The organism is Microvirga terricola, from assembly GCF_011777495.1.
Taxonomy (GTDB): Bacteria; Pseudomonadota; Alphaproteobacteria; order Rhizobiales; family Beijerinckiaceae; genus Microvirga; species Microvirga terricola.
The window spans coordinates 115344-173014 of the sequence record NZ_JAATJS010000004.1 but is presented as its reverse complement, the minus strand read 5'-3'; the positions used below and the strand labels follow the sequence as shown (position 1 = coordinate 173014).

Here is a 57671-nt window from a genome sequence, read left to right as displayed (position 1 = left end):
GGTCAGGCTTGACGACAAGAATGGCGCGGCCCTGCGCGTCGATCTCTCCACCGACGATATCGAGTTTCGCAACATCGACCCCGGTAACGGTTAGGGCGAAACGCCTGTCATCGAGATGTTTGTTTCCAACGCGGATCGTATAGGCATTGCGGATCGAGCCATCCGAGAGCCTCACGAACATCGGATTGCGGTCGTGCAGCACGCTGAGATCGAGCCGCTCGCGCAGCCCCAGCGCCCCGGCCATCACGGCTCCGACGAGCGCGATCAGGCCGAGATAGAGCAGGGTGCGCGGGCGAACGATGCGCCGAACCTCGGGGCGCCCCTCCATGCGGGCACGGACGTTCATCTCCGTATCATAGGCGATCAGGCGGGTCGGACGGCCGATCTTCGCCATCACGTTGTCGCAGGCATCGATACACAGGCCGCACTGGATGCAATCGAGCTGCAGGCCCTGGCGGATATCGACGCCCGTCGGGCAGACGGCGACGCATTGGTTGCAGTCCACGCAGTCGCCGGCCGGAAGTCCGGCATCGCGCAGCGCTTGGTTCTTCTTCATCGAGCCACGCGGCTCGCCGCGATCATAGCGATAGGTGACGTTGAGCGCGTATTCGTCGGTCAACGCGGCCTGAATGCGTGGCCAGGGGCACATGTAGGTGCAGACCTGCTCGCGCATGAAGCCGGCAAACGTGTAGGTCGTGAAAGTCAGAATCCCGATCCAGATGTAAGCGATCATCGGCGCCTGAAACGTCGCCAGCTCCTTGACCAGAGTCGGGGCGTCGGCGAAGTAGAGCACCCACGCGCCGCCGGTCCACCAGGCGATAAGAAGCCAGATCGCGTGTTTGAGCAGCCGCAGCGAAAAGATTTCGAGTTTACGGCCTTCCTTTTCCCGGCGGATGCGGTCGCGCTTTTCGCCCTCAATCAACCGTTCGATGGAGTAGAACAGGTCCGTCCATACCGTCTGTGGGCAGAGATAGCCGCACCACAGACGTCCCGCGACCGCATTCATCAGGAAGAGGGCCAGGGAAGCGAGAATGAGAAGGCCGGTGAGGTAGTAGACCTCCTGCGGCCAGATCTCGATGAAGAAGAAATAAAAGCGATTGTTGGTGAAATCGACCAGGATCGCCTGTCCCGGCGCGTTCGGGCCGCGATCCCAGCGGATGAAGGGGAGGAAGTAGTAGATCCCCAAGGTGACGGCGAGCACAATCCATTTGATCGTGCGGAAATGCCCCTTCACGGCCTGCGGATAGATCGCCTTGCGTGCGATGTAGAGCGGCCCCTCGTCTTCGTCCGGCGACGGTGTGGCGAGGTTGGGGGCAAGGGGAGCGTCAGCCATTGATTCCGCCAAATCTTCTCGTTTCGACTTTCGAATAAGATGATGGACGAAAAGGCGCCTTGATTTGCATCAACGGCAAAGCGACCCGTGGGTGATCACGGGCCGCCGTTCTTGGGAAATTCCGCGAGGTTCTCAGCGCCTCTGATCGCCGCCGAGCGAATGGACGTAGAGGGTCAAGGCCTTGATGGTGGTGTCGTCCAGGCGCCCTTCCCAGGCCGGCATCACGCCGCCACGCCCGTTCCACAAGCCTTCCATGATGGTGGCCTTGTCCGAGCCGAACAGCCAGATCTTGTCGGAGAGGTTCGGCGCGCCGAGATCCTGACTGCCTTGCCCCTTGTCGCCATGACAGGCGGCGCAATTATCCGCGAAGATCTTAGCTCCCGCCGCAAGATCCGCCCCCTTTTCTGTGGCAAGGCCGGAGAGAGAGCGGACATAGTCCGCCACGTTGGAAAGCTCGCTGCGCTTGAGCATTCCGTCTCGGCCGAAGGCCGGCATGGAGCCTTGGTGGCCTTTGTCGCTCGTCGAGCGTGCGCCGTAGCGGATGGTCTGCTCGATCTGCGCCAGCGACCCACCCCACAGCCAGTCGTCGTCGTTGAGGTTCGGGTAGCTCTTCGCGCCCCCCCCGCCGGCACCGTGGCACGGAGCACAGTTGTCGCCGAAGGCGGCCTTTCCTTGAGCGCGCGCAAAGGCGAACAGCTCAGGAGTCTGCTTGATCGCGTCAAGCGAGCTTCGGGCCAGTTGCGCCGTCATACTCGCTCGCTGGGCTTTCAGATCATCAAGATCCGCAACGATGGCCTCGCGCGATTGCCAGTTGAAGAGGCCTCTCGTGTAAGAGGTCGCAAGCGGCCATGCGGGATAGACCACCCAATATCCGATGGACCAGAGGATCGTGAGATAGAAGGACCACAGCCACCAGCGCGGGAGCGGGTTGTTGAGTTCCGAGATCCCGTCCCAGCTATGCCCGGTCGTGGTGACGCCGGTGACGGCATCGACCTGTTCTTTCGTCTCGTGGGCCATGGATCAATCCTCCTGGAGAGGGATGCGCGCTGCGTCTTCGAAACGCTTCTTGCGCGAAGGAGAGAGGGCATAGACGACGACCGCGAGGAAGACGCCGACGAAGTAGAGAAGCCCCCAGGTCTGGGCGAATTCCGCGAGGGATTTGTAGGTTTCGAACATCTCTCACACCTCAGCGAATGTTCGCTTTGTTGTCGTAGAGTTTGAAATCGACCTGCGTTCCGAGCATCTGGAGGTACGCGATCAGGGCGTCGGCTTCCGAGATGCGCTGGGCATTGCCGTCGAAGTCACGCGACTGCGCTTTCGGATAGCGGGAGGCGAGAGCCGTAGCGTCCGGGTCGTCGGTGGTCGCCTGAATCCGCAGATCGGCGTCCGCCTTCGCGATCATCTCGGCAGTGTAAGGAACACCGAGCGCGGCCTGCACCTTCATGTCGTCGGCGACGAGGGCCGGATCGACCTCGCGCTCGGTCAGCCAAGGATAGCTCGGCATGATGGAGCCCGGCACGACCGCGCGGGGATCCTTCAGGTGATCCCGGTGCCAATCGTCGGAATACTTGTTGCCGACGCGAGCGAGATCAGGGCCCGTGCGCTTGGAACCCCACTGGAAGGGGCGGTCGTACATGCTTTCCGCCGCGAGCGAATAGTGGCCGTAGCGCTCCACTTCGTCACGCAAGGGGCGGATCATCTGGCTGTGGCAGTTATAGCAGCCCTCGCGCACATAGACGTTGCGTCCGGCGAGTTCGAGCGGGGTGTAGGGCCGTACGCCCTCCACCTTTTCGATGGTGCTCTTGAGATAGAAGAGCGGCACGATTTCCACGAGACCGCCGATGGAGATCACGAGCAGCACGCCGATGAGGAGAATGATCGAGTTGGTCTCGAAGATTTTGTGGCGGGACCAGAGAGACATGATCGGTTCCTTTACTCAGCGGCCACGAGGAGAGGCCGTTCCTCGGCGACGGCGATGTCCTTCGCGGAGGTGATCGTCTTCCAGACGTTCCAGGCCATGATCAGGCTGCCACCGACGAAGAGCACGCCGCCGAGCGCACGGATGACGTAGAAGGGGTGCATGGCCTCGACCGTTTCGATGAACGAATATTCGAGGAAGCCGAGGCTCGTGTAGGCACGCCACATGAGGCCCTGGAGAATGCCCGCGACCCACATCGACGAGATGTAGAGAACGATGCCGAGCGTCGAGATCCAGAAATGCCAGCTGACAGCCTTCAAGGAGTACAGGCGTTCTTTGTTCCATAGCCATGGAACAAGGCAGTAGATCGCGCCGAAGGACACATAGGCCACCCAGCCCAGTGCACCGGAATGCACGTGCCCGATGGTCCAGTCCGTATAGTGCGAGAGCGTGTTCACCGCCTTCACCGACATGAGCGGGCCCTCGAAGGTGGCCATGCCGTAGAAGGCGACCGACACCACCATCAGGCGCAGAACCGGATCGGTCCGCAACTTGTCCCATGCGCCCGAGAGCGTCATGAGGCCGTTGATCATGCCGCCCCAGGAGGGCATCCACAGCATGATCGAGAAGGTCATGCCGAGCGTCTGCGCCCAGTCGGGCAGGGCGGTGTAATGCAGGTGATGCGGGCCGGCCCAGATGTAGAGGAAGATCAGCGCCCAGAAGTGGATGATCGACAGCCGGTAGGAATAGACCGGACGCTCGGCCCGCTTCGGGATGAAGTAGTACATGATGGCGAGGAAGCCGGCGGTGAGGAAGAAGCCGACCGCGTTATGCCCATACCACCACTGCACCATGGCATCCTGAACGCCTGCCCAGACGATGTAGCTCTTGGGCGAGAAGATTGAGACCGGGATCGCGGCGTTGTTGCCGAGATGCAGAACGGCAATGGTCAGGATGAAGGCGAGGTAGAACCAGTTCGCCACGTAGATATGCGGCTCCTTGCGGCGCATGACGGTGCCGAGGAAAACCAAAAGATACGCGACCCACACGACGGTGAGCCAGAGATCCGCATACCACTCGGGCTCGGCATATTCCTTGCCCTGCGTGATGCCGAGCAGATAGCCCGTGCCGGCGATGACGATGAAGAAGTTGTAGCCCAGCACCACGAACCACGGCGCGATGTCGCCCACGAGACGGGCCCGGGAGGTGCGCTGCACCACATAGAGCGAGGTGGCTATCAGGACGTTGCCGCCGAAGGCGAAGATGACCGCCGAGGTGTGGAGCGGCCGCATGCGCCCGAAAGAGAGCCACGCCGTGTCGAAGTTCAACGCGGGAAAGGCGAGCTGCGATGCGATGAGGAGGCCGATCGTGAAGCCCGCCACGCCCCAGAACACGCCAGCGATGGTGGCAAATTTCACCGGCCCCATATTGTAGTTGGGCTTGCCGTTGATCTCGCGCGGCGGCAACTGCGCCGGACGGTCGTAGAAGCGATCCACGATCTTGAACGCCGCCCAGCCGCTGGCCGCGGCGAACAGGTATGCGTGGAATGCGTATTCCGGCGTATAAGCCTTCGCTGCGATGATGATGCACAGAAGTGCCAGTGCCGCGAAGGCGAGGGCGGAGCCCGCCTCGCCGAAGGTCATGCTTTTAGGGGATGTTGCCGCGTGCGTCATGGGCCTCGAACTTTCTTCCAAGAGCGAGGCACGAAGCTTCACCCTTTGGGCGAGGCTCTAACGGGAGAATACGAACGCAGCATTGATTCAGGTCAAAACGGTCCCGCTTCGGGCGAGGGTCGCCTGGCGCTATCGCGTTGCTAACGCCTTGATTTGCGCGAGGTTTGTGAGGCGCACGCCGTCCGGTACCACAACGATCACGCCGCTTTTGGCGAGTTTCGAGAAGGTCCGGCTCACGGTTTCGATGGTCAGCCCGAGGAAATCGGCAATGTCCTGGCGGCTCATAGGGAGAGGCAGGGTGATCGAGGTGTGACCGATTCGGGCGAAACGCTCCTTCAGGCTCATCAGGAACGCAGCGATCCGCTCATCCGCCGTGCGGCGGCCAAGCAGGACCATCTGATCCTGCGCAAGGCTGAGCTCGTGGCTGGCGAATTCATGCAGGCGGCGCAGGAGGTGGGGCTTCTTGTCGAGAAAGGCCGTGAAGGCGCTGCGGGAAAACCGGCAGACTTTTGTGTCGGTGATCGCATCCGCCGAGACACCGTAACGGTCGAGAAGGGCAAGCCCAAGAAAATCCCCGGCAAGCGCGAACCCCACGATCTGGCGGCGCCCGTCTGGCAGGAGCTTGTAGAGCCGCACCATGCCCTCGGTGATGTTGAACACGGCGCTGGCGGGATCCTCCTGCGTGAACAGCGTGCTTTTGGCGGGGAAGGCGGTAGGGTGGCTCAGGGAGTCGATTTCGGTCAGCTCGTGCGGGTCCAAAGCCGCGCAAACGCTGATCTGGCGGACCCGGCAATCGGCACAGGCGCTCACACCGAGGCCGTGCAGGCAGGCCGCGGGTGAGTCGTTCCATTGAAGTGCCGGTTCTATTCGATCCACGGTTTGGCCTCTCTCCTGTTCCGATTCCTATTAGCACAATTTATCGGACAAGGTTCAACCGGAGCGCAGGCTTGACCTGCATCAATGTCGCAGGGCTGGGCCTGTGAAATGGTGCTGCTTCTTTTTCACAACCGTCCCGGCATGCAGGATCTGTTTCACGTCGCGCCCCTGTCACCGAAAGAGGCTCATTTGGCCTATCCGCTGGTCCAGATGTTCGATCCCGCCGTGACATTGCAGGACTGGGTGACTTTCGCCCGCCGCCTCGCCCGCCGCAAGCCCGGGCAGGGCGGGTTGATGGCCGCGCGCGACCGACGGGGCGTCTTGCACGCCTTGTTCGCCTATGCCGTCGACCGGGACCGCCGCGCGACCGCGTGCCTGCGCGTCACAGACCTCATCGTCAGCCGGTTGCCCGGTGAGGAAGTGAACGCGACGGTGCTTTCCGGTGTGCAGGAGTTGGCAGACCGGCTCGGCTGCAAGTCGGTGCTGATCGATGTGCCGGTGATGCCGGGGAACGCGCACGCCCTCTTGGGCATGGAGGGCTTGGCCGCTCCGAACTTCTCGCCGGTGACGATCACTTTTGGCTCAGTCTCAAATCCCGACCGCAGATAGAACGTATGCGAGAGAGGCTCGTAAACGTCGATGCGGCGAGCATCAAACGGCTCGCCCAGCGGATGGTTGAGCAGAGCCATGAATTCCCAGAGGCATTCGTTTTGCCCTGGCTGGTACTCCTCGAAGGCGGGACGGTCGGCCGCAGTTTGCTGCGCATGAGGCAAGGCAACGTCATTGAGCTCGCAGACGAGCTTCGCGACCGGATAATCGACCCGCAACTATGCGTGCCCGTGCCTATGGACAGAGTTTGGCCCGGAGCTGGCCCTCGGTTCTGCCGACCCGAGCCTCCACGCGAGGCCCCGCATCACCCTACCGCGTGCCAAATCGCCAAACGAAGTTACCCATGACGGTATGGTTTTGCGCTTGTGATCCGATCTGCCCCGCGTACGCCACGCCCAAGCTGATCGCCTCCGACGCCCGCCAGTCGAGCCCCGCTTCCGCCACAAGGGCGGCGCGATCGATCGGAGTGCCAGTCACCGTGAATGCCGAAGCTCCACCGGTAAAGGCCAGCAGCGCCTGCGGCGCGACATCGCCAAAGGCACGGCGCCAGCCGATCAGGCCTTTCACCGTCAGGGGCACGTCCTCGCTCACCCGCAAGACCGAGCCAACCGATCCCACAGGCCCTACGGATCCGAGCGACCCTACAGATCCCACCGACCCTAGTGAGCCCACTCCCGTTGCGTTCCACTCGGTAGCCACGACGCGGAACCAGTACGCCACCGCTGACGGTGTCGACGCGCTGGGTGCAGGTCACCGCCTGTTCAATGCGGTGATGGGCCAGAGCGTGGCCGGCGCCCGGCAGGCCTTCGACGCGCTCTCCGGGGAGGCGCATGCCTCTTCTGCGAGCATGGCCTACGCAGGGAGCGGTCTCGTACGCGAGGCGATCTTCACCCGGCTGCGCCAACCGTTGAGCGCCGCCTCCGGTTTGCCGGTCTTTGTGCAAGGTTCCTACACTGTCGCCTATGCGGCAGACCGCGCCGGAGGCAGCACGCCGCAGTCGGTCGTCGTCATGCCGTCGCTCGACCAGCGCCGCTTCGCCCTGTGGGGTGAGGGCTTCGGCGCCTGGGGCAAGGTCGACGGCAATGCCAATACGGCCCGCATCGACGCGTCCACCGGCGGCTTCATTCTCGGCGCTGACGCCCAGCTTGTTTCCACCTTCCGCCTCGGCTTGGCCGGCGGCTTCACCCGTACGACCTTCAACATCGATGGCCGACTGTCCTCGGGCACGAACGAGAGCGTGTTCGGGGCGCTGTACGGTGCGGGCCAATGGGGCGCGATCGGCCTCCGGTTGGGGACGTCTTATGCCTCCCACAACATCAATGTCAGCCGCATAGTCCGCTTCCCCGGCTTCCAAGATGCTGTCAATGCCTCCTATGACGGCTGGGCCGCCCAGGCCTTCGGCGAATTGGGTTACCGCTTCGAGGGGACGGGAGCCTTCATCGAGCCATTCGTGGGCGCCTCCGTGCTGCGGCTGCACACAGATGGTTTTCGGGAGAATGGCGGGGCCGCGGCCCTGACCGGGCTGGCTCGGGACAATGATCTCGGCACGACCACGCTAGGCGTGAGGGCTGAGGTGCGGCTGAGGGTTAGGCTGACCGCCGTCGGATCATAGCCGAGAGACGGCGTCAGGAAGGCGAAATTGGAGCTGACGCCGGTCAAGGTGCCGCTCACCCCGCCAGCGGCGGTCAGGATGGTGTAGGTGGTGGAAGGCCGATACGTGCCGGTTTCGGCCAGCACCTGAACGGTACCGCCCGTCAGAGTAGCCGTGCCGGTGGCGGCGATGCGGTCCGACTGTCCCGTCGCATTCACCTCCACCTGGTAGACCGAGCCCGCGCCGAAGCTGACATTGCCAGCGACGTTCAGCGTGCCGATGGAGTTGCCTGGCGCCACCGCGCCGCCGCTCTGGGCCACGATCCCGCCGAGCACGCCGGTACCCCCGAGAGAGCCGCCGATCACCGCCAGACGACCGGCCTCGACAATCGTCGAACCTGACAGGCTGCTGGAGCCGGTCAGGCTGAGCGCGCCCGAGCCCTTCTTGGTTAGGGAGCCGGTGCCGGAGATGGCGTTGGCCATCGTGCCATTGGTCGCCTGATCGAGCACCAGGGCGGCGTTGTTGGTGACGGTGCCGCCGGCGTAGGTGTTGGTGCCTGACAGGGTTGCCGTGCCAACACCCTGCTTGGTGAGGGAGCCGCTAAGCGCAAGCTCCTCAGTCCTAGCGAGCTGCTCTTGGAGATACCACCTAGCGATCTCTTGAACGTTGCTGGGGGATAGGTTGGACATGGCTTGGACGATTGCAATCAATTGCACTGAGGCCGCACTAAGGGCGCGAGTTCTAAGCCTAGCAATATCCGGGTGAGTCGTCTTGAGGCTTAGCTTAAGCTCACGACGCCCAAATCGTTGGACTAGCAAGCGGGGTAGAGCCATTCGAAACCAGAAGACGTGCCCTCGACGTACGAGATGGGGCACACGGTAGTTCGCCAAGATCAGCCTCTTTGTCCCAGGTTGCTGTACCAATGGACACGAAACGGCTGACTGCTAGCGCTGATTTAAGCTGTGCCTTGAGGCACTTATTAGAAAACTGGCGGAGGGGGTGGGATTCGAACCCACGGTGGGCTTGCACCCACGGCGGTTTTCAAGACCGCTGCCTTAAACCACTCGGCCACCCCTCCGATCTAGCGACAAGGCGAACGGACCTGCCCCGCGATCACTCGGCTGTCTAAGGCGGCGAGCCCGATCCCGTCAACTCGAACACGCATATATCGTGCACAAATCGAAAGCGCGATGTCCGAAGCGAGATAAGCCGCGGATTCCGCCCGGGCCCGGCGGCTTATGCACCGCAAACTCGCTCCTGCGAGCCGATAGGGGGCCGGTAAGTATTTGTTATATATGAAAATATCGATCAATCGTACGAAATACCATTCAAGGCAGCTTTGCCATTGACAAGCGCGGCTATTTAACCTCCCTTGTACCGGCCGAAATAGCACCTTTGTGGCTACCTCAAGAGGATTGAGCGCTACAGGCCGTGCGAAATAAGGGGATGCAGACCGAAATGCATTGTGATCGCGCTGAGTCGAAGACCGGATTGAGCGGGCGCTTCTCGCTCCTTAATCATCAGGCCGTCCTCCGCATTGCAGGCGTGACCGCCATCGCTTTGATGGCGGCGAACTGCTCCAATCGCAGCGGCATCGACCCCAAATATGGGGTGGCGCCGAGCCCGAAAGTGATTGCCGACGGTCAGCCCGTTCCGAAAGGTGGCGGCCGCGAGTTGGTCGGAAAGGCTTACACGGTTGCGGGCCGGACCTATCAGCCAAGCGAGAACAATCGTTACGCGGGCGAAGGTTTGGCTTCCTGGTACGGCTCGAATTTCCATGGCCGCATGACGGCAAACGGGGAGATCTTTGATCGGGCCTCGATTGCCGCGGCGCATACGACGATGCCTCTGCCGAGCTATGCTCGCGTCACGAACCTGCAGAACGGTCACTCCATGATCGTCCGGGTCAATGACCGAGGCCCGTTCCACGGCAACCGTATTATCGACGTGTCCGAGCGCGCGGCGACCGCTCTCGGCTTCAAGGGGCAGGGCACGGCCCGAGTCCGGGTCGAATATGTCGGACGTGCATCAACCAACGGCAGTGACGACCGCATTCTGCTTGCGAGCCTTCGGACGGATGGCCAGCCGGCAGCCCTGGGCGGCGCTTCGCCGACGATGATTGCCCAGGCATCCCCGCGGCCGAACGCGCCGCGCGATGCGATTGCGTTGCGGACCTTCGAGCCAAGCGAAGAGGCTGAGGATGCCCCGGTCGCCGTGGCGAGCGCGGCGCAGGCTGTTGCCCCGGCAGCCCCGGTTTCTATGTCCTTCGCAAGCAAGGTTCCTCTCCCGCCGGAACGGCCCTTCGATCTCGGAACGATCCCAAGTGCAGCGACGCCGGTTGCGAAGATCAGCTCGGTCGGTCCAGTCTTCCTTCCGCCGTCACGCCCGGTTCTGGCTGGGTTGTATTATTCGGCGCCTGAGGAATCGAAGGCCGGTTTCCAGAAGGGCAACGGCTTCAATACGCTAGACCAGTCGCGGTTCGTTCTCCGATAAGTCCGTCGGTCGGCGAGAGCTGACCGAGGCACCTTTATTGATCTCGGCTGGGTACATGGGGCCATACCAGCGCGCGCTGGCAATTGCGAAGCGTTGAATTGGGACCCCGCCGACACAGATTTCACCTTTCCTAGGGAAGTCTGTGGGTGTCGTGATGCGCGTAGGAGCGAACGCCCGAAAGATCGCGGCTATCGGCCTTCTTTCCTGTACCCTTTGGCTGCTCGCGCTGCCCCAGCTGGCATTCGCACAAAATTTCCAGACGATCGCGCCGACCGCCATCCTGATCGATGCGGATACGCAGACGGTTCTCTTCGAGAAAAATGCCGACGAGCTGATGGCGCCCGCAAGCATGGCGAAGCTCATGACGGCGGAGGTGGTGTTCAGTGAATTGAAGAGCGGGCGTCTGACCTTGAATTCGGAGTTCCCGATCTCGGAACACGCATGGCGCAGGGGAGGGGCCGGGTCGGGGGGATCCTCGATGTTCGCCAAGGTGAACACGAGCATTCGCCTCGAGGATCTGCTGCGAGGCCTCGTCGTTCAGTCGGGTAACGATGCGGCCATTGCAATCGCCGAGGGAGTTTCGGGCACGGAGGAGAATTTCGCTCAAATCATGAACCAACACGCGGCGCAGATCGGTCTTACAAAGTCCACCTTTCGTAACGCGACGGGGTATAGCGACCCTCACCAAAAGGTGACGGTTCGTGACCTTGCCAAGCTCGCCCTCTATGTCATCGACACCTATCCCGACCTCTACAAAATGTTCGGGGAGCGAGAGTTTACCTGGAACAAAATCCGCCAACAGAACCGCAATCCGCTGCTCGCGATGGATATTGGCGCCGACGGGCTGAAAACCGGCAACCTCGAAGAATCGGGCTACGGCCTGGTCGGATCGGCCATCCAGAACGGCCAGAGGCTCATTGTCGTGGTCAACGGCATGAAAACCGCCAAGGATCGCGCCCTTGAGGCCCGGAAGCTGTTGGATTGGGGCTTTCGCGCCTTCGAGCCGCGCCAACTGTTTGCCGAAGGGCAGGTAATCGGCGAGGCGCAGGTCTTTGGCGGGGACCAGCGTTCCTTGCCGCTTGTCTCCAGGAAGCCCGTTCGTGTACTTGTTCGTCGTGGCGATGGAGAACGGATCTCCGCTCGCATCGTTTATACCGGCCCGCTCAAGGCGCCCATCCAAAAGGGGGCCGAGGTCGCCCGGCTCCGGGTCAACCGTGGTGATATGCAGGCTCTCGAAATGCCCCTCTACGCCAACGCCGACATCAAAGAAGGTAATCTGCCTCAGCGTGCCATGGACGGCTTGCTGGAATTCGGCACAGGATGGGTTCGGCGCGCCATGTCGAGCGTTAACAACATGATTTCTAAAAAGCTTTGATGGCCGGATACTTCATCACCTTCGAGGGCGGGGAAGGCGCAGGAAAGTCGACCCAAATTGACCGGCTTCGCAGGCGGTTCGAGCAATTGGGACAGCCCGTTCTGGTCACACGCGAGCCGGGCGGTTCACCCTATGCCGAGGAGCTTCGTGCTTTTATTCTTGAAGGGCGCGCCAAGCATCTCGGGCCGTTCGCCGAGGCGGTCTTGTTCGCGGCCGCTCGCATTGATCATATCGATAAGACCGTAGAACCGTCCCTTCAAAGGGGCGTTCACGTGCTCTGCGACCGGTTCGCTGACTCGACGCGAGCCTACCAGGGCGCTTCAGGAAACCTCGATAACCTATTGATCGGAGGGCTAGAAAGGGTCACTTTGCGCGGTGTGAAACCGGATTTGACATTAATCCTCGATCTTCCCGCCGAGGTCGGCCTTTCTCGTGCCGGATCCAGGCGTCTCAGCAAAGGGGAGGGTGTCGATCGCTTCGAGAACGAAGCTCACGCGTTCCATCAAACCCTTCGGGAAGCTTATCTCGCCATTGCCGGAGTAGACCCTGAGCGCTGCGCCGTGATTGACGCTAATCGCTCGCCCGACGAAGTCGAGGCTACCATCTGGGCGGCCGTTCGGCAGCGACTCCCGGCTCTAGCAGCAGGTGCGAAGAGGCCGGTCGATGTCGCGTGACGATGCTGAGATGAACGAGCCGGATCAGATGGAAGGCATCCTGCATCCACGGGAGCAGTTCGCCTTCTTCGGTCACGCCGAGGGCGAAGCGGCGTTCATCGAGGGCCTGCGCAGCGGGCGTCTTCACCATGCCTGGCTCATCGGCGGGCCTCAGGGCATCGGCAAGGCCTCTCTTGCCTATCGCGTGGCCCGGGCAGTCCTGGACCCGCAGAAAGGCCGCGACACCGGCATCAGTGATTTGAATGTTGCGCCTTCTGCGTCGGTCGCCCGACAGGTCGCGGCATTGTCCCACCCCAATCTCGCCGTTCTTCGGCGGGCGCCGGCGACGGACAAGAAGGGGCCGTCGACAACGATCCCGGTCGATGCGGTGCGCAAGGCGCTGAACATGTTCGGTTCAACGGCAGCGGATGGCGGCTACCGGATCTGCATCGTCGATAGCGCCGAGGATCTGACGATCTCGAGCGCCAACGCGCTCCTCAAGGTCATCGAGGAGCCGCCGCCGCGCTCGTTATTTCTCATTATCAGCCATGCGCCGCAGCGCGTCCTGCCGACCATTCGTTCGCGCTGCCGACGTCTGTTGTTGCGACCGCTCGCGGACCCGGACATCCGGTCCGTCATCGCTTCGCTGGGCGCGCCTTGGACCGAGATTCCGGACGAGGTTGTCGGGCAGGCCTTGCGTTACGGCGAAGGCTCGGTCCGCCGCTGCCTCGAATTGCTCGACGAAGAGAAAGTCGCCTTCATCGAGCACGTGACCAGACTTCTCGACGGGTTACCGCGAGTGGATACCAAGCAAATCCTCGCGCTCGCAGAGGCCCTTGCCAAACGAGATGCCGATGAAACCTTCGATCTCGCCCTCGAAACGATGGAGCGCTGGGTCACGGGGCGGCTTCATCAGCGCGCCAGCCTTGGCGCGTCACGCCTTGCGCCTTTGGTGGAGGTGTGTGACAAGATCGCCCGTTCGGCGCGCGAGGTCGACGTGTTCAATCTCGACCGCCGTCCTTTCATCCTGACGCTGTTCGACGACCTTTCCGAGGCGGTTCGGCAAACGGCATAAGCGCCTGTCGACCCGAAAACGGTTGGGCCAGCAAGGTTTTAGTATGGCCGATAAGCAGAAATTTTATATCACCACGGCCATCTCGTATCCGAATGGGGCTCCCCATATCGGACATGCTTACGAGATCGTGGCCTCCGACGCGATTGCGCGCTTCAAGCGCATCGATGGCTACGATGTGTTCTTCATGACCGGAACCGATGAGCACGGCCTGAAGATCCAGCAGACTGCGGATCGGAATGGCACGACTCCCAAGGCTTTCGTCGACGAGATGGCGGGGAAGTTCCGCGCCATGGCGGATCGGCTGAACTGCTCTTACGACAGGTTCATCCGCACGACCGATGCTGACCACCTGCCTTCGACCCAAGAACTCTGGCGCCGTATGGAGGCGAAGGGAGACATCTATCTCTCGAAGTATGCCGGCTGGTACTCCGTCCGCGACGAGGCCTACTATGATGAAAGCGAGATGACGAAGTTGCCTGATGGCAGTTGGCGCGCGCCCACCGGCACGCCTGTCGAATGGATCGAGGAAGAAAGCTATTTCTTCCGGCTGTCCGCCTATCAGGATCGCCTGTTGGAGCACTACAAGGCAAACCCGGATTTCGTCAGTCCAGACACGCGCCGCAACGAGATCGTCAGCTTCGTCCGCTCCGGGTTGCAAGATCTCTCGATCAGCCGCACGACCTTCAACTGGGGCCTGCCTGTTCCGGGCGCTCCGAAGCACGTGATGTATGTGTGGGTCGACGCCCTCAACAACTATCTGACGGGCTGCGGGTTCCCCGATGAGAAGAACCCACGCTGGCACTACTGGCCGGCCGATGTTCATATCATCGGCAAGGACATCGTACGGTTCCACACGGTCTATTGGCCCGCCTTTCTGATGTCCGCCGGACTTCCGCTGCCCAAGCGGGTTTTCGGACACGGCTTCCTGTTCAACCGCGGGGAGAAGATGTCCAAATCGGTCGGCAATGTGATCGATCCGTTCGATCTTGCCGAGACCTACGGCGTCGACCAACTTCGCTATTTCTTCATGCGCGAAGTGCCCTTCGGCCAGGACGGGAACTATTCGCACGAGGCTATCGTGAACCGGATCAACGCGGATCTGGCGAACGATCTCGGCAATCTCGCGCAGCGCTCCTTGTCGATGATCGCGAAGAATTGCGACGCTGCTGTTCCGCAGCCCGGAGACTTCACGCAGGCCGATCAGGATATGCTCTGGCTCGCCGATGCGCTGCCTGGAAAGGCGAGGGGGGCTCTCGACGACTATGCCCTACACACGGCGCTGAGCGAAATTTGGGCGGTGGTTGCCGAGGCGAACCGCTATTTTGCCTCCCAGGAGCCCTGGGTTCTACGCAAGCAGGATCCGGCTCGAATGGCCGCGGTTCTCTATGTCACGGCGGAAGTTCTTCGCGCGGTCGGCATTCTGGCCCAGCCGTTCGTACCGACCGCTGCGGCGAAGCTTCTCGATCTGCTCTCCGTTGCGCCGGAGGATCGCGTGCTAGCGGCCGTTGGCCCGTCCCGCCGCCTCGTCGCTGGAACGGCCCTGCCGCAACCTGCGCCGATATTCCCGCGTTATATGGAAGCGGAGGCATCCTGAACGCTTCCGCTTTGATCGGCCTTCTCAAGGGCCCTCAGCGGAAGCAGCGATGTTCACCACCTTCATGTTCGCAACCGGGATCGAGAACAGCATCCCGACGATCAATAATGGCCGCACACGCATCGACGAGATGGAAAAGTGCGGCCATTACAAATATTGGCGAACCGATTTCGAGCGGGTGTGCGAACTCGGAGTCCAGGTTCTGCGCTACGGCCCTCCGCTCTATTCGACCTTAATCGGCCCCCGCCGCTATGACTGGGCCTTCGCCGATACGACCCTTGCCGAGTTGGAGAGGTGCGGGATTATCCCCATCGTCGACCTTTGCCATTTCGGCGTCCCGGACTGGATCGAGAACTTTCAAAACCCCGATTTTCCTGAGCTTTTCGCCTCCTATGCCGAGGCCTTTGCGCACCGCTATCCTTGGGTGCAGCTCTACACGCCAATCAATGAGATGTTCGTCTGCGCAATATTTTCAGCCTATTACGGCTGGTGGAACGAGCAGTTGACAACAGACCGGGCGTTCGTTACCGCGCTGAAACACATCGCCAAGGCCAACGTGCTGGCAATGGAACGAATTCTGGCCTGCCGACCGGATGCCATCTTCATCCAGAGCGAGTCATCGGAGTATTTCCACGCAGAGAATCCGGCAGCCATCAAGCCCGCCGAAATCATGAATGCGCGACGTTTTCTATCTCTCGATCTCAATTACGGTCGGCGCGTGGATTCCGAGATGTATGAGTATGTGATGGACAACGGGATGACGCGGGAAGAATATCATTTCTTCCTCGAGCGTTCGTCTTTGCGCCATCACTGCATCATGGGCAACGACTATTACATCACCAACGAGCATCGGGTGAAGCCCAGCGGCACGACCACGGCAGCGGGCGATGTCTTCGGCTATGATGAGATCACGCGCCAATATTACGATCGCTATCGATTGCCGGTCATGCACACTGAGACCAACCTCGCACAGGGTGCCTGCGGCGATGAGGCGGTCAACTGGCTTTGGAAGCAATGGGCGAACGTGCTTCGGATCCGCAACACAGGCGTGCCGGTCGTCGGCTTCACCTGGTATTCCCTGACGGATCAAATGGATTGGGATTCCGCCCTGCGCGAAGAAAACAATTCAGTGTGCCCCGTCGGGCTCTATGATCTGCAGCGCAATATTCGCCCCGTGGGCGACGCCTACAAACAACTGATTAAGGACTGGTGCGATGTGTTGCCAGCCCAAAGCGTCTGCCTGACGCTGCCCATAGCCTATCCCTACGAGTACCAGGAGGCCCCGATCCTCCGGCATCGGGAACAGGCTCGGCGCCTCTTCTCCAACCGTCAAAACGATGTCCAGCAATCGTCTCACTGACCCGTCTTCGCTGAGAACAGTGGACGAAGGCCGCCCTTCGGCTTTATGGAAATGCGCAGTTCGAGCCGATCAGCCTAGATCGGCTCTTAACTTATTGAAAACTTGAATGTTCTCTCGAAGACTCGGCCTGCCTCTCTGATCAGCCAGGTTCCGGAGGCCTCGAGAGAGGAGGGCGCTTTTCGCTATGTTGGTCGACAGTCATTGCCACTTGGATTTTCCAGATTTCCAAAGCCGTCTCGCCGAAGTCTTGGCCGCCGCGGAAGCGGCAGGCGTCGAGCGCATGGTCACGATCTCGACGCACGTCGCCCGTTTCGATGCCTATCGCGCCATTGCCGAGGCGCATGAATCGGTCTTCTTCACGGTTGGGACCCATCCGCACAATGCGGCGGAGGAGCCGGATGTGCCGGCGGATCGGATCGTTGCCCTGTCCGGGCATCCACGCTGCATCGCCATTGGCGAAGCCGGACTCGATTACCACTACGACAAGAGCCCCCGAGACGTGCAGCAGCGCGTCTTTCGCACTCATATCGAGGCCGCGAGAGAAAGCGGTCTGCCTCTCGTCGTCCACGCTCGGAATGCCGACGAGGATATGATCGACATCCTCTCCGACGAGATGAGGCGAGGGCGGTTCGGCGCGGTTCTCCATTGTTTTTCGTCGGGCCAGAGGCTGGCCGAGGTCGGCGTCGAACTCGGGCTCTATGTGTCCTTTTCCGGCATCCTGACGTTTAGAAACTCGGAAGAGATCCGTAGGATCGCCGCCTTGGTGCCGCGAGAACGCCTGCTGGTGGAAACGGATGCGCCCTATCTCGCGCCCGTGCCGCATCGCGGGAAGACCAATGAGCCGGCCTATGCCGCGCATACGGCCCGGACCCTTGCGGAAGTTGCCGGTGTAAGCGAGGCTGAAATCGCGAAGATGACGACCGATAATTTTTACCGCCTGTTTTCGAAGGCGGCGCAGGTGGACGGGATAGCGATTGTGCCATGACCTTGAGGCTGACGATCCTCGGCTGCGGCTCCTCCGGCGGCGTGCCACGCGTCGGCGTAGGGTGGGGCGCTTGCAACCCCGATAATCCGAAAAACCGCCGCCGCCGCTGCTCGGTGTTGCTGGAGCGGACGAGCGGGCACGCCACGACGGGCGTCTTGATCGACACGTCCCCGGACCTGCGAGAGCAGCTCCTCGACGCCGCAGTGACGAGGCTTGATGCGGTCCTGTTTACGCATGAGCACGCTGACCATACCCACGGCATCGACGACCTTCGTCCATTGGTGATTGCCATGCGCCGGAAGATCCCGGTTTATGCCGACCGCGTGACGAGCGAGCTTCTGATGATGCGCTTCGGCTATTGTTTCGAAACGCCGGCCGGAAGTGGATATCCGCCCATCCTCGAAGCGCACAGGCTGAACCACAGCGTGGAAACGGTCATCCTGGGGCCAGGCGGTCCTATCCAGGCCGTACCGTTCCGATTGGCGCACGGCGACATCGATGCCTTCGGGTTTCGGATCGGCAATCTGGCCTACGCTCCCGACGTGAGTAACGTGCCGGATGCCAGCATGTCTGCGTTGGAAGGGCTTGATATCCTGATCTTGGACGCGCTGCGCTATCTGCCGCATCCAACGCATTTTTCGGTGGCCGAGGCGCTTGATCTCATCGACCGTGTCAAGCCGAAGCGGGCCATCCTGACCAACCTGCATACGGACTTGGATTACGAGAAACTCCAGGGCGAGCTGCCGCCGAACGTCGAGCCTGCGTTCGACGGGATGCAGATGGAGATCCCGTCAGATGGTTTTTACGCCTTATCATGAGTCCCTGGGAGCATGAATTCGCAATAAGCCATATTTTATAGAATTATAGACAAAATTTTTGAAGCGCTTTCTTAGTCTGCGGTCTTGGTCTGAGGGCTTGGAGCCGGGCACCATTCTAAAATGCCGACATCAATCCTGGATGGGCAAAGAGCCGATTCCCGGCAAGATTCTCGTATGTTTTAGTTCCATAATATATCTTATGCGAATTTTGTCATGACCGAGGGAGGCCGGTCTTTGGCGACCTCATCGCCTGACGCATGACCTTGCCCCACTCGATCGGCTGGGCATAGGTCAGGTTGTTGAGATCGGCGCGCCGTTCGGCAGATACTGGAGCGCCTTCTTGCCGGAACGTTTTGGCAGGCCGTAATTCCGTGATAGCAATTCCGCATCGATGCGGAGGGCATCGACCTGTTCGACGAGGCAGATTCAGCTCGAGCCGAGGCTGTCTGACGGGTCTGGGGCTCTCTCGCCCTGTCTTCGCGAGGCGTTCCATGATCCTTGTCTGTGGCGAAGCCCTGATTGATTTGTTTGTAGGGGCAGCATCGCCCGCAGGCCTTCCTTCAGAGGTCGTTGCGGGCGGCTCGCCCTTCAACGTCGCCCTCGGACTGAGTCGCCTTGGTCGCGCTACCGGCTTTCTTTCGACGCTGTCAAACGACACTTTTGGGAGCCTTCTTGCGAGCAAGCTTGTAGAGGCTGGGGTGTGTCCCAGCTATGTGCGGCGCTGCTCGAACCGCACGACACTGAGCGTCGTCGCAACGAGCGCGACCGGCGAGCCGCAATACTCGTTCTACGCGGAGAACTGCGCGGACCGCGCCCTGACAGCAGATGCCCTCCCCCCGCATTTGCCCGAGGAGGTGTCAGCAATCTCCGCGGGGTCATACGCGCTCGGCGTTGAACCTATCGCCACCGCCATCGAGACCTTACTGCGGCGGGAGGCCGGGTCGCGGGTGATTTCGCTCGATCCCAATGTACGGCCGCGCGTCGTTGGCGATGTAGCGGCTTTCCGGGATCGCTTCGAGCGGCTGCTCTCCTATGCTTCGATCGTCAAGGCCAGCGACGAGGATATCGAGCTGCTCTATACCTCCCACGATCCCGTCTCCGTTGCACGAGACTGGCTCGCTCGCGGCGCCAAGATTGTCATCGTGACGCGGGGGGCTGATGGTCCGATGGCCGTGTTCGGAAACACCATCATCGAGCGCCCTGCCCCGCAGGTGAACGTGGTCGATACGGTTGGAGCGGGAGATACCTTCCATGCCGCATTTCTCGCGTGGCTCGATGCAAATGGGATGCTTTCGCCTAATGGCATCGAGCAATTGAAGCCGGATCAAGTCACGGCGGCCCTCGACTTTGCAGCGGCTGCGGCGGCCATCGTCTGCACGCGGCGCGGGGCCAATCCGCCGGTATGGAACGAGGTGGTCGATTTCATGGTCACCGGATCGCCGCAGGTCTGCATGCGGGCGTCACGCTAAGCTTTGGAATGTCAACGATGCACTACGCGAACCCCAACCTTTGCGCACTCGGTTCGCCCTGGCGTCATCGGCCCATGCACCGTCGCTGGCTTGAAGACCAGGCCGGGAGCCTGTTCGACTTTTTCCAATTTCGAAGCATCAATCCGGCGGGAGGCTTTTTCGATCTCGACCGCGCCGGACGCGCCCTTTCTCCTGACAATCCCGTTCGGCAGATTCACTCCACAACCCGCATGGTGCATTGCTTCGCCATCGGCATCCTGTTGGGTCGCCCGGGCGGCGACGTGATGGTCGACCACGGGATGGAGTATCTCTGGAACCACCATCGGGATGCGAAGCACGGCGGTTATGTCTGGTCGTTGGACAATGACGGGCCGCGTGACGACACTAAGCAAGCTTATGGCCACGCCTTTGTGCTGCTGGCAGCCTCCAGCGCCAAGATCGTCGGTCATCCGCTGGCGGACCGTCTCCTTGAAGATGTGAGCGACATTCTTGAGCGCCGCTTCTGGGAGGACGGTCCCGGCGCCGTCACGGAAGAATTCGCGCAGGATTGGTCGCCGATCAGCCAGTATCGCGGCCAGAATTCCAACATGCACCTGACGGAAGCGCTGATGGCCGCGTTCGAGGCGACCGGCGACAAGGCCTATCTCGACAAGGCCGAGCGCATCGCTGCGCTCATCATCGGCCGTCACGCCGCCGGGCTGGATTATCGCGTGGCGGAACATTTCCACGCGGATTGGTCGCTCGACAAGGACTATCGCGGCCACGACATGTTCCGGCCCTATGGCACCACGCCGGGGCATTGGCTCGAATGGGCGCGGCTGCTGCTGCAATTGTGGTCGCTCGGCGGGATGACGCACGGCTGGATGCCCGAGGCGGCGCAGTCGCTCTTCGCGCAATCGGTCGCTCTGGGATGGGACGCGGACAAGGGCGGGTTCTTCTACACGCTCGATTGGGACAACCGGCCCGTACAGCGCCACAAGCTCTGGTGGCCGTGCGCCGAAGCGATTGGTGCGGCGTCCTTCCTGTGCAAGCATAGCCCAAGCGACTTCCATGAGGCGTGGTACCGCCACTTGTGGGGCTTCGCTGCGCACCGCCTGATCGACCATGACAATGGCGGCTGGCACGCCGAGCTGTCGGACGATCTTCGCCCCGCCGAGGCACTGTTCCAGGGCAAGCCGGACATCTACCACGCCCTTCAGGCCTGCTTGATCCCGCTCTTCCCGGCGACGGCAAGCTTGACCCGCGTCATTTCGGAGAGCCCCTTCTCCGCGCAAGCTCAGTCGCAGCATCGGGCTGAGAAGGACCGCTACTTTCGCCGCTCATGTTGATTTCATGTCTCCGGCTCGTCGTGTGGTGTATGATGTTCCACGCGCTGATCGGAGATTCCCATCGGCTCACGCGGTCGTATGCAAAAATTCGGATCAGGCTGAAACTCGTTTCAGGGGCGAAGGCCATGAAAGCGGACAAGGTCGGACCAGGCTCTCACGACAACGATGGTGGCGGATCATCCGCCTCTGAGGGCGCCCTTGCCCGTCTCGCGATCCGGTTCACAGCTTGGGCCGAACGCTGGTTTCCCGACGCCTTCGTCTTCGTCGCGATTGCTGTCGTGGTTGTCGCCGGGGCTGCTTTTCTCAATGGCGCTCCTGTTCAGGCAGTCACGAAGGCCTTCGGTGATGGTTTCTGGAGCCTGATCACCTTCACTATGCAGATGGTCTTCGTTGCTGTCGGCGGCTACGTCGTCGCGAGTTCGCCGCCGGCGCAGCGGCTCATCCGTCGCCTTGCAAGGATTCCGGCAACCGGTCGCGGTGCGGTGGGCTTCGTCGCCGGCGTGAGCATGATCGCCTCTCTCTTCAACTGGGGTCTGAGCCTCATCTTCGGCGGGCTCTTAGTTCGCGCTTTGGCCGAGCGAAGCGATATCCGCATGGATTATCGCGCGGCGGGAGCGGCAGCCTATCTCGGGCTCGGCGCGACCTGGGCCTTGGGGTTGAGTTCGTCCGCCGCGCAGTTGCAGGCCAATGCCGGCAGTCTGCCGAAGGCGCTGCTGCCCATCACCGGCGTCATTCCCTTCACTGAGACGATCTTTCTCTGGCAGTCGATGGTCGTCGCACTCATGCTCATCGTCGTCTCCATCATCATCGCGCTCATGTCCGCCCCCTCCGACAAGAGCGCTGTCACGGCCGAGGAGATGGGCGTCGATGTGACGGTGAAGGAAGAGCCCCTGCCCGCTCCAGAGCAACCGGGCGAATGGCTGGAACATTGGCCGCTGCTGACCGTCCTGCTGGCTGCCTTGGCGATTGGCTGGCTCATTCAGGAGTTTGCGCGCCAGAGTGCGATCATCGCGATCTCGAACCTGAACACCTATAACTTCCTCTTCCTGATGCTGGGCCTACTCCTGCACTGGCGGCCCAAGCAATTCCTGAAGGCCGTGGCTAACGCTGTGCCGGCGACCGCAGGCGTGCTGATCCAATTTCCTTTCTACGGCGCAATCGCCACCATTCTCACGACGGCTAAGAACGCCAGTGGCGTGACGGTCTCCGACCAGATCGCGAATCTTTTCGTGAGCTTCAACACCCACGGCACCTTCCCACTCGCCATGGGGATCTACTCAGCGGTGCTCGGGTTCTTCATTCCCTCGGGTGGCGGCAAATGGCTACTCGAGGCCCCGTATGTCATGCAGGCGGCCAACGAGTTGAAGGTGCACCTGGGCTGGGCGGTGCAGGTTTATAACGCAGCGGAGGCCCTGCCCAATCTCATCAATCCGTTCTGGATGCTGCCGCTGCTGGGCGTTTTAGGCATCAGGGCCCGGGACGTGGTCGGCTTCACCTTCCTGCAGCTCATTGTCCACCTGCCTCTAGTCTTGTTCCTGCTCTGGTTCTTCGCCCGAACGCTGCCCTATATCCCACCCGTTGTCCCGCAATAGCTGTTTCGGCAGCGCGGAGGATATCGAATGGATATGGAACGGTTCCGGCTCACTCACCTCGCCCATGGCGGCGGTTGCGGGTGCAAGCTCGCGCCTTCGGTGCTGCAGCAATTGCTGTCCGAACCATCCGCCGTCACCCCCTATCGCGAGTTGTTGGTAGGCACCGAAACCGCGGATGACGCGGCGGTCTGGCAGCTCGACCAAAGCACCTGCATCATCGCGACAACCGATTTCTTCATGCCGATGGTGGACGACCCGTGCGACTTCGGGCGCATCGCTGCAACCAACGCGATTTCGGATGTGTACGCCATGGGCGGACGCCCGATCATGGCGCTGGCGATCCTCGGAATGCCCTTGGGCAAGATCGCGCCGGAAGTCGTGCGCGAGATCCTTAAAGGTGGTGCTTCGATCTGCGGGGAAGCCGGCATTCCGGTTGCTGGCGGGCACTCTATCGATTGTCCCGAGCCGGTCTATGGGCTGGTGGTCATCGGCACCGGCCACCCCGATGAGATCAAGCGCAACAGCGGCGCGCGGGCGGGCGATGCGCTGATCCTCACGAAAGCGCTCGGGGTCGGCATCTATTCGGCTGCGTTCAAGAAGGATGCTTTGTCGAAGGGCGCCTATGACGAGATGATTGCGTCCGTGACCCTTCTCAACAAAGTCGGCATGTCGCTCGCCCGCGACAGCGACGTGCACGCGATCACCGATGTGACGGGCTTCGGAATTCTTGGGCACGGATTGGAAATGGCGCGAGGTTCCGGCCTGACGCTGCGGTTTGCGTTCGATGCTCTGCCGCTCCTGCACGATGCGCGGGCGTTGGCGGAGAGCGGCTTCGTGACCGGCGCGTCGAACCGCAACTGGACGAGCCATGCGGACAGCATTCGCCTGCCGGACGACCTCGCGTTGTGGAAGAAGAACCTCCTGACCGATCCCCAGACATCGGGCGGCCTCCTTGTCTCGTGCGCGCCAGAACGGGCCAACGACATTCTGCAATCGATCCGCGATGAGGGGTATCCGGCGGCGCAAATCATCGGGGCGGTGGAGAGTGGCGCGTCGGTAGTGGAGGTTCAGTAAAACAACACCTCGTCACGTACCAGTTGAAACTGGCGGAAGAGAGTGGGAGTCGAACCCACCTAGGACCGGCTCGCGGCCCCACCCGGATTTGAAGTCCGGACGCCCCACCGGGGACGCTTCTCCTCCCTGGCTCGCTTCGTTCGCCGCCACGGGGCGAAACAGATCGATCCTGTACTTGTTGAGGCGCCGCAGATCGCCCCGGCGCAACGTGACTCCGTGACGGTCGAAAAACTCCAGAATCTGGATGGCGACTTTGCGCCCGTTTTCGACTCTGTCGCGGAACTGCGCCGCCGTGAACTGGCCCGAAGGAATGATTGTCGCGAGGTCCTGGACGATGCCGACCATCTCAGCCGTCGTCTCGCGCAGAAAGAAATGATCGTGCGCGATCTCATCGAGACGCCCTAAGCGACTGTTCAATTTGCAGAGCGCACGGATGTCCGCTTCCGGCTGATCGAGCATGCCGGCGATGTCGCGCACGCGGGGGGGACGAAAACGCTCGGTCTTACCAAGAAGCGGCCTGATCTGCGCCCACAGCCGCTCCTCTTTCTCATTCAGACGCACCTCATGGCCTGGCAGGCGCACCCATGAGCCCTCGATCACAAGCTTTCTCTCTCCGACCAGAATGCCGAGCGCGTTACGAAAGATGTCCGCTGGGAAACGCGGATCGGATTGCAGGCGCAACCGCTCGAAGCCCATGCCCTGCATGTCCGGATTCTGGGCATGAAATGTCTCAAGCGCAGCAATGATGTCATTCGTAAAGGATGCCCATGTCGTCGCGCCGAGAGCGATGACAGAAGAGCCCTCCAGACAAACAAGGCCGAGATCCTGCACAAGCGCTCGCACCGCCGTCAGCGCAAAGGCGCGGTCGCGGGCAAAGCGAGTCAGGTCGACATAGTGCGGCGGTGCTGCGGCAAGCGCGGCCATCGCTATTACAGGGTCGGCATGCGCTAGCGCGGTGAGCTGTGCACGCCGTTCCGGCCCCCGTCGGTGCCGGGCGGGGGCTCGCAAATCCAAAAGCGTTCCACCGCCGATGGTGCGCTGCGCTGACGTATCGCGCAGAACAAACGTATCCTGAGACGCGGCCGCGATGGGTGCATCGAGAACGAGTTGCACCATCGCGTCGCCGCCAGGTGGGATCGGCATGTCGTCGAGAAGGACGATCCGCGCGCCGACCTCCGTCGCCGCATGATGGAAGCGCGCGGGAAACCATTGGCCGATGGGGCGCGCTTCGCTTGGCAGGACGCGAAGGATCGCGTCGATCCGATCTGTCGGTGCGTGCAGAACAGGATCGAGTACCATGTCACCGCGAGCGATGGCATCTTTCGTGATGCCCTCCCCCGCGAGGTTGAGCGCACAGCGCTCCCCGGCCCTGCCCTGTTGCGCAGGCAGGTTCTGGGCATGGATTGAACGGATGCGGGCGGCACGACCGGAGGGGCTAATCGTAACGTGATCGCCGACGCGAGCGACGCCCGAGAGAACGGTTCCCGTTACGACAGTGCCTGCGCCTGCGAGGGTGAAGCTGCGGTCCACGGCAAGGCGGAAAAGGCCTTGCGCTTCCCTCTGACCAAACCTCGCCGCGGCTTCCTGCAAGCGCGCCTTCAGTTCTTCGATGCCCTCGCCCGTCACGACTGATACCGGGATGATGTTTGCGCCTTCGAGGCTTGTGCCCGCCAAAAGAGCTTCGACTTCCGCGACCGCCTTTTCGCGCTGCTCCTTCCCGGCGCGGTCCGCTTTGGTGAGAGCGACGAGCCCATGCTTCACGCCGAGCAGATCCATGATCGCGAGATGCTCGCGGGTCTGCGGCTTCACGGCTTCGTCGGCGGCGACGACAAGGAGCGCGAAATCGATCCCCGCCGCGCCGGCCAGCATCGTGTGGACGAAGCGCTCGTGCCCCGGCACATCGACGAAGCCGATCACATCGCCATTCGGCAGCGGCCAGTAGGCAAAGCCGAGGTCGATGGTGATGCCGCGCGCCTTCTCCTCCTTCAGCCGGTCCGTATCGACGCCCGTCAGCGCTTTGACGAGAGAGGTTTTTCCGTGATCGATATGGCCAGCGGTGCCGACGATCATGCCGCGGCTCCGCCGGAGAAGGACGCGAGGTTGCAGATGAAGTCCGCCTCGTCGGAAAGGCTGCGCAGATCGAAGATCAACGCGCCGCGCTCCACGCGCCCGATGATGGGCTTGGGCAGATCGCGGAAGGCGCGGCTTAGCGCCTCAAGCGCTTTGCCGCCACCTGGGGGCGTGAGCGCGAGACCTGCACTCGGAAGGGTTTCAAGCGGCAGTGCGCCTGAGCCAATCTGGCTTTGGCAGGACACGATCTCGACGGTCACATGGCCCGCGACGGCGCGGTGCAACGGAGGCGCAAGGCGCTGCGCCTGCGCTTCGATCTCGGCCACAGAACGTGCCAGAAGCCGCAGCGTCGGCAGTCGCTCGGCGAGACGGTCAGGGTCACGATAGAGTTTCAGCGTCGCCTCGCAGGCGGCAAGCCTGATCTTGTCCACCCGTAACGCGCGCTTCATCGGGTTGCGGTTGATGGCGGCAATCAGGTCCTTCCGGCCCACGATGAACCCGGCCTGCGGGCCGCCCAAAAGCTTGTCGCCGGAGAACGTGACGAGGTCGGCGCCGTCCGCTACGGCTTCGCGCACCGTGGGCTCCTTCGCGAGGCCATAGTGAGAGAGATCGACAAGGGTGCCGGAGCCGAGGTCGTTGACGAGATGGATACCCTTGTCGTGCACGATGGCGGCAAGCTCCCTAGCCGAGACCTCGGCGGTAAACCCTTCGATGCGGTAGTTCGACGTATGGACCTTGAGCACGAGGCCCGTCTCGGCGGACAGGGCGCCGGTATAATCCCGCGCGTGAGTGCGGTTGGTGGTACCGACCTCTCTCAGCTTCGCGCCGGCCCGCTCCATGATTTCGGGCATGCGGAATGCGCCGCCGATCTCGATCAGCTCTCCGCGCGACACCACGGCCTCCTTGCCGAGGGCCAGCGTGTTCAGCACCAGCAGCACCGCCGCCGCGTTGTTGTTGACGATGGTCGCGTCTTCCGCGCCGGTCAGCTCGCAGATCAGGTCCCGCACGTGATCGTCGCGCTCCCCCCTTGTGCCGGTCTCGAGATCGAATTCGAGGGCGACCGGATCACGCATGGCGGCGAGCGCGGCGGCGATGGCCTCTTCGGCCAGAACTGCGCGTCCGAGATTGGTATGCAGCACCGTGCCGGTAAGGTTGAACACGGGCCGCAAGGTGGCGCGCTGGCGATCCGCCAAGAGGTCGTGCACATCGGCAATAATGGTATCGACGTGGATGGAAGCGCCGCTCCGCAGCGCATCGCGCGCGTTCGCCAGCGCATCACGCACCGCGCCGGTCACGGCCTGGCGGCCGTGATCGTCGATCAGCGCCGCGATAAGGGGCTGGCGCAGCATTTGGTCGACGGAAGGGAGATCGCGAAACGCCGAGCCCGCCACCTGCATCATGGGTCTAAAACCCCAACAGGAACGGGTTGAAGCTGCCGCGCCGGTATTCGCTGTCGCGCAGGAGAAGGTCGAGCCCGAGGCTGGCGATATCGTCGGCGACGGGATCGAGCGACACGTCTTTTTGCTGGTAGAACACCTTCACGTAGCCGTGGCAGGTGTCGCAGCACTCGGCCTTGATCGTGCCCGGCCCGCCATCGATCTCGCGATATCCGACGCCCTTCGTGGAACTACACAGCACGCATTTGATGCGCACCACGTTCCAGAACGTGCCGCAGAGCGAGCAGCAGCAATAGCGCGCGCCTTCGGCTCCCATCCAGCCCACGATGAGCGAGGACACCGGCGGCCCACCGCATGCGGGACACACGCCATCGCTCACGCGCACGAGCTTTTCGCCATCCAAACGCGCCGCGAGCCGCGCGACATGCGCTTGCAGCCCGCCAGCGACATAAGCGTGTTCGGCAATTGCGTCGGCAGGGATGGCTTCCGAAAGTACGTTGCGGATCATCGCGGTGACCGTCCCCGGCCCGGCCTGCCTCACCACGCCCAAGGCCACCTCGGCCTCCTTCGGCTTATCGATGGAGGCAGCTGCGTCGAACATCAGGTCGAGCGTACGCGCGACGGCGGGGTCGAGGGAGAGACCACTGCGGTCGATGGGCGGCATGGCGAATTCGCGGGCGCGGGCGAGCGCGTCTTCGTCGGGCAAAGACGGCTCCGGCAATTGCGATTGAATGTCATGCTGCGCTTGCGCCAGAGCGGCGACAAAGCTGAGATACGCCCCCAGATCGCTCACTTCGGCCAGCGCCAAAAGCCTTTTCGCACGCTGCGCGAACATCACCTCCGGGTCCGGCAAGCGGGCGAAGGGCGGAGCCGGGATGCGGCCGATGGCGGAGGGATCAGGCTGAAGAGAACTGGTCATCAATCCTCACGAACCGCACGGGCCACGTGGTCAAGCTTCAAACCGATATAGGTCAGCGCTCGAACCCGACGAGTGCGGCCCGGCTGCGACGAAGGTTCACGGGCTGACCTTCCGCACGCTGACAAGCTCGCGCAGCCAGCGGCGGTGATGACGCCACGCCCAACCGCCAGTCACGTTGCCCTTCACCATGGCACGCAGCGTGCCCCGCACCCAGAAGGCGGCATAGACGTGGATGATCCAGACGCAGATGATGACCACGGCGGCGAGCGAATGAGTCAGCACGAGGACGCGGTTTTGCGGGATCGTGGTCACCCAAGTGAAATACTGCTCCCAGATCAGTAGTCCACTCGCGATCAGGATCAGGATCAGAACGGTCATGCTCCAGAAGATGAACTTCTGGCCTGCATTGTATTTTCCGACCTCCGGCATCCGCTCCTCGTGCCCGGCCAGAAGATCGCTGGCTTGAGAGAGCCAGACCGCGTCCGTCCGCGTCGGCAGGTTGGCGCGCCAGAAGCGGAAGAAAAGACCGGCGAAGCTGAAGAACAGGACCACGCCGATCCATGGGTGAATGGCACGCGTCACCTGCCCGCCGCCGAAGAGCGCCGTCAGGAAGAACAACGATGGGTGAAATAGCGAAAGGCCCGAGATCGCGAGGAGGATCAGGCACGTCGCCGTGACCCAATGGTTGATCCGCGCAGCCCCTCGGTACCGGTCAACGACCACCGGGCGTCCGGGATGGATCGCATCTCCTGGTTCGACGTCTTCGGGTTCCATCACGTTTCATCCCTTACCAGCCGTTCGGCATTGTCCTCATCCTCGCGCGTGACCCGGTTGGGGCCGACGAGCGTGGAATGGAGCAGACCAGCCGCTGCGGCGATCCCGATGGCGGCGAAGCCGACATACTTCGCAAGGCCCTTCCAGGCCTGAACCACCGGGCTGATCTTCGGGTCCCTCGGCAGATTGGAATAAATCTCCGGCTGGTCGGCGTGATGCAGGACATACATCACATGCGTGCCGCCGACGCCGGGAGGATCGTAGAGGCCGGCGTTGTCGTAGCCGCGCGATTTCAGGTCGGTGATGCGGCTTTCGGCCAACTTATTCATGTCGTCCTTCGTGCCGAAGGAAATGGCGTGTGTCGGGCAGGCCTTCGCGCAGGCCGGCCCCTGCCCCACCGCGACGCGGTCGGAACACAGCGTGCATTTATAGGCCGTGTGATCGACCTTCGAGATGCGCGGAATGTTGAAGGGGCAGCCCTTCACGCAATAACCGCAGCCAATGCAGTTCTCGTGCACGAAATCGACGATGCCGTTCGAGTACTGCACGATAGCGCCGGGCGCCGGGCAGGCCTTGAGACAGCCGGGATCGGCGCAATGCATGCAGCCGTCCTTGCGGATCAGCCACTCGAGATTACCAGTCTTCGGGTTGTCCCACTCCGTGAACCGCATGAGCGTGAACATGTCGGGTGTGAGGTCATGCGGGTTCACATAACTCCCGACATTGGTCTCGATCACCGGATGGGTGTCGTTCCATTCGATGCAGGCGGCTTGGCAGGCTTTACAGCCGATGCATTTCGACACGTCGATCAGCTTCGCCACCTCTTCGAGCTGCTGCGCGGGCGGCGGCACGGTAGAGGCGGAGCGGCGGATCAGGTCCTTCTCCGAGAACTGCGGAGGGACGCTCTGGACCGGAGGATTTGTCTGCGCGGTGTGTATCGGTGCCATCGCGTCTCTCCTCAGGAGGTCACTGGCGCGGTCGTGGGTTCGATGTTGACGAGGAACGCCTTGTATTCAGGCGTCTCGATATTGGCGTCGCCGACGAAAGGCGTGAGGGAGTTCGGTCCCCAGCCCTTCAGTGCGCGCCCCATGAAGCCCCAGTGCAGCGGAATGCCGATCACGTGCACGGTCTTGCCGTTGCAGACGAGCGGCTTGATGCGTTTCGTCACCATGGCCTTTGCCTTGACCGAACCGCGCTTCGACCACACGCGGACCCACGAGCCGTCGGCGATGCCCTTCTCAGCCGCAAGCTGCTCCGAAAGCTCGACGAAGAACTCGGGCTGAAGAACGGAATTCACCCAGTTGTGCTTGGTCCAGTAGTGGAAGTGCTCGGTGAGGCGATACGACGTCGCTGCATAGGGGAACTCCTCCGAGGTCGCGAACTGGGCCAAATCATCCTTGAAGACCCGGGCGACCGGATTGCCCCGGATCTTGGGCGCCATGACGTTTTCAATCGGCGCCTCGAACGGCTCGTAATGCACCGGGAATGGACCGTCGCGCATCAGCCCGCGGACGAACAGGCGCGCCGTGCCTTCCTGGTTCATGATGAAGGGGCCGACCACGTCGGGCTTGGCAGTCGGCGCGATGTCCGGCACGTCGTAGCCGGTCCATTTCTCGCCGTCCCACTCCAACAGTTTGCGGCTCGGGTCCCAAGGCTTGCCCTGGAGATCCGCCGAGGCGCGGTTGTAGAGAATGCGCCGGTTGAGCGGCCAGGCGAATGTCCAGCCGGGATAGGCCCCGGTATCGCCCGGGTCCGCGTTGTCGCGGCGGGCCATGTTGTTGCCCGCCTCGTTGAAGCAGCCGGAATAGATCCAGCAGCCGCAGGCGGTCGAACCGTCGTCGCGCAACACTGAGAAGTTGACGACTTGCTTTCCTTTCTCCAGCACGACCTTGGTCGGGTCGGCGGGATCGTGAAGCGTCTCGACGGCGTAGCCGTTGATCTCCTTCGCCAATTCCTCCGGCGTCGGCTCATCCGGATTCTGGTAGTTCCACGTCAGCTTGAGGATCGGATCCGGATAGGCACCGCCCTCCTTCTCGTAGAGTGCACGTAGGCGGCGATAGAGCTGCCCCATGATCCAGTTGTCGTGCCTGGCCTCTCCGGGAGGCGTGCCGCCCGCCCAATGCCATTGCAGCCAGCGGCCGGAATTGGTGAGGGAGCCGTCCTCTTCAGCAAAGCACGTCGTCGGAAGCTGAATAACCTCCGTTTGGATGGAGGCCGTATCGACGTCGTTATACTGGCCGTGATTTTCCCAGAAACGGGACGTCTCGGTATCGAGCGGATCCATGACGACAAGCCATTTTAGCTTGGAGAGGGATTCCGTGACCTTCTTCCGGTTGGGGAAGGCGAGCAGCGCGTTGAAGCCCTGGCAGAAATAGCCGTTGATGGCGCCGTCGTGCATCATCTCGAAGACACGCAGAACATCGTATTGCGGCACGTCGAGCTTCGGCAGGTAGTGATAGGCGAATTCGTTCTCCGCGTTCGCCGCATCGCCCCACATGGCCTTTTGGAAGCTGACGAAGAACTTCTTGTAGTTCTGCCAATAGCTTGTCTGGTTGGGCCGAAGTGGTTTGAAAGCACGGCTCGCCATGTATGTGCCGAAATCCTTCTCCTTCTCGACGGGAATGTTGAGATAGCCCGGCAGCAGGTTGGACATGAGGCCGACATCCGTCAGGCCCTGGATATTCGAGTGCCCGCGCAGGGCATTCATGCCGCCTCCGCGCACGCCGATATTACCCAGGATGAGTTGAAGCATCGCCATGGTGCGGATGTTCTGCGACCCCTTGGAATGCTGGGTCCAGCCGAGCGCGTACATCGACGTCATGGTTTTGGTCGGCGTCGAGCATTCCGAGATCATCTCGGCCACCTTTAGGAACTTGTCCTTCGGCGTGCCGCAGATGCGCTCCACCATTTCGGGCGTGTAAGCCGCCACATGGGCTTTCAGAAGGTTCCAGACGCAGCGCGGGTTTTGCAGCGTCTCGTCTACCATCGCAAAGCCGTCCAGCCCGATCTGGTATTCCCAGGTCGAGCGGTCATAGTCGCGTTTGTTGGGATCGTAGCCCGTAAAAAGCCCGTCTTGATAGGTGAAGCCCTCGTTCACTAGATAGGCCGCGTTGGTGAATGCCTTCAGATATTCCCACTGCACCTTGTTGTTCAGCATGCAGTAGTTGATGACGCCGAGCAGGAACGCGATGTCGGTTCCCTGCCGGATGGGCGCATAGAAATCGGATACCGAGGCCGAGCGGGTGAAGCGCGGATCGACGACGATCAGCTTGGCGCCGCGTGTCGCCTTGGCTTCAGTGACCCACTTGAATCCGCAAGGATGCGCCTCGGCGGCGTTGCCGCCCATGATGATGACGAGATCCGTGTTCCGAATATCGGTCCAGGAGTTGGTCATCGCGCCACGGCCGAATGTTGGGCCCAAACTGGACACCGTGGGGCCGTGTCAAACGCGCGCCTGATTATCGAAACAAACGATCCCTGTGCTGCGAACGACCTTGTAGGTCAGATACGCCGTCTCGTTCGTGGTGGCCGAGGCAGCGAGGAAACCGACCGTGGTCCAGCGATTGACCGGTATGCCATCCTTGTTGGCGGAGATGAAGTTGGCGTCGCGGTCAGTCTTCATGAGGCGGGCGACACGGTCGAGCGCCTGATCCCAGGAGATCCGCTCGAAAGTGCTCGATCCTGGCTTGCGCAGCATCGGATACCTGAGCCGCGTCTCGGATTTGACGAAATCCTTCAACGCCGATCCCTTCGGGCACAGGGTGCCGCGATTGGTCGGATGGTCGGCATCGCCTTCGATGTGGATGATGTCGGCGTTCTCACCTTTCCGGAGATCACCCTTGGAATAAAGGATGACGCCGCAGGCGACGGAGCAATACGGACAGGTATTGCGCGTCTCCATGGTGTTGACGAGCTTGAAGGGCCTGATCGCGGCGGCATGGGCCACCTCCAGATCCCCGAAGCCAAAGGCCCCGAGCGCGGTCCCTCCAACACCCACGCCGGCCGCCGTCAGGAAGCCGCGCCGTGAGAGTTCCACATTCATGGCAACCCTCCCTATGTTGAACGCCGTGAACGCATCTCACGCTGAATCTAGGTCAATTTTGAGGACTTCCAGAGCGAAGCTCCCCCTGAGACGATTGGCGCAGCCTAGGTTCCCCTCTCGACCGCCGTATTGACGAAAGCGGCGCACGCCACACATCCGAACGCGTGCCGATGGCGACGGCGGAGACATTGAAACCGACAGCGGAATCGTCCGATTCAGCAGAGCTGCACTCGCCCGTCGCGGTCGACGTGCCGACGCTGATCGTGCCCTTCGGCGACCGGCCCCCCTCAGCGGCTGACCGGCTCATCCCGGTCGAGACGCCGATCAATCTCGTCTACGCGACGATCCCCTTTGCCGTGATGATGGCGACGCCCTCGGACCTGGAGGATTTCGCCTACGGCTTCAGCCTCACTGAGGGCATCATCGAGCAGACGACGGATCTGCGCTCCATCCGCATTACAGAGAACGAGAGCGGCATCACGCTCGACATGGATTTGATCGCGGAGCGCCTGCACGCCCATCTGGCCAGGCGACGGGCGCTGACGGGGCGCACGGGCTGCGGGCTGTGCGGGATCGAAGATCTCAACGCCTTGCCCCGCGCCCACCCGCCCTCGCGGACGCCGCCGGTGGTTTCCGCCGAGAGCATCGGGAGGGCTCTGGCCGCCCTCGACGAGGCCCAGCCCCTCAACAACGAGACGCACGCGGTCCACGCGACCGCCTGGGCGAACCTTGACGGGCGTCTCACTGCGGTGCGCGAGGATGTCGGCCGCCACAACGCCCTCGACAAACTGATCGGCTATCTTTTGCGCAACGGGATTTCACCGGACGACGGCTTCGTCGTCGTCACCAGCCGGTGCTCGTTCGAGCTGGTGGAAAAGGTTGCGGCCTTCGGCGCCGGCACAATTGTCGCCATCTCGGCGCCGACCTCTCTCGCGCTCGAGCGCGCGCGGCTGCACAACATGACTCTCGTCGGCATCGCCCGACGCGATACGATGACCGTCTTTCACGGACGGGAGCGTATTTCCGCCTCAAGCGGCGAGGCATAGCGGCTTCCAACGCGCTTCATCGAGTTTCAGGAAGCGTTGCCGAAAACAGAATCCGCCAGGATTCAGCCGCAAGCTCATCGCGACCGAGGCTCTGGAAACGGCGACGTGACGCCCAATGACATTGTGCCCCTGAGCGTCCTCGCGTTATGAAGCGGCAGGACGATCCCGAGGCGCTTTGATGAAACCTTCCTCCGATATCGCACGGCTCCTGGAAATCATGGCGGCGCTCAGAACGCCTGTCACCGGATGCCCCTGGGACCTGGAGCAGAACTTCGCGACCATTGCCCCCTATACCTTGGAGGAGGCCTATGAGGTCGTGGACGCCATCGAGCGCGGCGATCTCGCGGATCTGAAGGAAGAACTCGGCGACCTGCTGCTTCAAGTGGTCTTTCATGCCCGCATGGCAGAAGAGCAAGGCGTTTTCGCCTTCCCCGATGTGGTCGAGGCCATTACGCGCAAGCTGATCCGTCGGCATCCGCATGTGTTCGGGAACGCTCGCGATCTTTCGCCAGAGGAAGTCAAGGGTCTCTGGGACTTTATCAAGCGCGAGGAGAAGGCCGAGCGCCGCGTCGAGCGCGAAAGGATGGGCGCGCTTCTGGAAGCGCATGACACCGGCTTCCTCGGCGGCATTCCGCCCGTCCTGCCGGCCCTGACGCGTGCCCAGAAACTCACCGCCAAGGCCGCGAAGGTCGGCTTCGACTGGCCGGACGCCGCGCAGGTGATCGACAAGATCCACGAAGAGCTGGAGGAGGTGAAGGAAGCGGCCTCTACCGGCAACAAGGATAAGATCGAGGACGAGATCGGGGATCTGCTGTTTGCCGTGACCAATCTCGCCCGTCATTTCGAGATCGATCCCGAGACGGCTTTGCGCCGGACGAACGCCAAGTTCGAGCGCCGTTTTCGCGCCATCGAGACTGCTCTCGAAAAGCGCAACAGAACGTTGGACGAGGCTTCGCTCGACGAGATGGAGGAACTCTGGGTCGAGGCCAAACGCGCGGAGCGCGAGGAGCTGTCTTCAGAGAACCCGGGCGGTGGGGAACCGGTTTAGGAAGCGGGGCTCTTTACCTGCAATCAGCCGCACGCGGAGCATCGAGCGCCCGTCCTCCAGCGTCTCGCGGCTCAAGATTTCCGTGTTCTCATGGAGCCAGGCGAGACCTTGCCCGTCCTCCGGCGCGACATTGACCTCGTAGGTCAAGCGCCCCGCCGACAGGTGCTGCTCGATGGTGGCGAGAAGCTCCGGTATTCCTTCTCCGGTCAGCGCCGAAATCAGGATGGGCCGCTGCTCGCTCTCTGCGCGGCTTGAGGTGACCGCCAGCCGTTCGCGGTCCTCAGCGTTAAGAAGATCCGCTTTGTTCCAGACCTCGATGATGCGGCGGTTATCGTCAGGATCGATCCCGAGTTCCCGTAGGACGACGGCCACGTCACCGGCTTGCGCTTCCGTCTCGCCATGGGAGACGTCGCGGACGTGGAGAAGGAGGTCCGCTTCGACCACGTCCTCAAGCGTTGCGCGGAAGGCGGCGACGAGCATGGTCGGCAGATCGGAGATGAAGCCGACGGTATCGGACAGGATCGCCTTTTCACCGTGAGGCAGATCGATGGCGCGGGAGGTCGGATCAAGCGTCGCAAACAGCATGTTCTCGGCCAGCACTTCGGCCGCCGTCATGCGGTTGAACAGGGTCGACTTGCCGGCATTCGTATAGCCGACGAGCGCGACGATGGGATACGGCACGCGGCGGCGGCTGGCGCGGTGCAGCGAGCGCGTCTTGATCACCGTCTCAAGCTCCCGCTCGATCCGCGTCATGCGCTCCTGAATCATGCGCCGGTCGGCCTCGATCTGGGTTTCGCCTGGCCCACCAAGGAAGCCGAAGCCGCCGCGTTGCCGTTCGAGGTGCGTCCACGACCGCACAAGCCGGCCCTTCTGATAGGACAAGTGCGCCAGTTCGACCTGCAGCGTCCCTTCCTTCGTGCGCGCCCGACGGCCGAAGATTTCGAGGATCAGACCGGTCCGGTCTATGACCTTCGCGCCCCAGGCCTTTTCGAGGTTCCGCTGCTGCACCGGGCTCAAGGCGCAGTCCATGACAACGAGGCCGATCTCCTCGGTCCGAATCAAGGCGGCCAGCTCGTCGACTTTGCCGCTGCCGATATAGGTCGCGGGACGGGGCGAAGCCAAAGGCGCAAGGAGCGAGCGGACGATGGCCAGATCGATAGCACCGGCAAGCCCCGTCGCCTCGTCTAGGCGAGCGTCCGCAGGCCGGGGATTGACCGCTTCGTCCCCAGCCTCAGTGGTGATCCGGCGCTTCCGGGTCAGGTAAGGTCCGATGACAAGCGTCCTGGTCCCTGCCGCAACCTCTTTCTCGGGTTCGGCCAGTTGTCCCAGACGATGTTCACCCGGCGTGCGTGGTTCCGTCACCTCAGGCCTTTTCGCCGACCTCGTCGATCTGATCGAACAACTGAACGGGCTGTCCAGGCATGATCGTGGAAATGGCATGCTTGTAGACGAGCTGAGAATGTCCGTCCCTGCGCAGAAGCACGCAGAAATTGTCGAACCAGGTGACGACGCCCTGAAGCTTTACGCCGTTCACTAAAAAGATCGTCAAGGGAATCTTGTTCTTCCGGACGTAGTTGAGGAAAGTGTCCTGAAGGTTCTGCGCGCGATCGCCCGCCATTGAAGTTGCCTCGTCAGCCCATCGCCGCCGGTCTTGGCTATGGGGCCGCCTATATGGTTGTCCGCATCCGTGCGGTCGTCGACCGGCCCCCTTATTACAGGGCGAAGAGTACCGTTACGCAAGGGGGAACATGGTGGTATGTCGCCCCCTTGGCATATTTTCTCCTCGACCGTGTCTTAGCTGCCAATCCCCAGCGACTTCAACTTTCGATGGAGGGCCGAGCGCTCCATGCCGATAAATTCCGCGGTGCGGGAGATATTTCCGCTGAAGCGGGCGATTTGCGCCAGAAGATATTCGCGTTCGAAGATTTCTCGCGCATCCCGTAGCGGCAGGCTCATGAGCTTTTCGCCGCCGGAGCCCCCCGGGGTCGTCGGGACAAGCGCTCCGATCTCGGATGGCAGCATTTCAGCGGTGACTTCGGCTTCCGGGTCACCCGAAGTCAGAATCATCAGGCGTTCGACATTGTTCCGCAGCTGGCGCACGTTCCCGGGCCAGTCATGCGATTGCAGGACGGCCATGGCGTCATCGGCGATGCAGCGCTTGGGAAGACCCGTGGTGGCCGAAATCTGGTCCATGAAGAACTCGATCAGCTCCGGCACATCCTCCCGACGCTCGGCGAGCGAAGGCACGCGGATCGGAATGACGCCGAGGCGATGGAACAGGTCTTCTCTGAACCGCCCCGCCGCGATCTCCGCAGACAAGTCCCGGCTCGAGGACGAGATGATGCGGACATCGACATGGACGCGCGTTGTGCCGCCGACGCGCTGGAAGTTTTGATCCACGAGAACACGCAAGATCCGGTTCTGCGTTTCGCGCGGCATGTCGGCGATCTCGTCGATATAGAGGGTGCCGCCATGGGCTTCTTCCAGCGCGCCGACGCGACGTCCCCTGCCCTCGTCGCCCTCCATGCCGAACAATTCGGCTTCCATATTCTCTGGCGTGATGGTGGCAGCAGAGACCACGACAAAGGGGCCGTTGGCCCGCGTCGAAAGGCCGTGGATGGTACGCGCCGTCAGCTCCTTGCCGGAGCCGGGCGCCCCGGTGATCATGATGCGGGCATTGGTGGGAGCCGCGCGTTCGACCGCCTGCCGAAGCTGGTTGATGACGATGGACTTGCCGGCAATGCGGCTCGCCTGCACAGAGCGGGCCCGCAGATCACGGACCTCGCGCTTGAGACGCGATGCCTCGAGCGCCCGCTCGGCGACCAGCACAAGCCGATCTGCCTTGAACGGCTTTTCGATGAAATCGTAAGCGCCCGCCTTGATGGCCGACACAGCCGTCTCAACGTTGCCATGACCGGAGATCATCACGACCGGCAAATCAGGGTGCTGCGCCTTGATGACGTCGAGGACTTGCAGCCCGTCGAGCCGGCTTCCCTGCAGCCAGATGTCGAGAAAGACGAGATGGGGGCGGCGCGCCTCGATAGCCGCCAACGCCTCATCGGAGCCCCCCGCCGTCCGCGTCCGGTGCCCTTCATCCTCGAGGATGCCGGCCACGAGCTCTCGAATGTCAACTTCGTCGTCGACGACCAGGATATCAGCGCTCATATGCTCGCCCTCTGCGTGTCGGTTCGGGCGCCGACCGTTTCTTCATTCGCCACTGTTTTAATCTTCGGTATCCACATGCGGACTTGTCCGCCACGTCCTGCGGGGTTGTCGACGAGATCCATGCCCCCACCATGCTCTTCCAAAATCTTACTCACGATCGGCAGGCCGAGCCCCGTGCCGCCCTCGCGGGTCGTCATGTAAGGCTCCAGAAGACGCTGCCGCCCCTCGACCGGAAAGCCTTTGCCGTTATCGGTCACGGCCAAAATCAGATAATCGGGATGTGTGTCATCCAGCAGCACCGAGATTTGACCCTTGCCCCGCTCCGGCTCGGGAACAGCGGCAATCGCCTCGGTCGCATTCTTCACGATATTGGTGACGGCCTGAGACAACAGCCGTCGGTCGAAGGGCGCAACAACGGGGCGTGAGGGGAGCTGATCGACGAACTGAATCTCGGTATGCGCGATCCGCATCATGAAAACCACCTGCCGGATCGTCTCCACCAGATCCTCGTCCCCGATGGTGGGTTTCGGCATCCGCGCGAATGAAGAGAACTCATCCACCATACGCTTGATGTCATCGACCTGCCGAATGATCGTGTCCGTGCATTGATCGAACACATCGCGGTCCGTCACGATGACCTTGCCGTACTTACGGCGGATGCGCTCGGCCGAGAGTTGGATCGGCGTCAGCGGATTCTTGATCTCGTGCGCGATGCGTCGCGCGACGTCGGCCCAGGCGGAGGTGCGCTGTGCAGCCACCAGATCGGTGATGTCGTCGAGCGTGATGACGAGATCCCTCTCTTCCATACGTGAATGCTCGCTGGTCACGCGGACGTTGATGGTCCGCTCCTTGCCCTTGCGCGTGATCTGAATTTGCTGCTGCGCGAGACGCTGGCGGCTGGCGCCCATTTCGGCGACGAGCATCGCGACTTCCGGAAGGATGGTCGTGATGGGATGGCCCAAGAGATCGTCGAGCGGAGTGCCCAGAAGCGCCTCTGTGGACGGGTTTGCGATGGTAATGATGCCCTGCGCATCGATGCCGATCACACCCGCGGACACACCGGCGAGGACCGCCTCGGTAAAGCGACGGCGACGGTCGATGAGATCGCTGGCGGCGGTCAGTCCATCATGCTGATGGCGCAACTCCGACGTCATCTTATTGAAGGTTTCGCCCAGGTGAGCGAGGTCGCCCTCGCCTCTTCGCACCGGCACTTGAACATAGAAATTGCCGCTTGCGACCTGATCGGTCGCGTGGATGAGCCGGCGAATGGGGGCTATGAGCCGATTTGCGAAATTCAGCCCGAACCAGATCGCCGACAGAAGCACAATGACGGCGATCAGCGTGAACATGGACGCAAAGGCGACCTGAATGCCTACCTTCTTTTGTTCCAAGGCCTCATAGAAGGCGACACCGGCTTCGGCTGCGGGCGGGAATTCGACGGCCCGAGGGTCGACCTCGCGGGCGACATAGAGAATGCGCCCCCCATGCGCCTCAAGCTTCAGGACAGACCGGAAAACATTGCCGCTGCGCGGAAAGAGGCAAAGAGCCTCCTTGTCGCTCGCCTCGTCGAGATCTTCCTTCGTCGGCTGCGGCACGCCCTCGAGGGGTCTTGCCTCCAGTTTCTCGACGACCGATCCATCGGGCTCGAGGATCATCGCAAGCGGGAATCCCAGAAAGACCGCGCGCGAGTTCATGAAGTCGCGAAAGACCTTGCGGTCGGCGTCGTAGAGCACCTTGGCGCGATTGAGATCCGCCGCCATGAGCTGGGTTTCGCGTGCCAGCGTGCGGCACTGCAGTTCCCGGTAAGAGCGCGCAATTTCAACGGTGTTGAACATCAGGTCCTTGATGGACCCGGTAAACCAGGGATCGAGACCTCGTTCCAGGGTGACAGTCGCAACCACCGCCACCAGGATGGCGGGAAGGACCGCGACCAGGCTGAACAGGCCGACGATCCGCACATGAAGGCCAGCCCCCGCTGCACCGGCCCGGCGTTCGCGCATCAGCTTTCTCGTCTGCCACGCGACAATGCCAAGGAGCAGGACGATCAGGGCGCCATTGAAGAAGAAGACCCACAGAACCACGTCGTGAGTCGGCAGAATCGGGGTCGCGCCCGCGAGCACAAGGAAGGTCGCCAGTGCCGAGGCAAGCGCCGTGAGCACCGCAAACGGCCCAAACCAGCCGAAGCTGCGTTGCGCCGCATCGCTCTGTTGGCGTTGTGATTGGTTGTCTTGATTAAGCAAGACCTGCCCCGTGAAAGCGGCGCTCGCTGGCACCCTTGGTTACGGGTGATGCACCATCACAACACTGTGGTCAAATTATTACAGCTACCGGCTCGTGCGGACGACCATCAACTCTAGGTTGCGAACCTTTTTCCTCAAAGTGTTGCGATTGACCCCGAGCAGTTCTGCGGCACGGATCTGATTTCCGCGGGTGGCCGCGAGCGCTGCGCCGATCAAGGGCCCCTCAATCTCCCGGAGGATTCGGTGGTACAGGCCGGGTGGCGGGAGAGAGTCCTTGTAACCGGAGAAGTATTCCGCCAGATGGCGCTCGACCGCGTCGGACAAGCCTTCCGAGGCCGCAGCCTGAACCGATTTGCCCGCCGGCTGCACGGCCGGCATCGGCTGCGCATCGAGTTCCGCGTCGACGATCGCTCCCGTGATCGTGTCCTGCGGATAAAGCGCCGCCAGGCGGCGGATCAGATTTTCGAGTTCGCGGACGTTTCCGGGCCAGCGATAGCGCTTCAGGCGATCCATCGCCTCCACGTCAAGCTGCTTGCGGGACAGCCCTTCCTTCTCAACCAGCACGAAGAAGTGTCGGACGAGATCGGGAATGTCCTCGACCCTTTCACGCAGCGGCGGCAGGCGCAATGGCACGACGTTGAGGCGGAAAAAGAGGTCCTCGCGGAAAAGACCCTGTTGGATCAGGACCCGTAAGTCCTTGTTCGTCGCTGCGATGATGCGGACATTGGTCTTGATCGGCACCCGTCCGCCGACGGTCGTATATTCGCCCTGCTGCAGCACGCGGAGAAGACGGGTCTGCGCCTCCATCGGCATGTCGCCAATCTCGTCGAGAAACAGAGTGCCGCCCTCGGCCTGCTCGAAACGACCCGTATTGCGCGCTGTCGCGCCGGTGAACGCCCCCTTCTCGTGGCCGAACAGCTCCGACTCGATCAACTCCCGCGGAATGGCCGCCATGTTGACTGCCACGAATGGCCCCTGACGCCGCTTGCCGTAGTCGTGCAGTGCGCGGGCCACGAGCTCCTTGCCGGTCCCGGACTCGCCGGTGATCATCACCGTCAGGTCCGTCGGCATCAGGCGAGCAAGCGCGCGATAGATCTCCTGCATGGCATGAGAGCGGCCGATGAGCGGGATATCCTCATTCTCGCCGGAGGAGCTGGGGTTGGATAGAACACGCGGCCGCGACAGGGCCCGACCAACGACTGCGACCAATTCCTTCAGGTCAAAGGGCTTCGGCAGGTATTCGTAAGCCCCGCGCTCAGAGGCCTTGATCGCGGTCATGAAGGTGTTCTGCGCGCTCATGACCACGATGGGCAGATCGGGCCGCAGCTTCTTGATGCGAGGAAGAAGATCGAAGGCGTTCTCGTCGGGCATCATCACGTCGGTAATGACGAGATCACCCTCCCCTTGAGCAACCCACCGCCACAGCGTTGCGGCGTTGCTCGTCGAGCGGACCTCATAGCCCGCCCGCGACAGCGCCTGGTTCAGCACGGTCCGGATGGCAGCGTCGTCGTCTGCAAGAAGGATCTGTCCACTCGGCATGGGCTCGGCCTCACATATCAGCCTCGCGGCCATCGTTGGCGCGATGCATCGGCAGGAGAATTCGGAAAGTCGTGCGTCTGGGCACCGGCTCGCATTCGACAATGCCGCCGTGGTCGCCTACGATCTTCGCCACCAAGGCGAGTCCAAGACCACTGCCCTGAACCTTCGTCGTGACGAAGGGGTCAAAAAGGTCGCTCATCAGCTCTTGCGGCACGCCGGGTCCGTTGTCGCTGACGCTCAATTCGATAGGCAGGCTGACGCGCTCACGCGCACCAGGCACTTGCAGCCTGACGCCTGTCCGAAACGCGGTCGACAGGACGATTTCGCCATCCGTCGCGTCAATGCCGATGGCTTCGGCCGCGTTCTTGACCAGATTGAGAATGACCTGAATCAGCTGATCGCGATTGCCGAGAACAGGCGGAAGCGAAGGGTCGTAGTTCTCGACGAAACGGATATGCCGCGCGAAGCCTGATTGAGCGAGACGCTTCACGTGGTCGAGCACGCCGTGAACGTTGACCGGACCTCTCTCAACCGGACGCTCTTCGCCGAAAAGCTCCATGCGCTCGACGAGTTTCACGATGCGGTCCGTCTCAGCGCAAATAAGACGCGTCAGGACGCGGTCATCCTCATCCGCTGACTGCTCAAGCAGCTGCGCCGCGCCGCGAATGCCGGAAAGCGGATTCTTGATCTCATGCGCCAGCATCGCTCCAAGCGCGGTGATCGAGCGCGCGGCTCCGCGATGGGTCAATTGGCGATCCATCTTGTCGGCAATGGTGCGTTCTTGGAGCATGATGACGACGTCGTCGCTGTCATCGCCCAGAGGCGTCGCGAACACATCGACGATCCGCTCTGTGCCGATGCGGGGGCCGCCGATATCCACCCGATGCTCGCTAACGCTCGCGCCGCGCTGGCGAACATCCTCAACCAGTGCCATAACAGGCGACCCGAATGGAATGAAATCAGATAGATTTTGCCGCTGCATCATACGCAGACTCATGTCGAAGAAAGCCTCGGCCGCGGCGTTTGCATGCATCACGCGATGCCCCTCGCCGATGGTCAGAACCGGCAGCGGCAGCGCATTCATGATGAGATCGTTGATGCCCGCCGTCATGCCACTCTCCTCTCGGGCTCGGCATAGACAGCGCGCAGGAGGCTGATAACGGTTTGAGGTTGGTCCGACGTCACGAGCACGGCCCGGACGCCTTGCGGGATCTGGAAACCCGAAGCCATCGCAACATCGGCATAAGCTGCCAGATGCTTGCGGGCGTGACGGACGCCGACCTGGTGGCCGTAAAGGGACAAGAGGCCTTCATAGTGCTCAATAGCAAGAGCCATCATCTCTTCAGGCTCGGGATCGGGAACCAGACGTCCCTGCAATGCCGCACCGATCTGCCCGACGAGCCAGGGTCTGCCGACGGCGGACCGCCCGATCATAACGGCGGCAGCCCCCGACGCCCGTAGGCAGCTTTGCGCGTCGTCAAGCGATCCGATATCGCCATTGGCGATCACCGGGATCTTCACGGCCTCGACGACCGGTGCGATAGCGCTCCAATCGGCACTGCCCTTGTAGAATTGCTGACGCGTGCGTCCGTGCACCGTCACGGCGCTGACGCCGAGAGCTTCCGCCCGCCGCGCAAGTTCGGGCGCATTGATCGTCGTATGATCCCAGCCCAACCGCATCTTGACGGTCACCGGAACGCTCGCGGCCTGCACCGACGCCTCGATGAGCCGGCAGGCATGATCGAGGTCGCGCATCAGCGCCGAACCCGCATATCCACCGATCACCCGCTTGGCGGGGCAACCCATATTGATGTCGATGATGCGAGCGCCGGCATCCTCGGCAACGCGGACGGCGCGGGCCATCCACTCCGGCGCACAGCCCGCGAGCTGGACGACATGCGGCTCGATGCCGGTCCCCTCCGCCCGAAGCTGCGCTTCCTCCGAACCCTGAACGAGTTCATCGGACGCGACCATTTCGGACACGACGAGGCTCGCCCCAAGCCGCTTGGCGATGCGCCGAAAAGCAACATCCGTCACGCCGGACAAAGGCGCGAGGACGGCTCCGGTCTCGATCTCGACCGAGCCGATCTTGAAACTCGATCCGCCTATTTTATGATCAACTTTCATTCTGCCCAACAAATAGCCAAATCGACCTGCAACGCAAGCCCTACAGTTTCCGGCGCCTCTGCCATTTGCCTTCCGCCGGTTCGGGGCTTAGGACGGCTGGAACTAGAGAGAGCGTTCCCATGTCAGTCGCCGTCCTCATCGTTGCCGCAGGACGTGGTTCCAGGGCCGGAGAAGGTGTTCCCAAGCAGTATCGGCTCCTGGATGGACAGCCTGTCCTGGCCCGGACGCTTCAGGCGTTCCTCGCGCATCCGCAGGTGGACCGGACAATCGTCGTGATTCACCCGAATGACCTGGACCTCTACCAGGCCAGCATCGACCTCCTGCCCCCCTCTCTTCGTGATGCAATTCTCCCTCATGCCCTGGGGGGTGAGACACGGCAGGATTCGGCCCGCGAAGGGCTCGAAGCGCTCGCCGAAACCGCGCCCGAGATCGTTCTGGTGCACGATGCGGCACGCCCCTTTGTCAGCTCCGCCCTCATCGGCCGGGCCATCGCGGCGGCGCGGCGCTCCGGAGCTGCCGTCCCTGGCACGACGGTGACCGATACAATTAAGGTGGTCGGTCAGCAGGGAGAAGTTTTGTCGACCCCGGAGCGCGCTACTCTGCGAGCCATCCAGACACCGCAAGCATTCCGTTTCGGCGATCTGCTGGAAGCCCATCGGAAGGCTGCCATCTCAGGACTCCACGCTTTCACCGACGACGGGGCGCTCGCGGAATGGGCGGAGCTTTCCGTCCATGTCTTTGAGGGCGACCCCGCGAATATCAAGTTGACCCATTCCGCCGACTTCAAAGAGGCGGAGCGGCGTTTGAAGGATCACGCGATGACTTATCTGACCCGCCTTGGCACCGGCTTCGACGTCCATGCCTTTACGGATGGCGATCATGTCTGGCTCGGCGGCATCAAGGTTCCGCACGACCGGGGCGTGCTGGCGCATTCCGATGGCGATGTGATCCTGCACGCCCTCACCGACGCCATTCTCGGTGCGTTGGCCGATGGCGATATCGGCACGCATTTTCCGCCGAGCGATCCGCAATGGAAGGGTGCGGCGTCGGATCGTTTCCTCGCGCATGCCGTTGACCTTGTGCGGCAGCGTGGCGGAGTGGTCGACCACCTCGACGCGACGCTGCTGTGCGAGAGGCCTCGTCTCGGCCCTTACCGGGAAGCGATGCGTCAGCGGATTGCGCAGATCACCGGCTTGCGTCTCGATCAGGTGTCGCTGAAAGCGACGACGACGGAGAAGCTCGGATTTACGGGGCGTGGCGAAGGGATCGCGGCGCAGGCGGCCGCCACGATCCGTGTGCCGGAGAGAGTGGAATGATCCCGCTGGATTGGAAGGACCGGGCGGCGGCGCTTCTGAAGGCCTACGAGAAGGAAGGCCTGATGATCGCGACGGCCGAGTCCTGCACCGGCGGATTGGTGGCGGGGCTTCTGACCGAGATAGCAGGCTCGTCCAAAGTGGTGGAACGCGGCTTCGTCACTTATTCCAACGAGGCGAAGACGGAACTGCTCGGCGTACCGGCGGAGCTGATTGCGCAGCACGGCGCGGTGAGCGAGCCGGTGGCGCGGGCGATGGCCGAGGGAGCGCTAAAGCACTCCAAGGCGGATGTGGCGGTCGCGATTACCGGCATTGCAGGACCGACCGGAGGAACGGCGACAAAGCCGGTCGGGCTGGTGCATTTTGCATTGGCCAAGAAGGATGATAAGATTAAAGTCTTAATGAGGCACTATGGTGATATCGGCCGTGAGAGCGTCCGCCGCAGCGCCGTATCGGATGCCTTGATGCTTCTTGAGGGGGCGATCACTCTTAACTGAGCGTATCGCTATGATGAGGCTGAGATTTCCGTCTTATCCCGAACTGGCGTTTCAAGCGCTGGCGTTGGCGCTTTTACTCGTGGCCCTGGACGTTTTTCTTCTCGCCGTAGACGCCTCCATCTGCGGCGAGCCTCGGGCCGGACGTGGTTGCTATCCGTGGGGATCGGCGAGCGTGAGCTGGTTCTACCGTTCGAAAGAACTTTATCTGTTCGCCTGCGCGCTTCAGATGATCCTTCTTGCGAGCTCGATCATCGCGCCCTTCTTCACCTCAACCCCTCTGAAGGGCCTTGCGGCCTTTTTCGGCATCTCGGGCGGGGGAACGTTTGTGCTTTACGCCGTCGAGTTCCTGCTCTGACGCTTAGCCGATGGGCTCCGACGGGCGGGAGTAGATGACATCGGCCCGCTTCTCGAACGCTTCCGCGAATTTGTGAAAGGCCTTGTCGAAGACCGAGCCCATGAGGAGGCCGAGGGCAAAGCTCTTGAATTCGTAGTTGATGTAGAACTCCACGTCGCTGCCGGTCGGCGTTTCGCGGAAGGTCCAGCGGTTTTCGAGATATTTGAACGGCCCGTCGATGTATTCCACCTGGATACGCAGGCGGGGATTGTCGAGGGTCACGCGGCTCGTAAAACTTTCGCGGATCGCCTTGTAGCCCACGGTCATGGCGGCGACGATGGTCTCGATGCCCTCTCCGCTCTGGGCGCGGCGGACGATGTGCAAGGCGTCGCAGAGCGGCAGGAATTCGGGATAGCGCTCCACATCCGCCACGAGAGCGAACATCTGCGCGGGCGTGTGCTTGACCGGGCGTGACGAGCGGAAGGACGGCATGGTCAGGCGGCCTTGGCGGGAGCGGAGGAGAGAAGCGTCTCCTCAAGCGAGGGAATCTGAGAGCGCGAGCGCAGGACGAAAAGCTGCTGGTCGGGCCGCAGCCGAGCAAGCATGCGGGTGGTCTTGGGGCGCATGTCCTTTTGGTATTTCCAGATCCAGCGCATGAACGACCAGTCGAACTTCTCGATGCAGTCGGGGCCGAGATCGTCCCGCACCCGGCCGTAGTTTTTCAACACGCGCCACGTCACGCTCGCAAGGCAGCGCCAGCGGCCGACATCGAGCCAGATGACGACGGTCGCCCGCGGCACGCGCAAGTCAAAAGTGCTGGCATAGTTGCCGTCCATGACCCATTCCGGCCGGGCGGCAAGCCCTTTCACCTTCTCCCGCCACTCATCCCGCGGCGGCATGGTCCAGCCGGGCCCAAAGTATTCGCGGTCGAGATGGATCAGCGGCAGGCCGAGGCGCTGCGCGAGGCGGCGCGCCAGGGTGCTCTTGCCCGCTCCAGGGCTGCCGATGACCAGAATGCGCCGCATGGCCCGTCCACGAGAAACGATCAGCCGATCTTGGAGAGACGCGCGGCCTTGAGCTTCGCGAAGTCCTCGCCCGCATGATGCGAGGAGCGCGTCAGCGGCGTCGAGGACACGAGCAGGAAGCCCTTGGCGTAGGCCGTGGTCTCATAGGCCTTGAACTCGTCCGGCGTCACGAACTGGATCACCTCATGATGCTTCTTGGTCGGCTGGAGATACTGGCCGATGGTCATGAAATCCACGTCCGCCGAGCGCAGATCGTCCATGAGCTGCAGCACTTCGTTCCGCTCTTCGCCCAAGCCCACCATGATACCGGATTTGGTGAAGATGTTGGGGTCCATCTCCTTCACCTGCTGGAGCAGACGGATGGAGTGGAAATAGCGCGCGCCGGGACGGACCTTGAGGTACCTCGACGGCACGGTTTCCAGGTTGTGGTTGAACACGTCGGGCTTCGCCGCGACGACGACTTCCAGCGCGCCGGGCTTGCGCAGGAAATCGGGGGTGAGAATCTCGATAGTGGTTTTGGGCGAGCGCGCGCGGATGGCGTGGATCACGTCGGCAAAGTGCTGCGCGCCACCATCGGCCAGGTCGTCGCGGTCGACCGATGTGATGACCACGTGCTCGAGACCGAGCTTTTCGACCGCTTTCGCCACGTTCTCCGGCTCATGCGGATCGAGCGCTTCGGGCAAGCCGGTCTTCACGTTGCAGAAGGCGCAGGCCCGCGTGCAGGTGTCGCCCATGATCATGAAGGTGGCGTGCTTCTTTTCCCAGCACTCGCCGATATTGGGACAGCCCGCCTCCTCGCACACCGTCACGAGTTTGTTCTCGCGCACGATGCGGTTGGTCTCGGCCCATTTGGGCGAGCCGGGAGCCTTCACGCGGATCCAGTCCGGCTTGCGTTGCTGGACAGGCTGATCGGGCCGATGCGCCTTTTCCGGGTGGCGAGGACGGTTGTCCTTGTTCAGAAGGTCGAGAACGACGGCCATGAATTCAAACCTTTGAGCCGGGCATAACGGATTATGCACCCGAAGCCAGCCGCACGACACGCCGAGGCGCGGCCCGCTTCCTTTCCGCATCGTCGCATAGCCGAGGCTGGCGATCTCCCCTAGCCATGCGCCGGTTATGACTTAAGCGTTTCGACGCGGCTTCGCAAACCCCGTTTACGCCGAGCGGCCATTCCGTAGACGCTACAGAAACGTCCTCGGGGCCGCCCTTCGGAAAGGGGCATGCCCTTCGGACTGACGGTAGCCCCACCATTCGGCGCGCTCCCGCTGCCTTGGCGAGATGAGTATTGCGACCATATGGCCTTGCTTGTCGGATCGCCCAACCCCAAAAATTTTCGACGAGCTGTCGATTCCGCCGTCTTCCGTTCGTCGTAGCAGCAAGGAGACCCTGCGGCCTCCGTGTCAAAAGGAGACTAAACGATGCGTGTCATGGTGATGGTGAAGGCGACGAAGGATAGCGAAGCGGGCGTCATGCCCACGACCGAGCTCCTCGAAGCCATGGGCAAGTTCAACGAGGAACTGGTCAAAGCCGGCATCATGCTGGCAGGCGACGGATTGAAGCCCTCGGCGCAGGGCAAGCGCGTGGCCTTCGACGGGCCGAACCGCTCCGTCATCGATGGGCCCTTCGCCGAGACCCGCGAGCTGGTTGCCGGCTTCTGGCTGTGGGAGGTCAGGGACGTGGCCGAGGCGATCGAGTGGGTGAAGCGCTGTCCCAATCCGATGCCGGGGCCGAGCGAGATCGAGATCCGTCCGCTTTACGAAATGAGCGACTTTGCCGAGGCCCTGACACCAGAGGTCGCCGAACTGCACGACCGAACCCGCGAGAAGACAGCTCTTCGCTGATCTTTCACGGCGGGCGCGACTACTGCTGTCGTGCCCCTCTCCATGAGCAAACCATGCTGGCGCTCTGACGCTCGATCAGAGCATCGCCATAAGGGACCTACAATGCCCAAAATGATCTTCGTGAATCTGCCGGTGAAGGATCTCGCTGCCTCAATCCGCTTCTATCAAGCGATTGGCTGCGAGAAGAACGACCAGTTCAGCAACGAGAGCGCAGCCTCGATGGTCTGGTCGGACACCATCACTTTCATGCTTCTGACACACGCTTACTTTTCGACTTTCTCACTGAAGCCGATCGCCGACGCGCACAAGGACACCGGAATGCTGATCGCGCTTTCGCGCGACAGCCGTAAAGACGTGGATGCCATCGTCGAGGTTGCGGCGGCTGCCGGCGGCAAGGCCGATATCCGTGAGCGCCAGGACATGGGCTTCATGTATGGCCGTACCTTCGAGGATCCCGACGGCCATGTGTTCGAACCCATGTGGATGGATATGTCGGCTATGACCGAGCCACAGGGACAGCCGGCCTGACGACACGATGGTCGGCTCGCGCCCTGCGAGCCGACCGACAGCTGACGCCGCGTCTGCGACTTGCCTTGCCCATCGCTGCTCCGTTAAGCGAAGGGCATGGCAGTGCCCGAAACGCATCAGGTGATCGAGACGGTCTTCCGGATCGAACAGGCCAAGCTCATCGCAGGGCTGGCCCGGATGGTGCGCGACGTCGGCGTGGCCGAAGACCTGGCGCAGGACGCACTCGTAACTGCCCTCGCCGAATGGCCGAAGACCGGGGTTCCGCAAAACCCTGGCGCCTGGCTGATGGCAGCGGCCAAGCGCCGGGCTATCGACCGGCTCCGCCGCAACAAGATGCTCGCGCGCAAGCACGCCGAGATCGGCCGGGACCTCGAGGATGAACGCGATACCAGTATCGAGGACATCGAGGCCGCCATGGACGACGATGTCGGCGACGAGCTCCTCAGCCTGATCTTCACCGCCTGCCACCCGGTTTTGTCCACGGAGGCCCGCGCGGCACTCACCCTGCGGCTGATCGGCGGGCTGACGACGGACGAGATCGCCCGCGCGTTCCTGTCGAGCGAAGCCACCATCGCGCAACGCATCGTCAGGGCCAAGAAGATGCTGGCCAAAGCCGGCCTGACATTCGAAGTGCCTCGCGGACCGGAGCGGACGGCGCGCCTCGCCTCGGTGTTGGAAGTCATCTACCTGATCTTCAACGAGGGCTATGCGGCCACTGCCGGTGAGGACCTGATCCGCCCTGCCCTGTGCAGCGAGGCCCAGCGCTTGGGTCGAATTCTTGCGGGCTTGGCCCCCAACGAGCCCGAGGTCTTCGGCCTCCTTGGGCTGATGGAGATCCAGGCCTCCCGCCTGGCGGCACGCACCGGGCCGGACGGCTCGTTGGTTCCCTTGACCGAGCAGAACCGCGCGCAATGGGACCAGATCCTGATCCGCCGCGGCTTCGCCGCGCTGGAACGTGCCGAGGCTCTGGGCGGCACTGATGGGCCGTATGCCTTACAGGCTGCGCTCGCCGCCTGCCATGCGCGAGCGCGCAAGGCGGAGGAAACGGACTGGCATCGGATCGCAGGACTGTAAAATCGACTCCGGGCGGTGATGCCGTCGCCGGTGGTCGATCTCAATCGGGCCGTGGCTTACAGCATGGCCTTCGGCCCGGAAGCCGGGCTGACGCTCCTCGAAGAGATCGATGAGACTTCGGCGTTGCGCGACTATGCTCCCCTGCCGGCGGCGAAGGGGGATTTCCTGTTCCGGGCGGGCCGGCTCGAAGAGGCCAGGATCCACTTCGAGCACGCGGCCGCCCTCACCCGCAATGAGCGCGAGAAGGATTTCCTCCTCAAAAAGGCTGCGGTCTGTGGCGGGCGACCTTAATTCTGAGCCTTCCGTTGCTGATCTAGGGCCAATGAAACTTTGAAACAAAGCATTCGCAGGGTTTGCCACTGAAGAATTGAGTATAAGACCCGGCGACGTCTCTTTTTCTATTGTCGAGCAAGTCCGAATAACTGCTTTATGGAGCCCGACCGACTCACTGCGTCGAGGGAAGCCAATTGTCCGACGAGGAAATCGAAGTCGTAACAGAGCTGCTCGCAAGAAATGGCGGCAACTGGTATCCGGAACGGACAAAGCCGGCTCTCCGGGCGGTCAGTGACCGTCATCGTGAAGTCGCGCGGCTCATCCTCGGCGCCATCGATCATTCCAAAGCAGCGAGCCAGAGCGCTCGGGCATCCAGCGCTCCCGAAGGCAAGGCGTTCAACTTCACCACGGACGATCAGCTCCATGTCGGAGCGACCGTGATCTATCGGCCGCCCGGCGAAAAGAGAGCGCTCACCTGCCGCATCGAGCGCATGGAACACGGCCGTGCCTATCTCGTCCCGGCCGACCGCGAGATCGGCTGGGTGGCGCCCGAGACGCTCGTGCTGCAGAAGCCGTGACGTCATCAAAAAATTGGCCTGGGGAGGCATCAAATTGTCCGAGGTCGAAGTCGAGCTTGTGGCAGAGTTGCTCGCCAAAATCGGCGGCACCTGGAATCCGGATCGGGCGCGACCGACGCAAGGGACCGTCGGCAATCGCCATCGCGACGTCGCCAAGCTTATTCTTGCCGCCGTTGAGCGCTCCAGAGTGGCGAACGAGATGACAGCAGGCAGCGGCGCAGGCGCGGCCGCTCCTGCCGATGGCGAGACGCTCAACGATGCCGAGGGAAATCCGCTTCATGTCGGAGCGGCCGTCACGTACCGCCCTCCCGGCGACAAGAGAACGTTCGCCTGCCGCATCGAGCGGATCGAGTATGGCCGCGCCTACATCGTCCCCGCCCATCGCGAGATCGGTTGGGTGTCCACCCTGACGCTCGTGCCGCTGAAACGGACTCGGGACAACGAAGCGAAGCGCCCGGCATCGGCAGGCTCGCCGAAGGAGAGCGTGGATGCCGCTTCCGCCGATGAAGCCGCATCATCCTCTCCCGATCTGCAAGCGCCTGCTGCGCCGTTGAGGATTGGGAACGCACCCGAGCGCGTGGTGCATTACTTCAATTCGATCGGCGATTGGATCGCCTACTCTCGCTATCGCGGCGATCAGTACCTGTTCGACAAACGGGGCAACTGGATCGGCTGGTTTCCGTGGGACGACAAGGAGATCGTCGATCTCAACGGCGAGTATCTCGGCGTCGTGATGGACGGAAACCGCATCTACGCGAAAATCCCGAGCAACGCGGACAAGAAGAAAGCGAAAAAGAAAAAGCGCGATGTGGGCTTCATGGTGGATCCTGGCAGCGGCGGCTATGCCGGCTATCCGGGGTTTACCGCGCACACCCTGCCGCCGTTCGGATACAAGGATGTTGATCTTTCGAAGATCGCCATCGTCAAACGCCTCTGGCTAAAGAAGGATGGCGGGACCGAGACGCCCGAACCGAGCATTTTCGCCGCTTGGATGTCGAAGATCGGACTCGGCAGCATGGCAGGCTGGATCGAGGACGCGATGGGGCTCAAGCGGAGATAGAACGCGCCTCACCGCCGCGCTGGCAATTATGGATAGTGCGTCCGCCGGCAGGAACTTTGACGTTTCCATCGTGTCGATAGGAGGAGTCCCCGGACCGCGTGTCTCGTTCTCTCGATGACGCACGGTGCCGTCCCGGCCGTGCGCCGGTCGTCGCTGCCCATCATCGACAAGAGGAGCACTCCATGAGGAATGATCGTGCGTTCTCACGGACACCGGATGGCAGGTTTCGCATCAGGCGCATATGGACGAAAGTCGTCGCGACCGCAGCGCTGATGGCTTTTGCTCTGCCTGGCTTCGCGCAAGCACCGCAACAGCAGCCGCCGCAGAAGCCGAACATCGTGTTCATCATGGGCGACGACATCGGCTGGATGCAGCCGAGCATCTACCATCGCGGCGTGATGGTGGGCGAGACGCCCAACATCGACCGGATCGGCCAGGAAGGCGCGATGTTTACGGACTACGTCGCCATGCAAAGCTGCACGTCCGGCCGCAACGCGTTCTTCACCGGCATGTATCCGCTGCGTACAGGCATGATTCCTCCGCAACTGCCAGGCAGCCCGTCCTATCTCCAGCCCGGAACGCCGGCGCTCGCCAAATTCCTGCTCGATCTCGGCTACACCACCGGCGAGTTCGGCAAGAACCATCTGGGCGATCACACCGCGGCGCTTCCGACAGCGCATGGCTTCCAGGAATACTGGGGCTATCTCTATCACCTCGACGCGATGCAGCAGGTGAGCTTCCCCGACATCAACAAGAACCCGACCACGCAGACGGTCGCCCCACCCTGCCGCAACACGCCGATCCCCGGCATTGCGGAGATTCCCGGCGCGGTCGACCCCAAGACGACGGTCTGTCTCACGCCGCCGCGCAATGTCCTCTCCTGCAAATCATCCGACGGCACGGAGAGAAACCAGATGTGTTCCGATGAAGGGCCGCTGACGCTGGAGCGTTCGAAGACCGTGGACGAGGAAATCTCGGATAAGGTCGTCGACTTCCTCGATCGCAACGACCCGAAGAAGACCGGCAAGCCGTTCTTCGTCTGGTACAACCCCGCCCGCATGCATGTGGTGACCGTGCTGTCGCCGAAATACGAGGCCATGGTCGGCGAGCGCGGCGGCAAGGATTGGGGCGTCAACGAAGCAGGCATGAAGCAGCTCGACGACAATGTCGGCGTCGTGCTCAAGAAGCTGGAGGATATGGGTCAGCTCAACAACACCATCGTGGTGTTCACCACCGATAACGGCGCCGAGGCGATCAGCTTCCCAGACGGCGGCGTGACGCCGTTCAAGGGCCAGAAGGGCGAGGCGTGGGAAGGCGGCTACCGCGCGCCGATGGTCATCCGCTGGCCCGGCGTCATCAAGCCCGGCACCGTGCGCAATCAGCTCTTCGCCGCTCTCGACTGGCTACCGACTCTCGTCGATATCGCCGGCGGAGCCAAGGGCGACGCGCTGAAGCAGCAGATCGAGGCGGGACAATATCCCGGCATCGTCAAGACGACGCTCGACGGCGTCGATCAGCGCGATCTCCTCGAAGGCAAGTCGACGAAATCGGCGCGCGACTTCTTCTTCTACTATTCGGGAGCGACGCCATCCGCGGTGCGCTACAAAAACTGGAAGATGTACTACACCATGTCGCAGCCCGGACCGACCGGCTGGGTCCTGCCGCTCATCCCGTTCCACTTCACGCTGGTGCAGAACATCAAGCGCGATCCGTTCGAGCAGGCTGTCGGCATCGATCAGAAGACCGCCATGAGCCTCGGCGGCGCGTTAGGCGCACCGGCGACCGCGTTCCAGTACGATTGGAACATGCTGCCCATCGGCCAGCAGCTCTGGCTGCAGCACCTGACGACCTACGAGAAGTTCCCGCCGCTGCAGGCGCCCGAGAGCTACAATCTCAGCGGCATCATCGAGCAGGTCAAGAAGGCCAATTCCAACCACGCGGGCGACTAGCGAGGGACGGCATGAGCCGAGCGTCGGTGTCATGCCCCGAAGATTACCGTGCCTCGTTCTCTGCTGGTGGGAACGAGACAGGGGCAAAGGACTCAGGATCGAAATCGCGGGGCCCGGTCTCCTTGCAATAGCTCAGGTCTGCAATAGGTCAGGTCATTGTCGCACTCTGTAGGCGGCTGCAGACAAGGATATTGACCCTATGACGGTGATGAGCGTGAAGCTCCGGAGCCTGCCTGAGACCGGAGCGGCGGTTGGCTGGGGCGGTTCTCACTCGGTCATCGTCGACCGCCCGCTCGACAAGGCCGGAGGCACTGGTCTCGGGTTCAACGGCGGGCAGCTTCTCGCGCTGGCGATTGGTGGCTGCTTGTGCAACGACCTCCACTACGTGGCCCATGAGATGGGCATCTCTCTCAGTCAGCTTGCTGTCGATGTCGAGGTGAGTTTCGACGGCCGTCCGCTTGTCGCGACCGCCGCCGAGGTCCGGATCGCGGTCGAGGCCGATGATCCCGCCGCGGACCTCGACGAACTTGTCCGACGGGCCAAAGCGGCATCAACAGTCAGCAACTCGCTAGCGCGAGGCATTCCGGTGAACGTCAAAGGGCCGGGCTTGGCGCTCTCTCTCACTTGAGCGCGTCATTTCGGTGCGCGTCCTAGCGCGTGCCCCGAATGACAATGGCGCGCTGCGAGAGCGCAAATGAGGTCGTTCTGCTCATTCAGTCGCCGAGGCCAGCCCGCCCTGTTGTTCGCGGCGCGCTTCGGCCCACTCCATCAGGCTTGCGATGGGTGGCCCAAGGGCTCTCCCGACGTCGGTCAGTGAATATTCGACCTTCGGGGGCACCTGGGGATAGACGTCGCGCCTCACGAGGCCGTCCTTTTCCAACTCCTTGAGCTGTTGGGTCAACATCTTCTGGGTGACCCCTTTGACCAATCGCTCGAGTTCAGAAAAGCGCAGGGTTCCGAGAGCGAAAAGCTGACAGAGGATCAAGATTTTCCACTTGCCCTCAATGCAGCGAAGAGCTTCCGCGGTTACCGCCGCATAGCCCGCGCGGTGTACCGGATCATCGCATTTCCAGTTGCGCCCTTCGCCCATGGTTACCTTTCGGTGCGTTCCTTACTTTTCTGTCGGTTCTTGTGCTCGGTGCAACTTCCGCGCAACCAGCGGCCCACGTCATGCCATAACATAAAGGATGCATCATGAGGATCGGAATCGTCGGCGCGGGCCGGATTGGCGGAACACTTGCACGCAAGTTCTGCGTCGCAGGGCACGCCGTGCGGATCGCCAATTCGCGCGGGGCCGAAACTCTGGCAGACCTCGCGCGTGAAACCGGGGCGAGCGCCGTCGCAGTCGGCGAAGTCGCGCGAGCAGCGGACATGGTCATCGTCGCGATCCCGCAGGGAAGCATTCCCCGTCTGCCAAAGGATCTTTTCGCAGTGGCTTCCAAGAACGTGATCGTCGTCGATACCGGAAACTACTACCCCGGTGTGCGCGAGGAGCCCATCGCCGCTATCGAAAACGGGATGGCAGAAAGCCGCTGGGTATCTCAAATGCTTGGGAGACCAGTGGTGAAGGCTTTCAATACCAATCTCGCTTATAGCCTTACGACCAAGGCGAAGGCTTCCGGCTTGCCGGGACGGATCGCGCTTCCCGTTGCGGGCGATGATGCGCGGTCGAAGAAAACCGTTATCGATTTGATCGACGCCGTCGGCTTCGACGGCGTGGACGCAGGAACACTCGATGAATCATGGCGGCAGCAGCCCGGCACTCCCGCCTGCTGCTCCGACCTCCAGACCAACGATTTGCGGACCGCCTTATCGGCAGCGGATAAGGCGCGGGCTCCCCAACTGCGGGATCTCATCTTCCAGAAGATGGGCGAGCTCAACGAAGGTTTCACAATGGATGACCTGATCGCCATCAACCGCTCAGTTCACGGATTGGTCATCGAGAATTGATTGGAAGTGGCACATGCCGAAAGCGCAAATGGCCGGGCGAGCCCGGCCATTCTTCCTTTCGACTGCGGCCTGCGCGCCTCAGATGTGGATCGCGCGTCCGTAGGCATTGAGCACGCTCTCGTGCATCGTCTCCGACAGGGTCGGATGCGGGAAGACGGCGTGGATCAGTTCCTCTTCCGTCGTCTCCAAGTTCATGGCGATGACGAAGCCCTGGATCAGTTCCGTCACTTCCGCGCCGATTAAGTGCGCACCGAGAAGCTGGCCGGTCTTGTTGTCGAAAATCGTCTTCACGAGGCCTTCCGGCTCGCCGAGAGCGATGGCCTTGCCGTTGCCGATGAAGGGGAAGCGGCCGACGCGGATGTCGTAACCCGCTTCCTTCGCCTTCGCCTCCGTGAGGCCGACAGACGCGACCTGCGGGTTGCAATAGGTGCAGCCGGGGATCTTGGCCTTGTCCATGGCGTGCGTGTGCAGGCCCTTGATGGTCTCGACGCAGATCACGCCCTCATGCTCGGCCTTGTGCGCCAGCATCGGCGGGCCCGCGACGTCGCCAATGGCGAGGATGCCGGGGACGTTGGTGCGCCCAAGACCATCGGTGACGATGGTGCCGCGATCCATCTTCACGCCCAGCTTTTCGAGGCCGAGATTTTCCACGTTGCCCACGACGCCGACGGCCGAGATCATCCGCTCGGCAGTGATTTCCTGCGTGCCCTTGCCGTCGTCGATGGTGGCGGTGATCGAGTTCGCGCCCTTGACGACCTTCGTCACCTTCGCGCCGGTCAAAATCTTGATGCCCTGCTTCTCGAAGCGCTTGCGGGCAAGGCCTGCGATCTCCGCGTCCTCAACGGGCAGGATTTGCGGCAGCACCTCGACCACCGTCACTTCCGCACCCATGGTGCGGTAGAACGAGGCAAACTCGATGCCGATGGCCCCGGAGCCCATCACCAGAACCGACTTCGGCATGGTAGGCGGAACCATCGCTTCGAAATAGGTCCAGATCAGCTTGCCATCCGGCTCGATGCCCGGAAGCACGCGCGGACGCGCACCCGTCGCGATGATGATGTTTTTG

50 protein-coding genes, 2 tRNA genes and 3 pseudogenes (2 of these 55 cut by a window edge) are annotated in these 57671 nt (G+C 62.2%); 27 read left to right on the top strand and 28 right to left on the bottom strand.

What is annotated here, in order from left to right:
- From ccoG to HB375_RS12910, 6 genes are all read right to left on the bottom strand, one after another.
- Positions 1-1333 carry the 5' portion of a cytochrome c oxidase accessory protein CcoG gene (gene ccoG, locus HB375_RS12935; RefSeq protein ID WP_167673415.1) on the bottom strand. 134 nt of this gene lie to the left of the window's left edge, so only the first 1333 of its 1467 coding nucleotides appear in the window; it begins with the start codon at positions 1331-1333; its stop codon lies beyond the left edge, outside the window.
- A gap of 132 nt (positions 1334-1465) precedes the next feature.
- Complete coding sequence (gene ccoP / locus HB375_RS12930) at positions 1466-2350, bottom strand: cytochrome-c oxidase, cbb3-type subunit III (RefSeq protein ID WP_167673414.1); 885 nt, start codon at positions 2348-2350, stop codon at positions 1466-1468.
- Between the two features lie 3 nt (positions 2351-2353).
- Positions 2354-2509: a cbb3-type cytochrome c oxidase subunit 3 gene (locus HB375_RS12925; protein WP_167673413.1), complete on the bottom strand. Its 156-nt coding sequence runs from the start codon at positions 2507-2509 to the stop codon at positions 2354-2356.
- A gap of 10 nt (positions 2510-2519) precedes the next feature.
- Complete coding sequence (gene ccoO, locus HB375_RS12920; protein ID WP_167673412.1) at positions 2520-3254, bottom strand: cytochrome-c oxidase, cbb3-type subunit II; 735 nt, start codon at positions 3252-3254, stop codon at positions 2520-2522.
- Positions 3255-3265: 11 nt separating this feature from the next.
- A complete protein-coding gene (gene ccoN, locus HB375_RS12915) occupies positions 3266-4924 on the bottom strand; it encodes a cytochrome-c oxidase, cbb3-type subunit I (protein WP_167673411.1) in 1659 nt (552 codons plus the stop codon).
- 129 nt (positions 4925-5053) lie between these two features.
- A complete protein-coding gene (locus tag HB375_RS12910; protein ID WP_343232415.1) occupies positions 5054-5800 on the bottom strand; it encodes a Crp/Fnr family transcriptional regulator in 747 nt (248 codons plus the stop codon).
- 108 nt (positions 5801-5908) lie between these two features.
- Between HB375_RS12910 and HB375_RS12905 the strand changes: the two genes are divergently transcribed.
- Positions 5909-6409, top strand: coding sequence for a hypothetical protein (locus tag HB375_RS12905; protein WP_167673410.1), 501 nt, complete (start codon positions 5909-5911; stop codon positions 6407-6409).
- Between the two features lie 309 nt (positions 6410-6718).
- Here the strand turns inward: HB375_RS12905 and HB375_RS12900 are convergent, their stop codons facing one another.
- A complete protein-coding gene (locus HB375_RS12900) occupies positions 6719-6976 on the bottom strand; it encodes an autotransporter domain-containing protein (protein ID WP_343232414.1) in 258 nt (85 codons plus the stop codon).
- On the opposite strand from HB375_RS12900, the pseudogene HB375_RS18255 reads away from it, so the two are divergent.
- A pseudogene (locus HB375_RS18255) lies at positions 6876-7937 on the top strand (autotransporter outer membrane beta-barrel domain-containing protein); the annotation flags it as partial. The gene HB375_RS12900 and the pseudogene HB375_RS18255 overlap by 101 nt on opposite strands.
- On the opposite strand, the gene HB375_RS12895 reads toward HB375_RS18255, so the two are convergent.
- A complete protein-coding gene (locus tag HB375_RS12895) occupies positions 7820-8875 on the bottom strand; it encodes a DUF6538 domain-containing protein (RefSeq protein ID WP_425515181.1) in 1056 nt (351 codons plus the stop codon). The pseudogene HB375_RS18255 and the gene HB375_RS12895 sit on opposite strands and share 118 nt — an antisense overlap.
- Before the next feature lie 113 nt (positions 8876-8988).
- Positions 8989-9078: transfer RNA gene (locus HB375_RS12890), tRNA-Ser, on the bottom strand.
- A 368-nt stretch (positions 9079-9446) separates the two neighbouring features.
- Here HB375_RS12890 and HB375_RS12885 point away from each other — a divergent pair.
- The 12 genes from HB375_RS12885 (at position 9447) to selD (ending at position 23816) form a co-directional block, all read left to right on the top strand.
- Positions 9447-10493: a septal ring lytic transglycosylase RlpA family protein gene (locus HB375_RS12885; RefSeq protein WP_246728487.1), complete on the top strand. Its 1047-nt coding sequence runs from the start codon at positions 9447-9449 to the stop codon at positions 10491-10493.
- 154 nt (positions 10494-10647) lie between these two features.
- Complete coding sequence (locus tag HB375_RS12880; protein WP_167673733.1) at positions 10648-11868, top strand: D-alanyl-D-alanine carboxypeptidase family protein; 1221 nt, start codon at positions 10648-10650, stop codon at positions 11866-11868.
- On the top strand, positions 11868-12542 hold the full coding sequence (tmk, locus tag HB375_RS12875; protein WP_167673408.1) for a dTMP kinase: 675 nt from the start codon (positions 11868-11870) through the stop codon (positions 12540-12542). Before HB375_RS12880 ends, tmk begins: the two co-directional genes overlap by 1 nt.
- The gene (locus tag HB375_RS12870; RefSeq protein ID WP_167673407.1) at positions 12532-13596 is read left to right on the top strand and encodes a DNA polymerase III subunit delta'; all 1065 of its coding nucleotides are present in this window, start codon (positions 12532-12534) and stop codon (positions 13594-13596) included. The genes tmk and HB375_RS12870 overlap by 11 nt, the downstream gene beginning before the upstream one ends.
- A gap of 43 nt (positions 13597-13639) precedes the next feature.
- Entirely contained in the window at positions 13640-15190 is a 1551-nt protein-coding gene (metG, locus tag HB375_RS12865; RefSeq protein ID WP_167673406.1) for a methionine--tRNA ligase, read from the top strand.
- 49 nt (positions 15191-15239) lie between these two features.
- On the top strand, positions 15240-16550 hold the full coding sequence (locus HB375_RS12860; protein WP_167673405.1) for a family 1 glycosylhydrolase: 1311 nt from the start codon (positions 15240-15242) through the stop codon (positions 16548-16550).
- A 184-nt stretch (positions 16551-16734) separates the two neighbouring features.
- Positions 16735-17535: a TatD family hydrolase gene (locus HB375_RS12855; protein ID WP_167673404.1), complete on the top strand. Its 801-nt coding sequence runs from the start codon at positions 16735-16737 to the stop codon at positions 17533-17535.
- A complete protein-coding gene (locus tag HB375_RS12850) occupies positions 17532-18353 on the top strand; it encodes an MBL fold metallo-hydrolase (protein WP_167673403.1) in 822 nt (273 codons plus the stop codon). Before HB375_RS12855 ends, HB375_RS12850 begins: the two co-directional genes overlap by 4 nt.
- Positions 18354-18844: 491 nt before the next feature.
- Entirely contained in the window at positions 18845-19822 is a 978-nt protein-coding gene (locus tag HB375_RS12845; RefSeq protein WP_167673402.1) for a carbohydrate kinase family protein, read from the top strand.
- Between the two features lie 17 nt (positions 19823-19839).
- Positions 19840-21150, top strand: coding sequence for an AGE family epimerase/isomerase (locus HB375_RS12840; RefSeq protein WP_167673401.1), 1311 nt, complete (start codon positions 19840-19842; stop codon positions 21148-21150).
- 125 nt (positions 21151-21275) lie between these two features.
- Positions 21276-22742: a short-chain fatty acid transporter gene (locus tag HB375_RS12835; RefSeq protein ID WP_167673400.1), complete on the top strand. Its 1467-nt coding sequence runs from the start codon at positions 21276-21278 to the stop codon at positions 22740-22742.
- A gap of 27 nt (positions 22743-22769) precedes the next feature.
- Positions 22770-23816, top strand: coding sequence for a selenide, water dikinase SelD (gene selD / locus HB375_RS12830; protein ID WP_167673399.1), 1047 nt, complete (start codon positions 22770-22772; stop codon positions 23814-23816).
- 30 nt (positions 23817-23846) lie between these two features.
- Here the strand turns inward: selD and HB375_RS12825 are convergent.
- The 7 genes and pseudogenes from HB375_RS12825 to fdnG form a co-directional block, all read right to left on the bottom strand.
- Positions 23847-23942: transfer RNA gene (locus HB375_RS12825), tRNA-Sec, on the bottom strand.
- Between the two features lie 111 nt (positions 23943-24053).
- A pseudogene (selB, locus tag HB375_RS12820) lies at positions 24054-25886 on the bottom strand (selenocysteine-specific translation elongation factor); the annotation flags it as partial.
- Positions 25883-27283, bottom strand: coding sequence for an L-seryl-tRNA(Sec) selenium transferase (gene selA / locus HB375_RS12815; RefSeq protein WP_167673732.1), 1401 nt, complete (start codon positions 27281-27283; stop codon positions 25883-25885). The gene selA and the pseudogene selB, both read right to left, overlap by 4 nt.
- 7 nt (positions 27284-27290) lie before the next feature.
- On the bottom strand, positions 27291-28202 hold the full coding sequence (fdhE, locus tag HB375_RS12810) for a formate dehydrogenase accessory protein FdhE (RefSeq protein ID WP_167673398.1): 912 nt from the start codon (positions 28200-28202) through the stop codon (positions 27291-27293).
- Positions 28203-28298: 96 nt separating this feature from the next.
- Positions 28299-28976, bottom strand: a complete 678-nt coding sequence (locus tag HB375_RS12805) for a formate dehydrogenase subunit gamma (protein ID WP_167673397.1) — start codon at positions 28974-28976, stop codon at positions 28299-28301.
- Positions 28976-29923: a formate dehydrogenase subunit beta gene (fdxH, locus tag HB375_RS12800; RefSeq protein WP_167673396.1), complete on the bottom strand. Its 948-nt coding sequence runs from the start codon at positions 29921-29923 to the stop codon at positions 28976-28978. Before fdxH ends, HB375_RS12805 begins: the two co-directional genes overlap by 1 nt.
- Before the next feature lie 11 nt (positions 29924-29934).
- Complete coding sequence (gene fdnG / locus HB375_RS12795; protein ID WP_167673395.1) at positions 29935-33018, bottom strand: formate dehydrogenase-N subunit alpha; 3084 nt, start codon at positions 33016-33018, stop codon at positions 29935-29937.
- 170 nt (positions 33019-33188) lie between these two features.
- Here fdnG and fdhD point away from each other — a divergent pair, with 170 nt between their 5' ends.
- Complete coding sequence (gene fdhD, locus HB375_RS12790) at positions 33189-34064, top strand: formate dehydrogenase accessory sulfurtransferase FdhD (RefSeq protein WP_167673394.1); 876 nt, start codon at positions 33189-33191, stop codon at positions 34062-34064.
- Positions 34065-34242: 178 nt separating this feature from the next.
- Positions 34243-35112, top strand: a complete 870-nt coding sequence (mazG, locus tag HB375_RS12785; protein ID WP_167673393.1) for a nucleoside triphosphate pyrophosphohydrolase — start codon at positions 34243-34245, stop codon at positions 35110-35112.
- Here the strand turns inward: mazG and hflX are convergent.
- The 7 genes from hflX to dusB all read right to left on the bottom strand — a co-directional run bounded on the left by hflX (position 35080) and on the right by dusB (position 44183).
- Positions 35080-36474: a GTPase HflX gene (hflX, locus tag HB375_RS12780; RefSeq protein ID WP_167673392.1), complete on the bottom strand. Its 1395-nt coding sequence runs from the start codon at positions 36472-36474 to the stop codon at positions 35080-35082. The two genes, mazG and hflX, sit on opposite strands and share 33 nt — an antisense overlap.
- Position 36475: 1 nt before the next feature.
- Entirely contained in the window at positions 36476-36730 is a 255-nt protein-coding gene (gene hfq, locus HB375_RS12775; RefSeq protein WP_167673391.1) for an RNA chaperone Hfq, read from the bottom strand.
- Between the two features lie 176 nt (positions 36731-36906).
- On the bottom strand, positions 36907-38277 hold the full coding sequence (gene ntrX / locus HB375_RS12770; RefSeq protein WP_167673390.1) for a nitrogen assimilation response regulator NtrX: 1371 nt from the start codon (positions 38275-38277) through the stop codon (positions 36907-36909).
- Positions 38274-40517, bottom strand: coding sequence for a sensor histidine kinase NtrY-like (locus HB375_RS12765; protein WP_167673389.1), 2244 nt, complete (start codon positions 40515-40517; stop codon positions 38274-38276). The genes ntrX and HB375_RS12765 overlap by 4 nt, the downstream gene beginning before the upstream one ends.
- 84 nt (positions 40518-40601) lie before the next feature.
- Entirely contained in the window at positions 40602-42056 is a 1455-nt protein-coding gene (gene ntrC, locus HB375_RS12760) for a nitrogen regulation protein NR(I) (RefSeq protein WP_167673388.1), read from the bottom strand.
- Positions 42057-42066: 10 nt separating this feature from the next.
- Complete coding sequence (locus HB375_RS12755; RefSeq protein WP_167673387.1) at positions 42067-43167, bottom strand: two-component system sensor histidine kinase NtrB; 1101 nt, start codon at positions 43165-43167, stop codon at positions 42067-42069.
- Positions 43164-44183, bottom strand: a complete 1020-nt coding sequence (dusB, locus tag HB375_RS12750) for a tRNA dihydrouridine synthase DusB (RefSeq protein ID WP_167673386.1) — start codon at positions 44181-44183, stop codon at positions 43164-43166. The genes HB375_RS12755 and dusB overlap by 4 nt, the downstream gene beginning before the upstream one ends.
- A 119-nt stretch (positions 44184-44302) precedes the next feature.
- On the opposite strand from dusB, the gene HB375_RS12745 reads away from it, so the two are divergent.
- From HB375_RS12745 to HB375_RS12735, 3 genes are all read left to right on the top strand, one after another.
- Positions 44303-45499, top strand: coding sequence for a bifunctional 2-C-methyl-D-erythritol 4-phosphate cytidylyltransferase/2-C-methyl-D-erythritol 2,4-cyclodiphosphate synthase (locus HB375_RS12745; RefSeq protein WP_167673385.1), 1197 nt, complete (start codon positions 44303-44305; stop codon positions 45497-45499).
- Positions 45496-45993 (top strand): CinA family protein, encoded by a 498-nt coding sequence (locus HB375_RS12740; protein ID WP_167673384.1) that lies wholly within the window; start codon positions 45496-45498, stop codon positions 45991-45993. Before HB375_RS12745 ends, HB375_RS12740 begins: the two co-directional genes overlap by 4 nt.
- 172 nt (positions 45994-46165) lie before the next feature.
- A complete protein-coding gene (locus tag HB375_RS12735) occupies positions 46166-46348 on the top strand; it encodes a hypothetical protein (protein WP_167673383.1) in 183 nt (60 codons plus the stop codon).
- A 3-nt stretch (positions 46349-46351) separates the two neighbouring features.
- Here the strand turns inward: HB375_RS12735 and HB375_RS12730 are convergent, their stop codons facing one another.
- The 3 genes from HB375_RS12730 to lipA are packed head-to-tail and all read right to left on the bottom strand — an operon-like array spanning position 46352 to position 48332.
- Positions 46352-46819, bottom strand: coding sequence for a type II toxin-antitoxin system RatA family toxin (locus HB375_RS12730; protein WP_167673382.1), 468 nt, complete (start codon positions 46817-46819; stop codon positions 46352-46354).
- 2 nt (positions 46820-46821) lie between these two features.
- Complete coding sequence (locus HB375_RS12725) at positions 46822-47352, bottom strand: AAA family ATPase (protein ID WP_167673381.1); 531 nt, start codon at positions 47350-47352, stop codon at positions 46822-46824.
- Between the two features lie 20 nt (positions 47353-47372).
- The gene (gene lipA / locus HB375_RS12720; RefSeq protein ID WP_167673380.1) at positions 47373-48332 is read right to left on the bottom strand and encodes a lipoyl synthase; all 960 of its coding nucleotides are present in this window, start codon (positions 48330-48332) and stop codon (positions 47373-47375) included.
- Between the two features lie 438 nt (positions 48333-48770).
- Here lipA and HB375_RS12715 point away from each other — a divergent pair, with 438 nt between their 5' ends.
- From HB375_RS12715 to HB375_RS12685, 7 genes and pseudogenes are all read left to right on the top strand, one after another.
- Entirely contained in the window at positions 48771-49193 is a 423-nt protein-coding gene (locus HB375_RS12715; RefSeq protein ID WP_167673379.1) for a YciI family protein, read from the top strand.
- Positions 49194-49295: 102 nt separating this feature from the next.
- Positions 49296-49721, top strand: a complete 426-nt coding sequence (locus tag HB375_RS12710; RefSeq protein WP_167673378.1) for a VOC family protein — start codon at positions 49296-49298, stop codon at positions 49719-49721.
- 96 nt (positions 49722-49817) lie between these two features.
- A pseudogene (locus tag HB375_RS12705) lies at positions 49818-51086 on the top strand (RNA polymerase sigma factor).
- Positions 51087-51262: 176 nt separating this feature from the next.
- Positions 51263-51646 carry a hypothetical protein gene (locus tag HB375_RS12700; protein WP_246728485.1) on the top strand — a complete coding sequence of 128 codons (384 nt, stop codon included), beginning with the start codon at positions 51263-51265 and terminating at the stop codon, positions 51644-51646.
- A 34-nt stretch (positions 51647-51680) separates the two neighbouring features.
- Positions 51681-52706 (top strand): hypothetical protein, encoded by a 1026-nt coding sequence (locus HB375_RS12695; protein WP_167673377.1) that lies wholly within the window; start codon positions 51681-51683, stop codon positions 52704-52706.
- 272 nt (positions 52707-52978) lie between these two features.
- The gene (locus tag HB375_RS12690) at positions 52979-54655 is read left to right on the top strand and encodes an arylsulfatase (RefSeq protein ID WP_167673730.1); all 1677 of its coding nucleotides are present in this window, start codon (positions 52979-52981) and stop codon (positions 54653-54655) included.
- Between the two features lie 199 nt (positions 54656-54854).
- A complete protein-coding gene (locus HB375_RS12685; RefSeq protein ID WP_167673376.1) occupies positions 54855-55283 on the top strand; it encodes an OsmC family protein in 429 nt (142 codons plus the stop codon).
- An 81-nt stretch (positions 55284-55364) separates the two neighbouring features.
- Here the strand turns inward: HB375_RS12685 and HB375_RS12680 are convergent, their stop codons facing one another.
- Positions 55365-55745 (bottom strand): winged helix-turn-helix transcriptional regulator, encoded by a 381-nt coding sequence (locus HB375_RS12680; RefSeq protein ID WP_167673375.1) that lies wholly within the window; start codon positions 55743-55745, stop codon positions 55365-55367.
- A gap of 104 nt (positions 55746-55849) precedes the next feature.
- On the opposite strand from HB375_RS12680, the gene HB375_RS12675 reads away from it, so the two are divergent.
- A complete protein-coding gene (locus HB375_RS12675; RefSeq protein ID WP_167673374.1) occupies positions 55850-56605 on the top strand; it encodes an NADPH-dependent F420 reductase in 756 nt (251 codons plus the stop codon).
- 78 nt (positions 56606-56683) lie between these two features.
- On the opposite strand, the gene lpdA is transcribed toward HB375_RS12675, so the two are convergent.
- Positions 56684-57671 carry the 3' portion of a dihydrolipoyl dehydrogenase gene (lpdA, locus tag HB375_RS12670; RefSeq protein ID WP_167673373.1) on the bottom strand. It continues 449 nt past the right edge of the window, so the window shows 988 of its 1437 coding nt (coding positions 450-1437); its start codon lies beyond the right edge, outside the window; it ends in the stop codon at positions 56684-56686.

Coding starts and splice junctions, on each gene's coding strand:
- tmk (WP_167673408.1), top strand. CDS start 11,868: ATGGCCGGATACTTCATCACCTTCGAGGGCGGGGAAGGCGCAGGAAAG.
- HB375_RS12715 (WP_167673379.1), top strand. CDS start 48,771: ATGCGTGTCATGGTGATGGTGAAGGCGACGAAGGATAGCGAAGCGGGC.
- HB375_RS12860 (WP_167673405.1), top strand. CDS start 15,240: ATGTTCACCACCTTCATGTTCGCAACCGGGATCGAGAACAGCATCCCG.
- metG (WP_167673406.1), top strand. CDS start 13,640: ATGGCCGATAAGCAGAAATTTTATATCACCACGGCCATCTCGTATCCG.
- HB375_RS12745 (WP_167673385.1), top strand. CDS start 44,303: ATGTCAGTCGCCGTCCTCATCGTTGCCGCAGGACGTGGTTCCAGGGCC.
- ccoN (WP_167673411.1), bottom strand. CDS start 4,924: ATGACGCACGCGGCAACATCCCCTAAAAGCATGACCTTCGGCGAGGCG.
- fdhD (WP_167673394.1), top strand. CDS start 33,189: ATGGCGACGGCGGAGACATTGAAACCGACAGCGGAATCGTCCGATTCA.
- HB375_RS12755 (WP_167673387.1), bottom strand. CDS start 43,167: ATGACGGCGGGCATCAACGATCTCATCATGAATGCGCTGCCGCTGCCG.
- dusB (WP_167673386.1), bottom strand. CDS start 44,183: ATGAAAGTTGATCATAAAATAGGCGGATCGAGTTTCAAGATCGGCTCG.
- HB375_RS12840 (WP_167673401.1), top strand. CDS start 19,840: ATGCACTACGCGAACCCCAACCTTTGCGCACTCGGTTCGCCCTGGCGT.
- ccoP (WP_167673414.1), bottom strand. CDS start 2,350: ATGGCCCACGAGACGAAAGAACAGGTCGATGCCGTCACCGGCGTCACC.
- HB375_RS12905 (WP_167673410.1), top strand. CDS start 5,909: ATGGTGCTGCTTCTTTTTCACAACCGTCCCGGCATGCAGGATCTGTTT.
- HB375_RS12730 (WP_167673382.1), bottom strand. CDS start 46,819: ATGCCGTCCTTCCGCTCGTCACGCCCGGTCAAGCACACGCCCGCGCAG.
- HB375_RS12805 (WP_167673397.1), bottom strand. CDS start 28,976: ATGGAACCCGAAGACGTCGAACCAGGAGATGCGATCCATCCCGGACGC.
- HB375_RS12685 (WP_167673376.1), top strand. CDS start 54,855: ATGACGGTGATGAGCGTGAAGCTCCGGAGCCTGCCTGAGACCGGAGCG.
- fdhE (WP_167673398.1), bottom strand. CDS start 28,202: ATGACCAGTTCTCTTCAGCCTGATCCCTCCGCCATCGGCCGCATCCCG.
- HB375_RS12740 (WP_167673384.1), top strand. CDS start 45,496: ATGATCCCGCTGGATTGGAAGGACCGGGCGGCGGCGCTTCTGAAGGCC.
- HB375_RS12710 (WP_167673378.1), top strand. CDS start 49,296: ATGCCCAAAATGATCTTCGTGAATCTGCCGGTGAAGGATCTCGCTGCC.
- ccoO (WP_167673412.1), bottom strand. CDS start 3,254: ATGTCTCTCTGGTCCCGCCACAAAATCTTCGAGACCAACTCGATCATT.
- fdxH (WP_167673396.1), bottom strand. CDS start 29,923: ATGGCACCGATACACACCGCGCAGACAAATCCTCCGGTCCAGAGCGTC.
- ntrC (WP_167673388.1), bottom strand. CDS start 42,056: ATGCCGAGTGGACAGATCCTTCTTGCAGACGACGACGCTGCCATCCGG.
- lipA (WP_167673380.1), bottom strand. CDS start 48,332: ATGGCCGTCGTTCTCGACCTTCTGAACAAGGACAACCGTCCTCGCCAC.
- hfq (WP_167673391.1), bottom strand. CDS start 36,730: ATGGCGGGCGATCGCGCGCAGAACCTTCAGGACACTTTCCTCAACTAC.
- HB375_RS12675 (WP_167673374.1), top strand. CDS start 55,850: ATGAGGATCGGAATCGTCGGCGCGGGCCGGATTGGCGGAACACTTGCA.
- HB375_RS12870 (WP_167673407.1), top strand. CDS start 12,532: ATGTCGCGTGACGATGCTGAGATGAACGAGCCGGATCAGATGGAAGGC.
- ntrX (WP_167673390.1), bottom strand. CDS start 38,277: ATGAGCGCTGATATCCTGGTCGTCGACGACGAAGTTGACATTCGAGAG.
- selD (WP_167673399.1), top strand. CDS start 22,770: ATGGATATGGAACGGTTCCGGCTCACTCACCTCGCCCATGGCGGCGGT.
- selA (WP_167673732.1), bottom strand. CDS start 27,283: ATGCAGGTGGCGGGCTCGGCGTTTCGCGATCTCCCTTCCGTCGACCAA.
- HB375_RS12725 (WP_167673381.1), bottom strand. CDS start 47,352: ATGCGGCGCATTCTGGTCATCGGCAGCCCTGGAGCGGGCAAGAGCACC.
- HB375_RS12690 (WP_167673730.1), top strand. CDS start 52,979: ATGGCTTTTGCTCTGCCTGGCTTCGCGCAAGCACCGCAACAGCAGCCG.
- HB375_RS12680 (WP_167673375.1), bottom strand. CDS start 55,745: ATGGGCGAAGGGCGCAACTGGAAATGCGATGATCCGGTACACCGCGCG.
- HB375_RS12880 (WP_167673733.1), top strand. CDS start 10,648: ATGCGCGTAGGAGCGAACGCCCGAAAGATCGCGGCTATCGGCCTTCTT.
- HB375_RS12845 (WP_167673402.1), top strand. CDS start 18,845: ATGATCCTTGTCTGTGGCGAAGCCCTGATTGATTTGTTTGTAGGGGCA.
- HB375_RS12925 (WP_167673413.1), bottom strand. CDS start 2,509: ATGTTCGAAACCTACAAATCCCTCGCGGAATTCGCCCAGACCTGGGGG.
- HB375_RS12855 (WP_167673404.1), top strand. CDS start 16,735: ATGTTGGTCGACAGTCATTGCCACTTGGATTTTCCAGATTTCCAAAGC.
- HB375_RS12835 (WP_167673400.1), top strand. CDS start 21,276: ATGAAAGCGGACAAGGTCGGACCAGGCTCTCACGACAACGATGGTGGC.
- mazG (WP_167673393.1), top strand. CDS start 34,243: ATGAAACCTTCCTCCGATATCGCACGGCTCCTGGAAATCATGGCGGCG.
- HB375_RS12885 (WP_246728487.1), top strand. CDS start 9,447: ATGCAGACCGAAATGCATTGTGATCGCGCTGAGTCGAAGACCGGATTG.
- HB375_RS12850 (WP_167673403.1), top strand. CDS start 17,532: ATGACCTTGAGGCTGACGATCCTCGGCTGCGGCTCCTCCGGCGGCGTG.